The following is a 57,671-nucleotide window of genomic DNA, read 5'->3' as shown; positions in this document are numbered from 1 at the left end:
GGAACATCGGGTAGATGAAGTCCTTGGCGAACTCGTCCTGCAGGTCGTCGATGTAAACCTTGGAGGCGCCGGTCTTGATCGCTTTTTCCTCCAGGCCGTCCAGCTCTTCCTTCTGGCCGATGTCGGCCGTGAAGGTGATGATCTCTGCGTCGTACGTCTCCTTCAGCCACGTGAGAATGACGGAGGTATCCAGGCCGCCGGAGTAGGCGAGCACGATTTTTTCTTTTGCCATGGTGGGAATGAACGCTCCTCTATTGGAAAATGGATACATGCGCGTCGACAAGACGGCGATTCCGGCAAGCTGCGTCTCGAACGCCGCGCTCCGGTTCGCCGCCTCGCGAGTCGGCGCGGGTCGGATGCTACATGATCGCGGCCATGACGGCCTTCTGCGCGTGCAGGCGGTTCTCCGCTTCGTCGAAGATGATGGAGTGCGGGCCGTCGATGACGCCCTCGCTCACTTCCTCGCCGCGGTGCGCCGGCAGGCAGTGCATGAACAGGTAGTCGGACTTGGCGTGCTTGGCCAATTCCTCGTTGACCTGGTAGTTCTTGAACGCGCGCTCGCGCTCCTGCTGCTCGGCCTCGAAGCCCATGCTCGCCCACACGTCGGTGTAGATGATGTCGGCGCCCTCGACCGCCTCGCGCGCGTCGCGCACGATGTCGACCCGGGAACCGGATTGAGCGGCGAACTCGCGCGCCAGCTTAACCTGCTCCGCATCCGGATCGTAGCCCTCCGGCGATGCGCTGGCGAAGTGAATGCCCAGCTTGCTCGCGCCGATCATGAGCGAATGCACCATGTTGTTGCCGTCGCCGATGTAGGCGACCTTGAGGCCTTCCAGCTTGCCCTTGTGCTCGAGGATCGTCTGATAATCCGCGAGCGCCTGGCACGGATGCGACTGGTCGGACAGCGCGTTGATGACCGGGATGGTCGCCGAGCGCGCCAGGTCCACAACGTTGCGATGGCCGAACGTACGGATGATGATGCCGTCCAGATAGCGCGACAGCGTCTGCGCCGTATCGCGAATCGTCTCGCCGCGGCCCATCTGGATGTCGTTCTTGCTTAGGAACAGGCCGTGGCCGCCGAGCTGGAACATGCCAACCTCGAACGATACGCGCGTTCGGGTGGACGACTTTTCGAAAATCATGCCGAGCGTCTTGCCTTTGAGCGGTTGATACACTTCGCCGGACTTCTGCTTGCGCTTCAGATCGATGGCGAGGTCGAGCAGGTAACGGATCTCGTCAGGCTGGTAATCGACGAGCCCCAGGAAATCCCGCCCCTTAAGGCCTTGGGCGAGTTCTTCGGCGTTGGCAGCCGTGTTAGGCATGGCGATACCTCCTTGGTCAATGTAAAGGGACGTTGCGGTCCCGGAAATGCTTGAAGCGGAAGACGCTCCGGAGCGAGCGTCAGGGCACCCTCCTGGGAAAGACGAGCTCGCACGGATGCCAAGGGCTAGGCGCGTCGTTCTGGAAAGACGAGCTCGCACGGATGCCGAGGGCTAAGCGCGTCGTTCTGGAAAGACGAGCTCGCACGGATGCCGAGGGCTAAGCGCGCCGCCGCAGACACCGACGGAAGTGCCTTTGCAAATATTCGATCTGCCCCGCATACTTCGCACCCCATCCGGTTAGCTGCTATTCTGCAGTTATTTTCTCCCGAGCTGCGCCCTGGATGACGATTCCTGCATTTATACAGCTATTTTCACTCGAGTTGCGCCTTGGACGACAATTCCTGCATCTATGCAGCTATTTTCACCCGAGTTGCGCCTTGGACGACAATTCCTGCATTTATGCAGCTATTTTCACCCCTTCGCCGATCAGAAGCCGCTTTGCGAGAGAATAACTGTATATTTGCAGGCATTTGCCCGGAGAGGCCGTTTTTTTAAGCAAAAAGCTGCATATTTGCAGGTATTGCCCTGAAGAGATGTTTTTTGAGCCAAAAGCTGCATATTCGCAGGTATTGCCCTGCTCCGGCTTGCCCCTTAGCGCAAGGCTTAAGTTGTTGATAGCGCAATCGGCACCGGAGATAGGCAGCCTGCGCATACGGACGCTGCACGCCACCCGCGCTCGCTTAGTTCGACGTTTGAGCCGCAGCGGCTTCGGTCAGGACGGCAGCGATCAGCTCGACCGCGCGGTCGATGTCCGCGCGCGACACGAGCAGGCTCGGCAGCAGGCGAATGACCGTCGGTCCCGCCGAGACGACGAGCAGGCCGCGCTTATGCAGCTCGCTGATCCAATCGGCGACCGGCTCGGTGCACTGAATGCCGATGAGCAGTCCGCGGCCGCGGATCTCGGTAACGATAGGCAGATCCAGCAGCTTTTCGCCCAGCTTGGCGATCAAGTACTCGCCCGAAGCTGCCGCGCGCGCCGGCGCGTCTTGCTTCAGAATCGACTCGACCGTGGCGGCCACGACCGTCGAGGCGATCGGCGTGCCGCCGAACGTCGTCGCGTGCGAGCCGGCCGTAAAGGCCGGGATCAGCTTCTCCTTGCCGAGCATCGCGCCGACCGGGAAGCCGCTGCCGATGCCTTTGGCCAGCGTAAAGATGTCCGGCTCCACGTCATAGTGCTGGTGCGCGAACAGCTTGCCGGTACGGCCCATGCCGGTCTGGACTTCGTCCAGGATGAGCAGCAGGCCGTGGCGATCGCACAGTTCGCGGACGCCGCGCAGGAATTCGGGCTCGACGACGATGACGCCGCCCTCGGCCTGCACGAGCTCCAGCATGATCGCGGCCGTGCGATCCGTGATGGCCGCTTCCAGCGCCGGCAGATCGTGCAGCGGCACGTGGACGAAGCCCTCGGGCAGCGGCAGGAAGCCTTCCTTGACCTTGTCCTGGCCGGTCGCGGTCAGCGTCGCCAGCGTACGGCCGTGGAAGGACTGCGTAAACGTGATCACTTCATAGCGATTGTTGCCCAGCACCTTCTGGTGATAGCGGCGGGCCAGCTTAATCGCTGCCTCGTTCGCTTCGGCGCCGCTGTTGCAGAAGAACACGGCGTCGGCACAGCTGTTGTCGGTCAGCAGCTTGGCGGCTTTTTCCTGGAACGGGTTCACGAAAAGGTTGGACGCATGCCACAGCTCCCCGAGCTGCGCCACGAGCGCATCCTTCACCTCGTCCGGCACATGACCCAGGTTGGTGACGGCCAGGCCGCCCATAAAGTCGAGATACTCCTTGCCTTGATCGTCCCACAGGCGGCTGCCTTTGCCCTTGACGATCGCGATCGGATAGCGCCCGTAGGTCGGGAATAAGCTGCTCATGTTTTCCACTCCTTTAATGATTAGTTCGCGGGGGTCTCCGTTCGTCCCCCGCCGTTAATCGTTAACTCCGTACGATGCGGGTGCCGAGGTTGCCCTCGCCTACCGCACGGCTCAGCACCCGGGGCGCGGCGCCGTCGACGATCAACACCTCGCGCACGTCTCCGGTGAGGCAGGCCATCGCGGCCCGCACCTTGGGGATCATGCCGCCGTAGATCTCGCCGCTCGTGATCATCTCTTCGATCTGCGCGAAGGTGACCTGCGGCAGCACCTGCTTCTCTCCGTCCACCGTCCGCATGATGCCCGGCACGTCGGTCACGACGATCATCGTAGCGACGCCCAGATGCGAGGCGACAGCGCCCGCGGCGGTGTCCGCGTTGATGTTGTAGCGCTGGCCGGCCGCGTCGATGCCGATCGGCGCGATGACGGGCAGATAGCCGAGCGCCACGATCCCCTGGATCAGCTCGGCATTGACGCCTGTCACGTCGCCGACGAGGCCGACGACGTCCGCGTTCGCCACGGGCCGCGCTTCGATCAGCCGCCCGTCGGTGCCCGACAGGCCGAGCGCCTTCGCGCCGCTCTGCTGCAGCCGCCGCACGATCTGCTTGTTGATGCGGCCCGCGAGCACCATCTCGACGACCTCGAGCGTCGCCTCGTCGGTCACGCGCAGGCCGCCTTCGAAGCGGCTCTCGATGCCGAGCCGGCCGAGCGTCTCGTTAATCGCCGGGCCGCCGCCGTGCACGATGACCGGCTGCGCCCCGCTCTCCTGCAAGTTGCGCAGATCCTCGAAGAACGCGTCCGGCAGCGCGGCGAGCGTACTGCCGCCGCATTTCATTACGAATGCCATCGCTGCGCCCTCCTATGTCCGGTAAGCGGCATTAATCCGCACGTAATCGTAGGTCAGGTCGCAGCCCCAGGCGAGCGCCTGTCCGCTGCCCATATGCAGGTCGACGCGAATCGCGACCGTGTCGCCCTTGAGGTATGCCAGCGCTGCGTCTTCGTCGAACGCGATCGGACGGGACTGCTCCAGCACGAGAATGTCGCCGAGCCGAACGTCGACCGTATTGACGTTGAGCGGTACGCCTGCGCGCCCCGCGGCCGCGATGATCCTGCCCCAGTTGGCGTCCGCGCCGAACGCCGCCGACTTCACCAGGCTCGAGCCGATGATCGTCTTGGCGATCGCCTGCGCGTCCGCGTCGCTGGCCGCGCCCGCGACGGTCGTCTCGATCAGCTTGGTCGCGCCTTCGCCGTCGCGCGCGATCGACTTGGCCAGCTCTTCGCATACGTAGCGCAGCCCTTCGGCGAACGCCGCCCAGTCCGGATGTGCCTGCGTGAGCTCCGCGTTGCCCGCAAGCCCGTTCGCCATCGCGACGAGCATGTCGTTTGTGCTGGTGTCGCCGTCGACAGTGATCATGTTAAACGTTAGGTTCGTGATGTCGCGCAGCAGCGTCTGCAGCGCGGCAGAGCCGATGGCGGCGTCCGTCGTGACAAAGCCGAGCATCGTCGCCATGTTCGGGTGAATCATTCCGGAGCCCTTGGCCGCGCCGGCAATGGTGACCTCTGCGCCGTCCACGACGACGCGGACGCAGGCGGTCTTCTTGACCAGGTCGGTCGTCAGAATCGCCTGGCAAAAGTCGTCGGAGCCGGCCGCGTGGCCCTTCAACCGCTCAGGCAGCCGTTCGATGCCCGCGCTCACGCGGTCCATCTTGAGCGGTTCGCCGATGACGCCGGTCGATGCGACGGCGACCTGATGCTTCGCCACGCCGAGCGCCTCGGCGATCTGCGCGCGCATCGCGTACGCGTCGGCTTCGCCCTGGGCGCCGGTGCAGGCGTTGGCATTGCCGCTATTGACGAGCACTGCGGTCAGCAGGCCTTCTTCCGCCAGGCTCTCGCGCGTCACCTGCAGCGGTGCCGCCTGAAATAAATTGGTCGTATACACCGCCGCAGCCGATGCCGGCACCTCGCTGACGATCGCGCCGAGATCGTGACGCTCCGTTTTTTTCAGACCGCAGTGCAGTCCGCCCGCCTTGAAGCCCTTGGGCGTCGTCACGCCGCCGTCCGGCACGATGAGATAGCTCTTCCCCATGTCGCTCCCGTTCCCCCGTCCGTTATGGATAGACCGGCAGGAACGTCAGACCCGTCGTCTCGTCCCAGCCCATCATCAAGTTCAAATTCTGAATCGCCTGGCCCGACGCGCCTTTGACGAGATTGTCGATGACGGAGATGACCGTCAGGCGCCCCGTCCGCTCGTCGACGAGCACGCCGATGTCGCAGTAGTTCGAGCCGTACACTTCCTTGGTCGACGGATACGTCCCCTCGGGACGCACGCGCACGAAGGGCCGGCCCTCGTAAAACTGATTGTACAACTCGCGGAAATCGGCCGTCGTACGGCTCTTGTCCGTCAGGCTCGCGTACATCGTGCTCATAATCCCTCGAGTCATCGGCACGAGATGCGTCGTGAACGACACGGTCACCGGACCGCCCGCCGCGCGCGCCAGCGTCTGCTCGATCTCCGGCGTATGCTGGTGTTGGTGGACCTTGTAGGCTTTGAAGTTCTCGTTAACCTCAGAAAAATGAGCGCTCATGCTGAGACCCCGGCCCGAGCCGGACACGCCCGTCTTGGCGTCGACGATAATGCTGTCCGGGTCGATCCAGCCGGCCTTGACCGCCGGATACAGGCCGAGCGTCGTCGCTGTCGGGAAGCAGCCCGGATTGGTAATAAAGTCCGAGCCGCGCACTTCGTCGCCGAACAGCTCGCTCATGCCGAACACCGCGCGCTCGAGCTCGTCCTGCTGCGGCGCTTCTTTTTTGTACCAGTGCGCGTAGCTCTCCCTGTCCTTCAGGCGGAAGTCGCCGGACAGGTCGATGACCTTGAGTCCCGCCGCGAGAAACTGGCTCGCCAGCTTCGTGCTGACGCCATGCGGCGTCGCGAAGAAGACGACGTCCGCCTTGCCCGCGATCAGCTCGGGATCGACCGCGTCCAGGATGTCCGTACGGATCTCCGTCAGATGCGGATAACCGGCCGCGAAGGGCTCGCCCGCATTGGACGAGGAAATGACGGACGTGATCGTCACGTAAGGATGGGCGGCCAGCAGGCGGATCAGTTCGACCCCGCCGTAGCCGGTCGAGCCGACGATGGCGGCGCGCACCTTGGATGGCGCCGAGGATGATGAAGATGACATTTAGATGCACTCCTTGCTCTATAAAGGAATGGAACGCAGCGCGATGGTGGGCGCGCGCCCGCCGTTCATGGCAAACTATTCCCATTGTACCGGATCGCGATGGGGATGTCTAAAACAAGTTAAGCCCCGCCGCCGCGTCCCGGCTATGTAAGATGCAGCTGCGCAAGCGGCGCTGCGGGACGCGGCGGACGGCGGCTCGGCGGCTCGCGGGGTCCGGTTGTCGATGTGTATCATTATACATTCGAATGAGTATTTATTCAATGAAAGATTTGGACCTTCCCTTTAATTTAAAGAGGAGCGTGCAGACCGCACGCTCCTCAAATAACCGTTGTTAGTTTATCGTAAAGTGAATCGATTGCCAGCCTTCAACATTGCCCGCCATGTCCACCGTCCGGTAGGTTAGATCGTGATTGCCCGCGGACAAGCCGGCAATGGAACCCGCATAAGTGGTCAAAGCTCCCCCGTCGAGCATGTACTCGGTTCGCCAAACGCCCGACACGGAATCGGAGCCCCATAGATCGATAATCAGGGAGCTGTCATAGGTTTGATTTTCTGCTGCAGCAGCTCCATTAAACTCGATCGCAGTCGACGGAACCGCCGTATCGATTCCAAACAACGTAGTTTGGACATTTTCGATGTTGCCGGCTTTGTCGATACTTCGATACTCCAAGCTATGCAGGGCGCTGTAAGTAACCGAAACGACACTGGCATACGTAGTCCAGCTTCCGCTGTCGAGTCGATATTCAATACGGTCAACGCCAGCGTAATTGTCCGTTGCAGATAAGCTTAACGATACTGCACTGTTGTACCATCCATTGCTCCCGTTTGGCGATACAGGCGATATTGTTGCAGCGCTAACCGGAGCGGTATGATCCTGCACCAGATCGCCATGGTAAACGGCTACTCTAAGAAGATTGCCGCCCGGCGATACGGTACTCGCCGACCATGCGGCACCCGTCGCGGACACCAATACCGTGCCGCCCGATCCGACTGCAATAAAGCTGTTCGTCGATTCGTCGTATGCGACCGCATTTAAATCATAAGTCGTTCCGGAAGTACCTAACGTCCAATTGGATGCGTCTGAAGAATAAAGAATAAGTCCCGCAGTTCCGACTGCTACATACGTTCCGTTGCCATAAGCAATTCCCTTTAACTGCTTATTTGCGTACGTACTTAAAACCTGAGGCGTGCTGCTCCAGGTCACCCCGTCGGCAGACTTACTTATAACAGGATTCATCGAGCTTCCGCTCGGATACTTACCGACTGCAACGAATCTGCCGTTACCGTAAGCAATGGCATTATAATTCAATGCCGTGGGCGTCAACTGAATCGTCCAGTTCGAGCCGGTTGCAGAATAGGCTGTGTAGTTCAGGTTATCTACATTGCCGACCAGTACGAATTTCCCCGCTCCAAAGGCGCCGTCCTGGACAACTCCCATGGATTGACCCGATGTATAGTTGGTTGTCGTATTCCTGAAACCGTTTATGGTCTGTGTAAAGTGGATGCCATCGCTTGAAGTAAAGCCCGCAGTCGTGACCAGGTTTCCATTGCGCAGCCCCCCGGCAACGACATACTTGCCGTTTCCGTAAACCGCAGCATAAACCGGCATTTGCGAATTGATTTGATTTGAATCAAGCGTCTCGATCGGTCCCTGCCATCCTTGGGCGCCGCCCAAATAGCCGTAGCTCACTAAGCCTCCGTTAGGCGCGCTCCTCGAACCAATGGCAAGCAGTCGGTCATCCGCTACCGCAATTCCATCGTAATTCAGACTATCCGGAGAGATGTTTTGCCAATGGTCCAGCGTATTGGGCGCAGCATGCAAGCCGCTAGTACCGCCGATTACAATAGTGTTGGGCAGACCATCGTAGGTGGTTCCGACCAAAATCCCGCTTGAATTCGAAACGTTGCCGGAGCTATCGACTGCTTTGACTGTGAATTGATATGAAGTCCCAGGACTAAGATTCGAAACGGTATATACCGTCCCCATTACACTTCCCGCCAGAACACCGTCCCGGTATACCTCATACCCTTCGACGGCAACATTGTCCGTGGATGCGTTCCAGGTAAGACTTATAGCCGTTGTAGTGCGTCCCTGAACGGCAAGTCCCGCAGGTACGCTTGGAGGGGTCAGATCGGGCGGTAATGGCGTGACCGTTAACGTGTTGGAAGGACCGGTTTCTACGCCACCGACAAATCCGCTGACCTTATAATAATACGTGTCGCCGCCAATGACGCCGGTGTCGGTATAAGAGGTCGTATTAGTGTTGGAAATTTCCGCAAATGGTCCGGCTGCTGTCAGTGCCCGCTTGATACTATAGCTATCGGCACCGGCGATTCCATTCCATGACAGCTGTACTTTACTTGGCCCGGGTACGGCCGATAGCAACGTGGATAACGTCTGGACTGCAACAGCGGAGCTGGAAGGCGACAAGTTATTTTGAGAGTCCTTTGCTCTGACTGTAAAGCTATATGAACTGTTAGCGACAAGCCCTGTCGCCGTATAAGAAGCGGTTGTCGAAGTGCCGACCAGCGTTCCATCCCTATAGATGTTATAGCCATTTACCGGATAATAACCAGTGGATGCCTGCCAGCTTAGCTTGACGGAATTCGGCGACACCTCGGATGCCGTCAATTGAGAAGGGACATTGGGAGAGAGATTCAGATTAAACGTCTGGCTAGCCAGCACAGGCAGCTTGGAGGAGGTCGTTGTGTTATTGCCCAATTGTCCCTTCCCGTTATCTCCGAATCCGTATACCTGCCCGTTTTCTTGCAAGAGCACGACATGCCAGTAGCCGCCGGCGATCGCAAGCGTATTGCCGCTAACATTAGCGATTTGCGTAGGCGTATAAAAATTGCTCGTCGCCGTCGTGCCGCTTCGCGTGTAGTCGCCCCACGCTCTTACTTTTTTGTCGCTACCAAGAATCGCAGCCTGCGTGTTCCCCATAACAATATCCTTTACGCCCGACAAGCCCGAAATCTGCGTCGCCCCGTATGCCTGATTTAGTCCCGATTGACCTAAAATGTAAAACATATTGGTTCCCCAAGAATAAACGTTGCCGTTGACGTTCAAAGCCAGTGCGCCCATCCAAGCACCTCTGACCTTGGAAATGTTCGTTAGGCCAGCGATCTTGTTCGGCGTGGATATCGTCGAGTATCCGGCCAGGTTAACGACTTGTCGGTAAAAATTATCTCCCCACCCCGCCACCGTACCGTCAGCCATTACGGCATAAGATGTAGCTCTGGCCGCATTAATGGACTTTACAACCTGCGTCGGAAAAGCAGTTCCGCCGGGAAATGTAACTTGAAGCGGGAGCGTCGTATCGCCCGTGCGTCCAAGCTGACTGTAGCTATTGGAGCCCCAGGAATAAACCCTTCCTTGATTATCCAGTGCCAGACTGAAGTTATCGTAGGTACTGATCTCGACAATAAAAATACCCGATAAAGCAGCGATTAATTGAGGCGTTGCCTCAGAAGCCGATGTAGTCCCAAGACCCAACTGACCTACATCGTTGGCCCCGAACGCGTACACCTTACCGTTGTTTGTGAGTATTAAAGTATGTTTTTCACCACTAGCCAACTGGACAATGTCGGAATTATTGAAACCGAGAGTCGGAACTTTACGGTTGGTCGTCGTTCCGTCTCCCAGTTGATAGTTGTCATTTAACCCCCACCCATAAACGTTATTGTCCTTATCAATGACAAAGGTCGTCTGCCCTCCCGCAGTCAACGATAAATTGAGGCTGGCAGCTTGAGCGATCCCGACATTGGTCAGGACTGACATCATAATCAAGAGCAAAACTAAAAGCCGATTCGGTGTGCGTACTGCCTTAATAAACATTCTATCTCTCCCTAAATTTAGAATAAAATCCTTTTCCATCTTAAAGTTATATGCAGTTTTTTACAAGCAAAAAAAGGGCATACATCCATCAATTAACTGAATGCTACCCTTATTATTTAGCTTATTTGCACAAAATCGTTCTGTTTTATTTATTATGAAACCCTTCCCCCAGCACTTCAGCCGCGTTCGTAATAATGACGAACGCGCCCGGATCGGCGTCCTGCACGAGAAGCTTGAGGCGCGTCACCTCGTTCTGGCCGACGACGGTCATAAGCACGGGTCGCTGCTCGCCGGTAAAGCCGCCCTCGCCCTGCAGTTTGGTGAGGCCGCGGTCCAGGTCGATGAGCACAGCCTGCGACACCTTGTCGGGTTGCGTCGTCACGATAAACGCGGCTTTGGACGTCTGCAGTCCCGTCTGCACGACGTCGATCGTTTTGCTCGTGACGAACAGGCCGATGAGGGCATAGAGCGCGTTTTCGGGCGCAATGAGGATCCCGGCCGAGAGAATCACGAGGCCGTCGAGCGTGGCGACCGCAAGGCCGAGGCGCAGGCCGGTGAAGCGGTGCAGGATCTGCGCGGCCGTGTCGAGGCCGCCGGTGGAAGCCTGGCCGCGGAAGACGAGGCCGAGACCAAGCCCGACGCCGAGACCGCCGTAGATGGCGGCGAGCAGCGGGTTGTGCGTCGGCGGGGTCCAGTGCGCGGTGAGCAGCACAAACAGCGGCAGGACGATGGAGCCGACGGCGGTCTTGATGCCGAAGCGGCTGCCGAAGACGGAGAGCCCCGCGAGGAAGAGCGGGATGTTGAGCGTCCATTGGGTATAGGCGGGCTTGATGTCGGTCAAGTAATTGACGATGACCGAGATGCCGGACACGCCGCCGGAAGCAATCTTGTTGGGCAAGAAGAACAAATTGAAGCTGACCGCGATGAGAAAGGAACCCGCGAGCAGCAGCGCCATAGACACGGTGTTGCGGTAGAGCGGCGATCGCGGCTTGCGCCGGCGCTTGTTCGGCCTTGGCTCCGGATGAAGCGGAAGCTCCGCCCGATTCGCTTCGTTTGCATTTTCCATCGTATGAAGCCCACTTCCTTTTATTTTAGAGCGTTACTTCCATGCAAAAAAAGCAAGCTCCTCCACCTCGGCGGCGCGATAGGTTCACTTCGGACGGATGCCGGCACCGGTTCCTGATGAGCGGAGCCGTGCCGGCGATCGGAAGAAACGTTTCCTCGCGTTGCCATTAGTGTCGGAACTTGCTTCATGCTTTATTCGAACAAAGCGCGTGCGCCTCGGTCAATTATTCGGCAGTTGCCGCCGGATCCGTCTTGATCTGGCTGCGCAGGTAGCCGTCGATGAACGGATCGAGATCCCCGTCCATTACCGCCTGCACATTGCCTGTCTCGACGCTCGTACGATGGTCCTTGACCATGCTGTACGGGTGGAAAACGTACGAGCGGATCTGGCTCCCCCAGGCGATGTCGAGCTGTTCGCCGCGGATGGCGGCCAGCTCGGCCTGCTGCTCCTGAATCTTCTTTTCGTACAGCTTGGATTGCAGCATCTTCATGGCGCGGTCGCGGTTGGAAATCTGCGAGCGCTCCGTCTGACAGGCAACGACGATGCCGGTCGGCAAGTGAGTGAGCCGGATTGCCGAGTCGGTCTTATTGATGTGCTGGCCGCCGGCGCCGCTCGCCCGATACGTGTCGACCCGCAGGTCTTCGGGACGAATCTCGATCGTGATGTCGTCCGGAATCTCCGGCACGACGTCGCAGGACACGAACGACGTGTGGCGTCTGCCCGACGCGTCGAAAGGAGAGATGCGCACCAGACGATGTACGCCCTTCTCGGCTTTCAGGTAGCCGTAGGCATTGTAGCCGCGCACCATGATAGTCACGCTCTTGATGCCCGCTTCGTCACCCGGCAGATAGTCGAGCAGCTCCACCTTGAAGCCCCTCTTTTCCGCCCAACGCGTGTACATCCGGTACAGCATCGAAGCCCAGTCCTGCGACTCCGTGCCGCCTGCGCCCGGATGCAGCTCGAGGATTGCATGCGACTTATCGTACGGTTGGTTGAGCAGCAGCTGCAGCTCGAAGTCGTCAACCTTCTTGGACAGCGACTTGACGCTGCCGACCCATTCGGCTTCGAGATCCGCGTCCGACTCCTCCTCGAGCATTTCCTGCATGGCCTCGAGGTCCTCCTGCTCGGCCGCAAGCGTCGTATATTGCTCTACGACACCTTTGATGGCATTAAGCTCGGAGATGAGGCCCTGCGCCTTCTCGTTGTCGTCCCAGAAGTCGGGCGCGCTCATCTTCTCTTCGAAGTTCGCGATCATTTCTTGCTTGAGACCTAAGTCAAAGAGACCCCCTAAGGTACGTGAGTCGCTTCGCGGATTCGCGAAGGTCTTGCTTGGCTGTGTAGTCGTTAACGGCCATTTAAAATCACCTCATCGTAGAATACGGCCCGGCTTGCGGTCCGGTGTTAGCTTTGTATCAATCATGCTGCCTGGCGTCGTATGTCAGTCGCTACCGTTCGCCCGACATGCAAGAGCGATGCTCACCGGACGCGGCCCGGTTAGGCCGCCCGGCGGAGCACCGCTCCCGTGCCTCGAATCAGTCTATGCGACCGTGGCACATTTTGTATTTCTTGCCGCTGCCGCAAGGGCAAGGGTCGTTGCGGCCGATGCGCTGCTCCGGCGAACGCGCCGGACGCTTCGGTCCCGCCTCTGCCTTGGTATCGACGGCTTGGCCCTCGGCCACGGCTTCGCGCTTCACGTTGCTCTCGACTTGCGCCTTCATGATGTAGAGCGTCACTTCTTCTTCGATCCGCTCGATCATGGAGAGGAACATGTTGTGGCCTTCGAACTGATACTCGCGAAGCGGATCATTGCCGCCGTAGGCGCGCAGGTGAATACCTTGACGCAATTGGTCCATCGCGTCGATATGGTCCATCCACTTGCTGTCGACCGCGCGGAGAACGACGACCTTCTCGAACTCCCGCATCGTCTCTTCGCCGATCATTTCCTCGCGCTCGCTGTACAGCTGTTCGATGCGCGCCATGAGCAGCTCGACGATCTCTTCCTTTTCCTTGCCCCACAGCTCGTCCTTGTTCACGCGGTCTTCCGGCAGGAAGTTCGCATGCGCATAGCTTGCGAGACCCTCGAGATCCCAATCCTCTGGCACGTCGTCGCCCGGACAGTGTTTGTCTACCGCGCGCTCGACGACCGACTTGATCATCGGCATCACGACATCGCGAATCTTCTCTGAGCCGAGGATCTGGCGGCGATCGCCGTAGATCTTCTCGCGCTGCAGGTTGATAACGTCGTCGTACTGCAAGACGACGCGGCGGGCGTCGAAGTTGCTGCCTTCGACGCGCTTCTGCGCCGATTCGATCGCACGGGTGATGAGACGGCTCTCGATCGGGGAATCCTCGTCGAAGCCCAGACGCTCCATCATGCCCATGATGTTGTCCGCGCCGAAACGGCGCATGAGCTCGTCCTCCATCGACAGGTAGAACTGCGAGGAGCCCGGGTCGCCCTGACGGCCTGCGCGGCCGCGGAGCTGATTGTCGATCCGGCGGCTCTCATGCCGCTCGGTGCCGATGATATGAAGGCCGCCGTTGTCCGGCACGCCTTCGCCCAACAAGATGTCCGTACCGCGACCGGCCATATTCGTCGCGATCGTGACCGTACCCTGCTGTCCAGCGCTCGAGATGATCTCCGCTTCCTCGGCGTGATACTTGGCATTCAGCACCTGGTGCTTGATGCCCTTCTTCTTGAGCATTTCCGACACGCGCTCGGAGTTCTCGATCGATACCGTACCGACCAGTACCGGCTGCCCGGTCTGGTGACGCTTCACGATCTCCTCGACGACAGCGCGGAACTTGCTGTTCTCCGTCTTGTAGACGACGTCCGGGATGTCTTTGCGGATGTTGGTACGGTTCGTCGGGATCTGCACGACCTCGAGACCGTAAATCCGCTTGAACTCTTCTTCCTCCGTCTTCGCCGTACCGGTCATGCCGGCCAGCTTGCGGTACATCCGGAAGTAGTTCTGGAACGTAATCGTCGCGAGCGTCATGCTCTCGTTCTGTACGTTCAGGCCTTCCTTCGCCTCGATTGCCTGGTGCAGCCCATCGCTGTAACGGCGGCCGGCCATCAGGCGGCCCGTGAATTCGTCGACGATGACGACTTCCTCGTCCTGGACGACGTAGTCGACGTCGCGCTTCATGATGAAGCGCGCGCGCAGCGCCTGGTTCACGTGATGGTTGATCAGCACGTGCTCGTGCGCGAACAGGTTCTCGATGTCGAACGCCTGCTCCACCTTGGTCACGCCGGCTTCCGTCAGCGCGATGCTGCGCATTTTCACGTCGATCGTGAAGTCCTCGGTATCCGACAGCCGGCTCGCCACGCGGTCCGCCTGATAATACATCTGCGTCGACTTCTGCGCCTGGCCGGAGATAATCAGCGGCGTACGCGCCTCGTCGATCAGAATGGAGTCGACTTCGTCAATAATCGCGTAATAGAGCGGACGTTGAACCATCTGCTCCTTGTACAGCACCATGTTGTCGCGCAGGTAGTCGAAGCCGAACTCGTTGTTCGTGCCGTACGTGATATCGCACGCATACGCGGCTTGCTTTTCTTCATGGGAAAGACCATGCAGGTTACAGCCGACCGTGAGGCCTAAGAACTCATAGACTTGTCCCATCAGCTGGCTGTCCCGCTGAGCCAGGTAATCGTTGACCGTGACCACGTGCACACCCTTGCCGGCGAGCGCGTTCAGATAGACCGCGAGCGTACCGACGAGCGTCTTGCCTTCCCCGGTCTTCATCTCCGCGATCTTGCCGCTGTGCAGCACCATGCCGCCCATCAGCTGCACGTCAAAGTGACGCATCTTCAGCACGCGAAGCGCCGCCTCGCGCACGACCGCGAACGCCTCCGGCAGAATATCGTCCAACTCAAAATTTTCTTTATCCAGGCGATTGCGGAACTCGTCCGTCTTGGCACGGAGCTGTTCGTCGCTCAGCCCTTTAATCGAAGACTCCAGCTCGTTGATCTCATCGACCGTCTTGGACAGCCGCTTCACTTCGCGCTCGTTGGCGTCTCCGAATATCTTCTTCACTATTCCGAGCATATGATACCCCTTCCCCTATCCGGGATGACCGTATCTATATATTTTAGCAGTTTGGCGGGAGGGGGGCAAGGAACGTGACATATGTGTACGGACACATAAAAGACCTCGGCAATATGCCGAGGCCGGTTCATTTCATATTAGGGTTTAATCGGCTTCAATCAAGCCATACGTCCCATCATTCCGACGATAGACGACATTCATTTCCTTCGTCGCGGAATTGGCGAATACATAGAAATTGTGACCGACCAGATTCATCTGCAGAATCGCATCCTCAACCTCCATCGGCCTGAACTTGAACCGCTTCGTCCGCACGAGCTCGAAGTCCTCTTCCTCATCCAGCATGACTGCAGTGGCGGAAGACGATGCTCCCGGAACGGTTTCCTTAAAGATACGGGCTTGATTGTCCTGCTTCATTCTACGGTTCAATTTGGTCTTGTGTTTGCGGATCTGGCGCTCGAGTTTGTCCACTACGAGGTCAATCGAAGCGTACATGTCGTTGCTCTTCTCCTCCGCCCGGAGAAACATGCCCGGAAGCGGGAGCGTTACCTCAACTGCGCTGCTACCTTTGGTTACGCTAAGCGTTACTTGAACATCGGTTTCGGGAGGCGCTTCAAAATACCGTTCGAGCCTGGTTAGCTTCTTTTCGACATATTCCCTCAGGGCTGCCGTGACTTCCATGCGCTGACCGCGAATCGTATATTTCATATGCTGTTGCCTCCTTTGCTGACTTCATTTTAACATACCACGGAGGCCGATTTCAAAACATTCCGATGATTGTTTTGAATTTTCTGTTAACTTTGAAAATAGCTTTGAAAACGGTTAACTTAAGAGAAAAACCTCGGATTTCTCCGAGGCGGGGTGGCCATCAATCGTATTCAGGACCGATGTTCTATCTATACAAGCCGAACGCCCTGCGGCGCTCTATTATTAGATTTTGATAACGTTTGCTGCTTGCGGGCCGCGTGCACCTTGCACGATGTCAAATTCAACCGGCTGGCCTTCTTCAAGCGCCTTGTAGCCGTCCATTTGAATCGCGGAGAAGTGAACGAAAACATCGCCGCCTTGCTCTGCCTCGATGAAGCCATATCCTTTTTCTGCGTTGAACCATTTCACTTTACCTTGCATGTGCATAACATTCCCTTCATCTTCAATTCAATGGCATCAATGATTCCACTGCTATAGGCGATTTGGCCTGGCCCACAACGAGAATATACCATCATGGAAAGTTTTGTGTCAATGGGGATTTTGAAAGCGGTATCAATCTATGTGCATTAACTTATACTGCTGTGAATGAATCAAGCCACCGGTTACTCTAGTCCAGAATAAATTCTTTCTAACTCATGGATTTGATTTTCCAGTGAATATCCCGCCTTTGATACAATATCTTTGCAATCTGTACGCGAAAACCCTTTTGACAATTCAATGATTGCGTCATACCATGCATTAACCTCGAGCGGTAGAAATTGTAGGTTTTCTGTAATTTTCGATTCAGGCATGATATCGGCAGTGACCAAACATTTTAGTCCTGTAGTTTGTGCTTCAACTAACGTAAGATCCAGTCCGCCAAACCTAGATGGATTACAAAACACATCCATTGCCTGCATCAACTTAGGGACCTCTGTATCCGATTGACGTCCAAGAAGAAGCACATCTTCCTCCAGTCCAAGATCATGCACAGAATCCTTAATCGAGTTAAATTCCTCTCCATCTCCGATTAACATTAATTTTGCATTCGGTATTTCCTTGCTTACTTTTGCAAAAACCTCTATCAACATCTTATGATTTTTTTGATAAACAAACCTTCCGACATGTCCGATCACAAAAGAGTCTTCAATATTAAGTTTCACTCTATATTCCTTGCGAACTTTTGGACTAAAAGCAAACTTATTCGTATCAATTGCATTCTTGAGTATACGAATTTTCTCCTTTGGGATTTGGGGGCCATAAAGCCAATCCGCCGCTAACTGTGAGCATGCTACAAAATGCGTAGCATGATGTGGCATAAAAAGCTTTTTTTGCTGTTCATGCCTTTCAATTGCCTTTTGTCTTAAAATAGGATCACTTATACCAACCGCCATGTTGTGAGCATGAACAATTATAATAGGAATCCCCATTTCAATTGCGATCTCTTCGACAAGAAAGCTCTTCCAGTGCCCGGTGTGTAAATGAATAGCATCATAGCCTTCGGACAATATTTTTTTTAATTCCGATATAAATTGCTTCCTATTCTCTTCCGCATAGCAAGATACATAATGAACTTTGCATCCGTCACTCGTTAGTTCATCTTCAAAATCAAGGATTTTGCTAAAGGTTACAAAATCAAAACGAAACTTATTTTTGTCTATGAAGTCCCAGTTCCTCATTGAGTAGTGCGTTATACCACCGCGTTGATTGACAATTGGCAATTGGAGAACCTTTATTTTCTTCATTAGTTATTCCCCCAATGCTTTTAAATCGTGTACACCAATCCCTAATAATTCACGCGCCAGCGCAAGTACTCGCTCCGATGAATTGCCATCCGTATATTTATGCGTAATTCGCTTTAAACGCTCTCTATCCTGTTTAAATTTATCTTCACCGTATAACGAATCAAAAATAGCTTTTTGAAATTGATTATAAGCCAGGGTTATTTCGCCAGGCATCCAGGCATCATAGGGCTCCATCATTAATCCCCTTGTTTTGCTATATTCATCAAGATCTAGGGGGGTAAAGATGATAGGCTTGTCCGTAAGCAAGAAGTCTATAATAATGGAAGAATAATCCGAAATAAGACAATCTATGCCATTTAAAATTTCATAAAGGTCTATGTCGTGGGCAAGCAGCATATCATCTGTAACTTCTACTATGTTGAGTGAGTCATTAAACATATTCCCACTGAGTTGAATGGAATGTTTCTTATATAGAAATAAAATATCATTTTCATTAAGAAATTTGTTGAATAATATCTCGTCATACCCGGGCATGTCGCTAACAAATGCCGCACGGTTTCCGTTCTTCGTATACAGCGACTCTCTATACGTGGGCGCATAAAATATAACTTTACGCTGATTTATCGGACCACAGAGTTTTTCAAGCTTTTTTTTACCATCTGATTTGAAAATCATATCGTTACGAGGATACCCAGTAACTATAAACTTTTCATATTCAAGTCTAAGACAGTATCCCATAAAAACACTATATAAATGCGACATAGAGCAGATTGCTGACTTCTTACTAAAAATTTCGTTTTTGCTTACGGACAAGCTTCTTTCGGTTTCTTCTTGGCTCATAAAATATAGCGTCTTTATTGTAAACCCATGCCATAATTCTATCGACTTTTTATTACCGCACTGTTCACTTGCTTGCGTTATCACAAGGCTGCTAGAAAGATAATGATAAAAGTACTCACTATCTACTTTGGAGGCCTTTACAAGAGTCACTTCAATGTCATTGTATGGATTATAAGAGCTGAGCGCCTTCGATAGTGCACCTGCGTTGAAATGACCGATAACACAGACTTTATTAGGTATTTCCTTGATTTCTCCATATGGTTCTAGATTTATTTTTGACAACTCAGATGTCCCATAATTATTCGGAATAAAAAACTCTTTTATTCCCATATCGTAGAGTTGCTGTGCAATTTCGAGATGATAATTGCTCGTGATTATTACTTCTAAGCCTCTATTGATAATACCCTCGGGATTAATGATTAACAAATCTAGAAGTTTAGTTCCATGCTTCTCGAAATTATTATCTGCAAAACAGACAATATCATATTCATCTTTCAGTAAGGTATAATATGCTTTACCTAACGTACCGGCGCCGAATATTACAAACTTCATGCAATCACGCGTCCTTGTTTTAGCAGCTTAATTTTCAGATGATTTAATTATGTTTTGGTTTGTATAAGTTAACATTTTACTATTACCCGCGCTATTTAAAAAGTTCTAAATATTTTTCTGCGCCCCCAGTGCCATCGTAACCGGCATTACTTTCTGCGAGTCTTTGGCGTTCTTTTGGATTATTTAGCAAATAAATAATGTCGGAGGCAAGTTGTTCAGAATCAAATTCACAAATTATCCCATTTACTCCATCTATAATTTGTTCTTTCACAGAAGAAAAATTAGTTGTTATTATTGGGCAATTCAGGCTCATTGCTTCTTCTATCGAAAGCGGACGTCCTTCAAATAACGAAGTTTGCACATATAAAGTGCAGTTTTTGTAGTAAGGAAAAGGATTTTGACGCTCACCGAGAAATAAAACGTGTGAATTAAGATTTAATGTCTCAAGCACAGAGTTGCATTTTTTTAAATATGCATCTTCATAATTACCTCCAAGAACAAACCAGCGAAAATTCACTCCTAAATCCTTCAGCTTTTTGGCCGTTAATAAGAGCAGTTCAATGCCTTTTTGTGGATGGATTCTTGCTATGGTTAATAGATTATTTTCATTCCCCCGGTACTCTTCAGGGTAATACGCTTCTGCATCCCTTAATATCCGTTCCATATTGTTAATGTTTATGAGAACCTTAACTTTATGCGCCAGTTCAGGAAAGAACGAGCGAAACGAATCGGCATTCTGATTGGCTATACAAACAATACCGTTCATCTGCTCGTAATATTTTTTTTCATAGCGATACAATGACTCTTCATGTTCTTTTGATTCTGTAGCTGCTTTAATATCGAAATGCAAAAAAACAAATTTATTTTTTGCGTTCACTTTTTCGGCCACAATTTTCAAAGGCAAGGAATTTTTAATTGCTATCGCAATATCGTACCCGCTATATTCTGGACACAGTTCTTTCAGCAATTCCCAATTCTCTTCGTGGCGCACGCCGATAGGTTTTACTTTAAATTCAGAGTCTATGTTACGTGCGTTAATAAAATTCCTTATTTGCACACTCTTTAAATGACCAGAAGATTCAAGTTCTTTCATAAGGCTAGGAGACCACTTCGAATACTGTTTCAAAAAAGGCAGAACATTTACATGACTTGGAATCAAATCAAACATCTTGGCACTATCTTGTTCATCATCAAAAAGTAGAAGGTCTATTTCGTACCGGTCAACTGGAAACAATTCTAAAAGGTTCAAAAGAAACCTTTCAGTCCCCCCGCAAACTCGAAAGGTTGTAAAAGCAATTAACATTTTTATCTTTTTTGCATCAGTGTTATTTAACATCGTTTTCTCCTTGCTTTAATTTATAAAACTCTATACAAATTCATTTAAACTCTTTATTAGATATCAATAAAGCGCTCCAGACGTCTTGATAATAAATGATATTAGTTTCGGTTTTCCGGAGAGTTTCCTCAACATCCCGATTATATTGTAATAATATTATAACCGTGTCATTTTTCGTTAGTGAGGAGAAATCAGGATATTCTAAAGGGATTCCGAAAAAATAATCGTTCTGTACAGCCTTAATATCCCACACCATATCTGGGACTATTTGATACTTAAGCAACTTTGGAAACTCTCTCGTGCTAATTTTACCTGCTCCATACGCTATTAATCGGCCTTGCGTATTTCGAATAACAGTTAGCGAGTCATTGTTTCTGCGTGCATCATCCACAAGATAATCACAAACATAACGGTAAACTGGGAAAAATCCGATATCTTCAACGATTTCCAACGTTAATTTATTGGGCAGTAAACCGATATCATTTACAACCTCAACAAATTGTTTGATATGCTCTTCTCTGTAACTTTCCAAATGATTGTTCCTACTTATTCTGGCTATTATCATTTCACATTTGACTAAATTCGCCAGCTTCAAAAAACAATCCAGTTCCTCTGTTGTTTTTAAAACATTCCTTAGAACGTTTTGTATAATCAAGTATCTGTCTGCTACGTATTGATAAATTTTTTGTATTTCCGTTACAGCGGTTTCAAGAGAATCGTCTCGCAAAATGTATGAATATAATGGTCTGTTAAGGTGTAGGATTGCTTCTTCAGAAGCCAATATCGGCAGCCAAATCTGCGGTTCTTGGTGAGAATTTGGACTTGTAATAAAGTTATCAATGATATGCAATTTTTTAAGCAATGGAGCTCGAAACATCATCACGCAGACAGATTGAGAAAGTGTCTTCAAAACAAACTTTTTTAATATAGAGAGCTGATCATTTGAAATGATACGAATTTCACGGCTCTCGTTTTTTGAATAAGCCCATAATTCCCAAGGCGTTCTTTCCTGATCACAAACAACACAATTTATATTAGGAAATTGATTTAGTGCATTTACCATGGCTGATACATATTCGTCGTGCAATAAATCATCGCTATCAGGCATACAAACAAAATCCCCTGCAACTTGCATCAAGCCATTTCTGATCGCTACTGCTAAACCCTGATTTTCCTGTTCAACAATTTTAACATCAAAACCCCGAGCTCGTAACTTTGACTCGTATTGATTTATTATGCCCTCAGTCCCGTCATTGCTGCCGTCGTTTACTAGAATCAACTCAATATTGTCCCATTTTTGCGCAATGACTGAATCAAGCATTTCGCCAATATAATTAACTTTGTTGTAACATGGGACAACCATGCTCACTTTTGGCTGCATTTTAGAACTCCTTAGCTAAAGTATTCTAAGTATCTATCAATACCTTCAGTTCCGTCATATTGGGTATTATTGTGAGCAAGTCTTTTTCGCTCCTGCGGATTATTAAGCAATTCGAGAAGCACGGCGGCAAGCTTTTCATCATCGAATTCACATATTTTTCCGTTAATATCATCTTCAATCTGTTCCCTTGCAGAAGAAAAGTCAGTCGTCACTACAGGGCAGCTCATGCTCATAGCTTCTTCTATTGCAAGCGGACGACCTTCATAAACCGAAGTTTGAACATATAAAGTACAGTTTTTGTAGTATGGGAACGGATTAGGCCTCTCACCTAGGAGAATAACATGTTCTTTTAGTTCTAAGTTTTTAATCATATTCTGGCAATGTGCGAAGTATGGATCCCCGTAGTTGCGCCCTAGTATAAACCAGCGAAAAGCCGTTCCAGAATCCTTCAATTTTCGAGCAGACTTAATAAGTAATTCAATGCCCTTCTGCCGATGAATTCTTGCCACGGTTAATATATTGTTATCGCACTTGCGGTATTCAATAGGAAAAAACTCTTCAGCTTGCTTCACCATCAGAGCCTTGTTGTTAATATTGATTAAAACTTTAACTTTATCCGCCAAGTCCGGAAAGTAGTTTCGAAATGACTCGGCATTCTGATTTGCGATGCAAACAATCCCGTCTATCTTTTCGTAATATGGTTTTTCATGAAGAAATACCGATTCATCCTGAAGCTTAGATTCTATACCTGCCTTGATATCCAGGTGTAAAAAAACAAACTTGTTTTTTGCAGAAACCTTTTCGGTTACTATTTTCAAAGGCAACATGTAAGTAAAAGCGACTGCAATATCATATCCGCTATATTCCGGGCATACGGTCTTCAAAAGTTTCCAGTTTTCTTCATATCGGAAGCCAAGCGACCGTTTTTTGAATTCCTCGTCATGATTTCGTTCGCGAACGAAGTTCTTTACATTCGCTGCCTCATTTTGGCCGGAAGCATTAAGTTCCTCGATAAGTTCAGGCGACCATCTCGAAAACTGCTTTAAAAATGGAAGAACATTAATGTGCGCGGGGATCATATCAAACATCTTCGCTTCATCTTGATCATCATTGAAAAGCAAGAGGTCAATTTGATACTTATCGGCAGGGAATAGTTCCAAAAAGTTCAGCAAGAATCTTTCGACTCCGCCACAAACTTCGAACGATGTACCAACGACTAGCAGCTTTGTAGGAATGGAGACAATAGAACCCGACGTAGCTAGTCAACTCCCTTTGATATATTTTCGCCCACATAACGACAGCTTAAATAATTAATTATTTCTTCGTTACTTAAGATAGCGCATGGAGCAATGGCTTTGACTTGGTTTAAAACTTGTTCCGCAAGCGGGAAAACCAACAACAGATCTTCCTTCTCCAAAGAATTAAATTCTGGTTTCTTGATGATTTCTCCGTCGCCATTTATATCCCAAAGCTCTGTAGGCTTGATTGGCGTATTCTTTAATAGAGGAAGCATTCTAGCTGCAGCTTTGCCCAAGGCTCCATACCCGATAATACGTTCACTTGGATTAATGGACTTTTGAACAGGTAGAATTCCAAGAAGCTTATTTCTTACTGCAGAAATAAATGAATGCTCATTTCCAATAACGCCATCTTTCGTATTAGGAGTTGGGAGTTCAAAGGCTTTATTCACCGCTTCTATCAACTCTGCAAGAATCTGATCTGCGTAATCGTGACCATCTTGTAATCCTTTTGCCTTTTGGTAACATAGAATGTTTTTTGACACCGAAACGGTATAGATAAGATGTTCTTTCCTTTTTGAATCCGCTATATGTTCCGGTAGGAGATTGATGGCTATTCTACACAGTCGTTCGTATTCCTCATAAAACTTCCTCTGTTGCTCAAACCTCTCTTGACGCGAATGCCCGAAATCACTCTCATTAAAAAGGTACAAAGGTTGTGGAAAGTATTTATACTTTCCTTTATTCGCGATAATAGGAATGATATAACCAGGCTCGTGCGAGCCTTTAGTGTCCGTAAAATAAGTTTGGACAATATTACACTTTTTCAAGTACTCCGCTCTCGCCAAATATACCCACACTGTTGTGCGAATATCGCTAAGAAGATATCTCTCTAAGTGATAAGGCTCTTCAGTGTGTATTTCGCGATAGATAATGGGATCGAATGTTTTACTTTTGCCGCTCCCTTTGTAGACTGCTGTGTCACAAATGCAATAGTCATAGTCAGCGTTTGTTTCCAACCAATCTGCCATCACAGAAATATATTTCGGATCCAGTTCGTCATCGCTATCAACCATGCAAATATAATCGCCAGTGGCTTGAATAAGTCCCTCTTTTGCAGCGGCACATACTCCGGCGTTTTTTTGGTCTATGATTGTAACCTCAAAGCCGCGCTTTCGGAACTTAGGCTCATATTCGGCTATAACATCGCGAGTTCCATCAGTTGAACCATCGTTTACAAGGATCAGCTCAATATTATTCCATTGCTGAGCTAGAATGGAATCGAACATTTCGCCGATAAATTTCACTTTGTTATAGCAGGGCATGACCATACTTACTTTGCCTTGCATTGGATGACCTTCTTCCAATCAAATTTTGATGTCATTCTCAGGAGTCTTCCAACCTCACTTGCAAAAACTGCTCTATCACTTTTGCCATTATTATGGACTCTTCAGCAGTCAGCTTATAGTTACGCCTCGCCGGCTCGTTTATATTCCGAACGAAGTCAGCCAACTCAAACCGCATTCCATACCCGGGAAATGGCGCTGAAAAGCTTTCATTGTTTTCCGGATTTTCGTAACACACCTCAAATGTTTTAGTCAACCACCAAGGCGATTTAACTTGAATATATCCTTTTGTGCCAGAGACAAGCAATTGCCCCTCGCTCTTAACGCCAATGCCGGTTTTCACTGTGGCAATCGCATCACCGAATCGGAAATAGGCTTTCGTATAGATATCCACATCGTTGTTGTCTTTAAAAAATTCAAACTTTAAATCGTTGAATTTTGTACCCAGCAGCTTCATAATGGGCAACAAATTATAGCTTGCAAGTTCCGTGAAGCTGCCACCGGCAACGGGGAGATATTCCCGCGCATTGGGATCACGATTTATAAGCTTGGTGAATGTGGCCTCAACATCATATATTTTGCCGATTCTTCCGCTTTTGGCGATGGCAAGAAGGTTGAGAAAGCTGGGTGCATAAGCCGTCTTAATAGCTTCCATTAAAACAAGACCCGTTTGATGTGCCAATGCATACAATTCACGCGCTTCGTTTTCGCGCAGCACCATTGGTTTCTCACAGAGAACATGCTTGCCTGCGAGCAAAGCCTGACGGGCATATTCATAATGGGTCTCGTGAGGTGAGGCAATATACACGCCATCAACATGCTCAAGAAAGACCTCGTATTTATCGAAGGCCATAGCCAGTTCAAATCGATCGGCAAACGCTTTGGCGCTACTCATGCGAGGATTAAATACCGATGTCGCAGAGATTCCGCTTACGAACTTCACTTCAGAGAGTGTTCTCTCCGCTATGCGGCCGCTCCCCACGATGCCTAGCCTGATGCTGCTGTTCCGCTCCATTCGCAAATCGGTGCTTGAAATATCCTTTGTCCGTTCGAGATAGGTAACCTCGCAATATTCATTGAGATAGTCGAATGTGCCGCGCCAATCCGATCCGACAACAAAAATATCGACATTGAACCTCTGAACATCACTTATCTTCTGACTTTCATGGTCTTCTACGATAATCTCATCGGCGTAGCCACAGCTGCGTACATTGTCAATGCGACGCATTAAGGAATCAACGACGTTCATTTTGCCCCGCTGAATGTCGTACTGCTCTGTTGTGACACCTACGATGAGATAGTCGCCGAGGGCCTTTGCACGCTCGAGCAACCGACGATGTCCTTCATGGAACAGATCAAAAGTTCCGTAAGTGATCACTTTTTTCATATGATTCTCCCCGGCTCGATTCCCAATGACCGTAAACGAGATAAGATTTGTGAGTGAAACGTTGTAGAAGCGATCACGATACGATCGTAATCTTTTTCAAAAAAATGCACTTCCTCTGGAGCCAAGCAGCGTTTCCCCTCGAAAAGATCGCCAGGTTTGGCGTACGTATCCGCGAATGCGACAACTTCGCAGTAATCCAAAGCTGAAAGCTGGCGGGCATACTGTTCACCGACTTTACCGGTGCCGTAGATTATGATCCGTTCCTTTTTATTCACTTTATCGAAGGGAAATAAATAGTGAACCGCGTCATCGATCCTTCTTGCTCGGTCCGCATGTTCGGCTCTCGGCGGCAAAGTGGCTTCTTGTAAGCGGCTTGTGGACACCTCTTTGGTATACGGAAAAAAAATCAGGTCAACGCCTAACTCTTTTAAGGCATTTTGTTCATGCGCCCACCCGTCGGCGATGTGGTCATCCCCGCTGAACATGGCATCAAACCTGTACTTTTCAAAAGCATTTAGTTTATTGATCAGCGGTTCTGTTGTTACATCTATCTCATCTACATATTTGATCGCCTCTATTATTGCTACGCGCTCGTTAAGCGGAATGGTCGGCCATTTGTTCTTGTATTTAAATATTAACTCGTCGGTAAGAACACCTACAATCAGCTTTTTGCATCGTTCCTTCGATCGGCGGATTAAATTAAGATGCCCCATATGGAACATATCAAACGAACCGGAGACATATCCTATAGGCCAGTTTTTATCGGTGTCCGTCGATAACATCTTACAATCCTCCAATTTATTAGATTATGCAGAGTAATTATCGTCACGAGTAAATAAATCTGCAATCCATAGGAATTTCCTCATGTCTAATTTTAAATACAAACTCCCACACATCTTTGTAACTCATGACCTTAACACCTTCGCAGTTCTGCTGTACATATTGCAAAACCTCAGATGATTTTGGAAAAACGAGGATCACATCTTCTTTATTGAGCTCGTTAAAGTTGGGTTTAACCACCGATTTACCCATAGCGGTAGATTCAACGTCAGCCGACATATCCCACAGTAACTCAGGCTCTAAGTCTGTACCGGTCAGCACAGGCAATAAATTTCCAGCCACGATTCCAAGCGCTCCATATGCGACAACACGCGATTGGGCTGTCCGTTTAAATTTTTGGGCATCTAATATAATTTGATCGAGAATATACGTAAATTCTAAGTATTTTTTTGACTTTAATATTTCTGGTTCTAAGTTTGGACTAGGATCGAATAATTCGTCGATCAATATCGTCGCCTGCTGAGCAAATTCCTCCAGGTGGTGCTCTCTGTTATTCATCGTTTGATGATTGGGGTCAAAGTTGTTGAGCTGTCTTAAATAATCCTTTGATCTGCCATACCTATCTAAAGCGAGTAATTTATCTTTTTCTTTTCGACTAATATCTGCACGTTCGATGGCCCAGCTGTACAAGTAGGAGTAATCATCGTAAAATTTTTCAAGCTTTGCAAACGAGTCAAAAAAATACAAATCGCTAGCAAAGCGATTGTACCTGTATAGGTCCTCTTCGAAGCATTTCAGCTTACCGCCACCAAGCATTAATGGGACGGCAAATAGGGGCTCATAAGTCTTTCTCCGTTCAGTACAAAAATTTTCTATCAAGCGGCAATGCTTCACATAACTCACTCTGGACATATAGACCCAGGAAGTAGTGATAATCTTTCGCAACAAATGGCGAACCAATAGTTGATTGTTATCGCTCATATCCGCACTGGAAACGACTTCTTGCGGTTCAACTTTTCCATCTTGAATTAAATAGGGTCGATAAGAACATGCAGTCCATTCATATTCCTCATGTTCATCGAGCCAGCCTGCCATAGTAGAGACATATTCGGGTTCAATGCTGTCATCGCAGTCAACGAGGCAGAAATAATCCCCTGTCATTTTAATCAGACCTGCATGTACGGCCGCACAGCAGCCAGCATTTTTTTGATCAACAATAACTACTTCATACCCACGAGCATGAAGTTTTGGCTCATATTCCGCGATTACCTCACGGGTACCATCGGTAGAGCCATCATTGACGAGGATAAGCTCAATATGATTCCATAATTGAGCAATTACGCTTTCCAGCATGGCCCCGATATCGTTCACTTTATTGTAGCAGGGGACCACCATGCTCACTTTACTCTGCATAAACTATACACCTCGTATACTTTAATCCATCAATAAAGAAGTAATAATCTAATAGCTTCATCTCTTCAAGCTGCTTCGCGATTTCTCTATGATAAACGCTTGCGATAATGAGACGAGAATTGCCATCCATTAATGCCGGCAACTCTGAAGGAGAACGCACGGGTAAACCATGAGCCAGACTTCCCCATGCCTCTTTCCTATTATCGAATGCACAAACGACATTCAGACCTTTACTGTAGCGCTCCATCCAAATCCGAAGGCTGTCGCCAGCGCCGAAGATATACACCTTTTTATCTTCAATATCACACAGCATGGCTGTATAACGCCGAACATACGCTTGATATGAGTGTCTTAAGTCCACCATACAATGATCTCTATGTTTTGGCTTGCGACTTTTTGTATCCGGTTCGTAGAGTCCGCCAGGATAGGATGCAATTAACGTTTCCTTGTATCCCACGGGTACGGAAATTTTGAAATCTTCAAAGTCCATTTCAATGCTTTCTGAAAACCACTTCTTGTCGTATACTCTCTTGCCATATTCGCCCCTCAAAACAGGGATTGAATAGTATAACTGGTTGGAGTACTTTGAGCAAAAGCGTTCGTATCGCTGCGCAAGAAAATCGTATTGACCCGCTATTCCGCCGGCACCGTAGCAAAATTCTTCTTTGCACTCAGGGGCCTCAACGCCTTCGCATTCATCAAGGGCTGCAGAAGCGTACATCTGATTTTGCATCTTTAACGCTGTTTCTTGAACGGACTTAGCAACATCTCCGCTTGGCATATCGTCAAGGGGAAGGATGTCGATGTAAGCCCCCATATGACCGCCTCGCGTATATCCATTCGGAAAGTTAACAAGAACAGCTGTATCACTGCGCCGTAGCCTTATAAAATGGGAAGAGGCGGCCGGATCATTTTGCGGCGTTTGTAGGAAATAGGGCTCGCTAAACCACTGCTCCGAAAGCCTGAGTCGATCATAATCCTTGCGTGGCAACGCAATATCAATATCGTCATCCCAGGGGATAAACCCTTTATGGCGCACCGCGCCAAGAAGCGTTCCAAACATGGCGAACCAAGTTAGCCCCTCTCGCCTTGCTACCCGTATAAATTCCTTTAGAATTTCAAGCTCAACGGTCTGTAATTCATTTAGTTTGCTCACCAATTAATTCTCCCAAGGTATATACAGGTATAGTTACTCTTTCACTTAATTCTTTTTTGATTTCTTCTCCATTAAGGATGCTGATAATTAGCACATCACTGTTGCTGTCCGATAGTATTTCTTCAATATTTCCGTTATTATGAAGCGACTTATCAATAACGACTGTCACGCTGATTCCGTAATCCTCAAAAACCCGTTGTAAAGTCTTCCCGCGCAAACCAAATCCGTAAACAGACGGATGTTTTAATCCCAGCTCCTGCAGTTTATCAACAGAAGGAAGAAATCTATAATATCGATGCACCGCTGTCGAGCGCTTCAATAGATTATCCATGGACCGTCTCGTTTCAAGCTCAAGCGGAAGCGGCTTGTCGCCGAATACTTCAGCGAGCGTTTTTACATCAGCATGCTCAGATAAAATATTAAATCGGTCAGCGATACCATAACGTGTTTTCAACAGCTCTAGCCAGGATTGCGTTCGCGGCTCAGCAGCAAATGCCGGTGAATATTTAAGCGCCCACAACGCCCTTGCAAGAGCAACGTCAGGCGAGACATCTTTCCAATAATACTCCTGATCAAAAAAGATCAGATTATCCTTTTCTTTATCATAAAAACAATTGGCGGGCACAAGTTCCCAAAAGCATTTGCCGGTCTTTGCAGCCCTAAAGATGGCTTCTCGAATGCGGTCAAATTGGGATACCATCTCATTCACGTCGAATGTCCCATTCGAAAGCTTCTGCGCCCAATAATCCCATAACGTAGGCAAGTTCAAACGTGGCATAACTAGAGAATCGTCTTTAAGTTTCAGGGCAATGACATTTACGTCTTGACCAGCAAGTTCTTCATGGTTACGTAAGGTATTTAACAGGCTTGGCTTGCCTTCCGGATGAAGAGGTATCTTATGCACCTTGCCATCGCTTCGTACCGTTGTAACAAAGCGCTTCGCGGGTTCACGATATGCCGTGATCGCCGCATAATCCACGACACATGGTGGATCGTCCGCGCAAACCCGCGCTTCCACGAAATATGCGCCGCACATAAACTCGAATGCGCCCCCACGTATGACCTCACGGTAAAGAGCGCGTTCGTCGAATTGCAGAGTGTTATCGTCGGCTACATACGGAACAAATCGTTGGTTTAAATATTCATCGGGTAGATAGTTTTCTGAGTAAACTTCCCGAGTGAAGTAGTGGTCCGTTAGCGGATAAAACCATTTTTGTCCTTCAAAGCCCGCAAGCCTTAACCGCGTTTGCAGTTCCATCTTACTTGGAAGCGGGTTCTCCCCGCGACCGAATAGCGTATCATAGGGCAATCCGGTGTTCGACGCTCGTTTTCCCGCCCAATGTCGCAGTGCAAAAGGGTTCTCATATGCTAAAAGCAAGCGCCCGTGAGTACCCAATTTTTTATGGTAAGCTACCAAGGCTTCAACAGAGAAATCCGTGGGATCCATGGCCAATTCATAGGGAACCCCTTCTTCAAAGGGATACCAACAGAAAACGGAATCTTTCCACGGAGACTGCTCATAGTATTGTCTTAATGATTCACTTAACATAAAATCACTGCCTTTTGCTTGACTATTCTTCTAAAAGTCTATAATAAGCAACCGGATGCGATTTTCTTTTATTTTCAGGCGGAAGCGTCATATAGTCACCGAACTTATGCTTTAAGTATGCATCGTTATCTCGGTGTCCCAATAAAACAAGATTTTCGAAGGCGTAATCCGCGGTTTGTTCAAACCATTCCCGCTTACCCTCGCTATATTTATCAGGAGCGGGAAACGTAATCGTCCTTACGCGTTTGCTATTTTTGCGATTTCCGCTGTCAGCAAAACGCTGCAGATGATTAGAAACGGCACTAAGTGGGATCTTGCTAAGCAGAAAGAATACCGCGCGCAAAATCGGACTTTTATCTGTTTTCCTGCCAACTTCCGACCACAGAATTTTCCGGATAATTGTGCAGTGAAGATTATGCATCTTCTCGGCCAACTTCCCGTCGGGCACGTTGTCGAAAGGGAATATATCAATAAAGATCCCAGACTCGTATGGCATGTGAGCCTGGCCTTCTCTGAGGAAATAAGTGTTTTTCCGTCTGATTTTCCCATAACCCCAGCGATACCCGGGCGTTTTCCGCATATCCTGAAAATAAAAACGGTCATGGTCTAACTCCGTCTCACATACCTCACGGAACTTTTCGTATTCTTCTCGAAGCAACCCAATATCCGCGTCATCGTCCCATGGGATGTATCCCTGATGACGGATCGCACCAAGCATGGTACCACCGATCATCGCATAATTAATGTGGTGAAGGCGGCAAATGCGATCGACTTCCGCTAACATTTCAAGCTGAATGAGCTGAACGGCGCGCAAATCCTCCGGAGATAACGGGCCTTTTTTTGTACCGTTCCTTTGCGATTCAATTGCCATGTGCCAAAGCACCCTTTGCCCAGTCGATTCTGTTAACGATCACCGTGTCAACGTCGAGTTCCCTTGCCAGTTGAAGTTCCTCGTCGCTAGTGACTGTCCAGGTCCGTATCAAAACGCCACGTTTGCGACAATCCTCCGCCAGCGCCGGATAGCGCAGCATATGAACGCTAGGATGTAGCGCCTCAGCTCCCACCTTTTCGCATTGCTCGCCGGTGACCAGTATTCCCCCGCCGCACAGCAGCGCCGTTTTAGATGAGGGCTCAAGTTGCTTTATTTTCTGAACGGAATAATGGTTGAACGACGACCATACGATTCTGTCGGACATGTTGTGCTTTTCCGCCAATTTTAGAGCGATAGATTCGATACCGTCGTAATAGACGACCCCTGTTTTCAGTTCTATATTAATCGTCAATCCCGTCGGCCCCAATAATTCCAATACTTCTGCCAGTGTTGGCACTTCCATAGATAGCGGCTCGATGAGGCCTCTTTTATTGAAGTTAAGCTTTTTAATTTCAGAGAGAGTAAAGTCTTTCACCCATCCTTGACCGTTGCTTGTCCGGTCAACGGTCTCGTCGTGAATGACGACAACTTCTCCGTCCTTCGTAAGCTGAATGTCGAGTTCGACTCCGTCTACGCCCATACGGGTTGCCATTTGAAAACCAACGAGCGTATTCTCAGGCGCGGAAGAGTAGGCCCCACGATGACCCCATATTTTCATTAAAGCCACTCCGCCTTCCCTTTTGTGGCGATCTTATCTTTACCGGCCCCAAATCGCACAAAGCGAATCCGCTTCATCTCTGCATGAACGAGCATAACGTCAAACGCTTCCTGCGAAGGCTCGCCCAATTTGCGATCGGGAGTGATAAACCCTTCCGGCTTATATTCTCTAAATGCTTCGCACTTGGAGTTGACTAGAGATATAATCGGAAAGCCTTCTTCATTATCCAATAAGTCCGCATGGTTATGGCCATTGATAAAAGCAAGAATTTTTCCGGCATGAAGGTTCAGTACGCCCATCAACTCATTTACGCCACGCATTTCCTTGGCCCAGTATTGCAGCCGGCTTATAGGCGGAAGGTGGGAAAAGATCAGGACTTGCCAGCCATCAGGCGTACCTTCAAGCTGATCCTTTACCCACTGGATGCACGCGGCGTGATAGCCATAACGCAACGTCTCCTCGGGGTCGAAGGAGTCCAGGAATAAAAAGCGTAGCTTCTGAGCCTCGAACGTAATGAAATATCTCGGTTCCTCTTTGCCTAAATAAAGCTCGCATTGTTCCCTTAAGGAAAACCGATCCGGATTGTTCTTAAAATAGTTGGTGTCGTGGTTGCCAAGCGTCGCCCACACAGGAATCTCGCATTTGTTCAAATCGCCTAAAACCTGTTCTGCATAGAAGCGGGTCGCCTCGCGCGTGATCATGCCGTCACTAAGATCGCCGAGATGAATAATCGCATCAAACCCTAATTTTTCATGTAGCTGTTGGATTGAAGCAGCCGTGTCATCCCAAGTCCCGTTGACGGTATAATGCGTGTCTGTCAACAGCGCAAAGGAAAGCTCATCTTTTTCCCGCAAAGCCTCGACACGTTCTACGACCCGCTTTACTTCACCTCCGAGCCAAGGCTTCATCGCATGTGTCGGAGTCGGAACCTTCTCGAAAGAAAGAATGCGGTTGATGTCCTCGGCACCGTCAAAATCCGTTCCGTTCACTTTCCGCAAGCACAAACGAAAATAGATAGTCTCCGTAAAAATAAAATCGTCTTGTCTGTAACTATTGCCGTTTAAATCCCGCCGATAGACGGTCCAGCTCTCGTCCGGTGCGTAGTCGTAGGTGTAAATCCAGCGGTCTTCCACCTCGAGCGCATAGGTGGCTACGTTGAACTTGTATGTCGAATCCTTAAGCCGTATCCGATCGCCAGGCTGTGCCAAATAATAAAGAGGGGTGCTTAGCATTGCGGGATGTCCAAGCTCTTGCAAACCATCGCCTGCACGTATTTTCATCCCTGCTAAACCTGTTAATGAGATCTTCAAGGGAACCCCTCCACAACTGTGGTAACGACTGTCTTTAATCTTCCTTCAATTCTTTCCGCACGAGATCGAGCGAATTCCTGACGATTTGCCACATATCGTAATACTTATATTCAGCAAGCCGGCCGCCGAAAATTACGTTCTCTTCTCTATCGGCAAGCTCCTTGTAACTTAAGTAACGCTCGCTGTTCTTTGAATCATTAATCGGATAATAAGGTTCATCCCCGTTTTCGTACTCTTTTGAGTACTCGCGCGTAATAACGGTTTTTGGCTGCGTACCGAACTCAAAGTGTTTATGTTCGATGATGCGGGTGAACGGCGTTTCCTTATCCGTGTAGTTCACGACGGCATTGCCTTGGTGATTTGATTTATCGAGGAGTTCCGAATCAAATCGCAGCGTGCGATACTCCAGCGGTCCAAATCGATAGGCATAGAACTCGTCGAGCATTCCTGTATATACAACTTTCTTGGCAATGCCGTCGAAGTATTCCCTTTGTGCAAAATAGTCCGTATTGAGCCTGATCTCGCTGCCTTCGAGTAGCTTCTCGACAATCTGCGTATACCCTCCGATAGGGATACCTTGATACTGATCGTTAAAATAATTGTTATCGTAAGTCAGGCGAACGGGCAGACGCTTAATAATAAACGCAGGGATGTCCGTGCAGTCACGCCCCCATTGTTTTTCCGTATAGCCTTTGATCAATTTTTCATAAATGTCGTGTCCCACCAAGGAAAGAGCCTGTTCTTCAAGGTTCTGCGGCTCCCCACCTTTAAAGCGCTGCGATTCGATCATTTTCTCTGCTTCTGCCGGATCTGAAATCCCCCACAACTGATAGAACGTGTTCATGTTAAAAGGTAGGTTGTAAATCTCGCCTTTATAGTTCGCTATTGGCGAATTGGTATACCGATTAAATGTCGCGAATTGATTCACATATTCCCATACTTCTTTATCATTGGTGTGAAATATATGCGCCCCGTACTTGTGTACATTGATGCCTTCCACTTGTTCCGTATAAATATTTCCTCCGATATGTCCACGCTTATCGATTACTAGGCACCGTTTATTGCGCTTCATGGCTTCATGGGCAAATACGGCTCCAAAAGGTCCTGCGCCGACAATAAGGTAATCGTAATTCGTCACTTTAACACCGACCTTTTGGATTTCTCGTAGATTGCAATTCCTGCTTTCCCATCGGAATGTGCGATTTCTGAAAGACGTAGATTGACTTGCTTATCTAGCAGCCTTTCAAACCACGGCACGGGAATTGGCTGCTCAATTATATCAAGCAAGTTTTCAAGTGATGCCATATAAGAATGTTCCCCAAAAGCACAACTATTCGCATAATTAAATTCTAAGCCTTGTCTTTTCATCAGAAATTTTTGGAATTCTATCCGCCCAGTATTAACAATAACGTTTTTATGGCGAAGTAAACCGCTCCGCGGATCGTACTCAATAAGTTGATCACTTTGTTTTTCAGTGACATAAATTTTATCGGAAATGTTTGAAGACATAAAAAAATAACCCGAGTTAATATTTTGTAACGATGCATGCTCCTGCATGTTAGCAGGATAAAAACTGTCTACATCAGAAAATAATAGATTCGACAGGTTGAATTTGACTATTCGGCTTGCTTCAGCAGGCACTATATACAAATAGTTGTCAAAAAAAACTAACTTTTGAAATTGACCAAACCCATCCGCGGTGATTCCTTCTAAATTGATTGAATACTCTTTTATTGTTTGATTTGCGAGATTAAAGTTTATTAATGCGGCTTTATGCAACGCTATTAACCAGTAAGTTCCATCCATCAATAGGATATCCGAATACCCACTTTTTTCAGTGCCTATCTCATTAAAAACAGTTCTATTATTACTCAAGTCTATAGACAATACTGCATTCACATTGGAAAATGCTAGGATCAGCGAGTTGCGCTCCGCGTCGTAAACACCGTTTGAAAAGTAGCCGCGCTCAGAGTCAAATATCATTTTCTGGGCTGGCTTCACCCATTCGTCTATGATTTCGATACTATCATCATGCATATTTAGTTTGATGATACCGGGAAAATGCAAAGGAATAAAAAAGAGCGAGCCCTCACATTCTATTATTCTTGAAAATTTACTTTGATCGTTATATTTTTTTTCTTTGGGCGATGGTAATTCAACGTATTGAAAGGATGAATTTAATGTATCGTATATCGCGATCGATCCTGCTGAATGTGGGGAGAAATAGAGTTTACTCCCGCTTCGATGAATAGTGTGATACACTCTCCAATCAAACGCTTTCTCATTTGCAAAACTTGCTATATAATCTGCATTCCAGGTTTTTTTATTTAGTCGAAAAAGTCCATTAATGTTTAGAGTCAAGAACCATAAATGTTCTCCCGTATCGCATATACTACCGATCAAAAGACTATCATCCCTCAACTCTTCGTTCTGCACCAACACCGGCTTCCTCATGCACTGATACATCTGCATGAGCGAGGTGCCATCTCCATAAAAGGCAGAGCTAAGACTTAACGCCCTGTGCAAATCTGCGGTGTCGTCGTAAATCCCAAACCCCTCATGCCTGTACGCTTGAATAAGTTGTTTATATTCTTTAAACAGTTGCGGCCGCATGGAATCGTAAGTTGCCTGGCTCAGCGGATGGGGCCGCCACCACAGAACGACGTCGTCCCGGTTACGGAAGGTGTCAAATACCGATCGCAACTTCTCGATGTACTTTTCATTCCCCGTAAGAATGGGGCCGATCGAAGTATTATAGAGAATCACTTTTTTTTGCGATCCATCAGGTCTCTCGGTCAGCTTCTTCCATTCGTCAGGCAGCGTGAAATCCTCCGGCTTCGAGTTGATTACTTTGTCAAACTTCGGCGAGCCGGATGCCACGATCTTTTCTTTCACTTTTCCGAAGCGGCCTGGGCAGTTGTGCTCCTTTTCAAACGCCTGAATGGCGCGGATGTAACCATCGCGCACCTTCTCGGATTGCACAAATACACGATCCGAATAAACGATGCCTTGCATCGTGCAGAAATGGGCCTCTACTTCATTGGCTGCCACGAAATAAGGAGAGTAGCACAACAGCTCCGTATACTGTTTGAGATTTCTACTGTAATAGTTCGGGTGAACCGTGGTGACCATGTTATACTCGTCGTAGCCATTATGAATAAAGCTCACATCCGGGCGCCGTTCTTCTAAGTTATAGGTTTGCCAGTCAACGATCGGCACATCGTCCGGATATTGATCTCCTTCATAGTGCATCTGCCCTAATCCACCGCTAGGGAGTTTATCAAAGTAAGGGATCGGCACCACATAAGCATCGCATTGCGGATCTTCTTTCGCGGCAAGCCAAATGGATTCAAGCGCATCCCACATGGATGCCTTGTAAGGAAAAAAGGCAACCTCGATTTTGTTTGGCTTGAGTTCTTTTCTAACGCTAGCTTCGATTGCGCTAAGTTCTTTTTTGAGTTGCTTAACGAAGCTTACGTCGGCGCTTTCAATTCTTATCGCGATGTTGTAAAGGCTCTCGTGATACCGCGTCAGCAATTGAACCGTTCGCGTCTCTTCGCCTTCCAAACTCTCTATAAACTCGCCTATGTGTACTGCCGCGTCCTGACAGTCGCCCAATAGATTAATTACGTTTGAAACGGCCCCGGTCGAAAATTGTCGATAAATTTCATTGGTCGCTTCATACAGCGTTGCCATCAAGTCAAGAATTTGCTGCTGCTGGTGCTTCCTCATTGAAATCCGCCTCTGCATGTGAGTAATGTTACGTTATGTGCCGAGCTTGTATTTGGTCTAGCATCTCAGGCATTGCACGAATACTCTTCTATAAGATATATCGGTTATCTCCTTCGTTTAATGAATTTTCAGCATAATTTGCCGGCTCGGAATATTTTGGAAGGCCGCTATTCCTAGGGCGCGCACTTCTCATATTCGCGGTCGCAAGGATTTGTTATACTGCTAATAGAACAACATTCGACGTACTTCGTCAATAATCACCCTTAAGGGAAAATATAATATAATCGAGGCTAACATGAGACCATTCGTCACATTATGCATGATTGTCCGAAACGAAGCTGGCGTTCTAGAACGCTGCCTGGAGAGCGTATCCGGATTGGTGGATGAGATCGTCGTCGTGGATACCGGATCTACGGATGAGACTAAGCGCATCGCGGAAGTCCGGGGCGCCAACATATACGACTTCACATGGACGAACGACTTCGCCGAGGCACGCAACTTTTCGCTTTCCAAGGCTACTGGACAATGGATCCTCGTGCTGGACGCAGACGAATATGTGGATCCGGCTTCGGCCCCTTCTCTACTCGCCTTCCTGCGGCAGACAGGCGAATCCAAACCGCTGGGCATTGTTCTTCCTATTTTTAACTTCGTCGACCGAGAGGGTTCGGGAAAGATCTCTCAATCCAGCTCGGTGAGGCTATTCCCGCGTCTTCCAAATCTGAGCTTCGAACGAGCCATTCATGAACAATTGCGGTCGCGCGATGGCGAACTTCGTCTGGTGGAGTTCGATTTCCCCATTTATCATACCGGATATACGACGGAGACCATTGCGCTCAAGGGCAAATCCGCTCGCAACGAAGCCATTTTTTCTCAGCTCCGCAGAGAAGGCCGGTGGACGCGTTATGACGCTTTTACATTGGGAAATGAATACTTCGCGCAAGACCGCTATGAAGAGGCTTTAGCAAGTTACGAGGAGGCCGATCGCCCGTCAGAGGCGAGACAGCCTTGGCTGCCTCTCTGTATCGGCAATCGTGTGTCATGCTTGCTTAAATTGCAGCGCTTTACGGATGCCTGGAAGCAGATCAAACGCGGACAAACGCTTTGGCCTAAGCACTGCGACTTTTTCTGGCTGGAAGGATATACGCTAGCTCTTCTTGGGTTGGACGAGGAGGCGCTCTCTGCCCTAAGTCTCTGTATGAACAAAGCAAAGGCATATCTCATCAGTCCGAACTATGGGACGACACTGCCGCTTCAGCAAGCCGCAGCGCTGCACCTGCGCCGCTTCGAGCTTACGCAAGCCGTCTCCTGTCTCACTAAACTATGCTATGCAAGCCCGGACCAGTTGTCGGTGCTTCTTCAGCTCCTGAAGCTGTTCATTTCCGCTTCCGAACCGGCGGATCGCATTGATTCCTTTTTACAGTCGCTCTACCCTAAACCGCAGCCGTATCAGCGAGTTATGATTCTTGAAGTACTCATTACGCTGGGGCTCAAGGAGCTTGCAGAAAAACATTGGAATACATCTATTCAAGAAGAGGACCCGATTACGCCCTCCATTCGATTGCGGTATGCGCTATTAAAGAACCAGTCGGAGCTTGGAGCATCGATCATCCAATCCGCTTCGGGCGAACAAGATCGCGCCTGGCCGATCTTGGTGTTTCGAGCTTCGTTTCAATGGAAGGAACGGATCGGTAAAAAGCACCCGATGCCGGCGGAACCATCGGACGAGCTTGTCGCCGCCGTCTGCCTGCAGTATTTCCGGGAGGGCCAATTCGACCGCTACGACGCCTTGATCAATGCTTATCCCGATCAATTTGAAAGCCTAGCCAACCGTCTCGGGGACGCTTTATTCGAAGAACGACAATTCGAGCTGGCTCTCGACTATTACTCAATACTCCTACAGAGGAACGCATTGTCTCCAAGCGGTTATGAGAATGTCTGTCGGCTTTATTTGGCTCAAGATGAGATCGAGGAAGGCCTGGCCTTTGTCGAGCAAGCTTCGAACGCGATGTCCGAGCGCATAGATTTGCGCGTTCTTCAGCTGCGTCATACACGCGATCCTGAACGCCAAGGAATACTCATCGATAAGCTCACAAGCGATTTTTCCGGTCTGGTTGATTTTCCCGGCTTAGCCTTGTAACCATACCCGTTCATCGTGCCGATATGATAGAAGACAACGTACTGTTCAGCGCGGGAGGCCTTTATGGATAAACTCATATCACTGTGCATGATTGTTAAAAACGAAGAAAAAGTGCTTCGCCGATGTCTGGAAAGCGTACAGGAACTTGTGGACGAGATTATCGTCATCGATACCGGTTCCGAAGACAGCACCAAAGATATCGCTCGAGCCTTTACGGACGAAGTTCACGACTTCGTCTGGATCGATGACTTCTCTGCCGCTAAGAACGAAGCGATACGCCGGGCAAGCTCCAAATGGATTTTTGTTTTGGACGCCGATGAGTATGTAGACAAGGAAAAGAGCGCTGACCTTCGTCATTTCCTGTCCAAACAGGATCACGCGCAGCCAATCGGATTTACGCTTCCCGTCTACAACTTTACGCACACCGTTGAATTAGGTCGCTTCGTCGAATCCACGGCTGTTCGCTTATTCGCGAATCATCCGCTGGTAAGATTCGAACGTCCCATTCATGAACAAGTGATGAGCAGTTCGGAACCGCTGGCCGGCGCCAACTACCCGTTTATTATTTTTCATACCGGGTATACACAGCAGACCTGGTCCGAGAAGAAGAAGGGCGAGCGCAATCTCCACCTTTTTGAAAAGCTGAAAGAACAAAAACAATTCGAAGAGTACGATTATTTCACGCTGGGCAATGAGTACAATGCACAAGGCGATCCCAAGAAAGCCTTGCAATATTATAAAAAGGCCCTGACGAAGCGCGCTCAAACGCAAAGCTTTTACCCCTTTTGCTACCATCAGGCCGTCGCTTGTCTTATCCAACTGAATTGGCTGAAGGAAGCGTTGGACTATATCGAGCAAGGCTTGACGAATTGGCCCCAATTTGCCGACTATTACTGTTTTAAAGCGATGGTCTGCCAACAACTCGGACTATATGACGAAGCAATTCAGCTGTTTGAGAAATGTATTGATATCGCCAACCACCCTTCGCAAAAGGACGGAAGGTATTGGCTCATGTCCGCGAACTACGGGAACCTGATCCCGTATTCGAATCTTCATGCTCTGTATGCGCGTCGGCTCGATATTCAACAGACCGTCTACTATCTGACCAAGTTGATTCAATTCCAAAAATCGGATTATCTCGTTCTATACCATTTGCTCGGGCTGCTTCTGCAAAGAGAGACGGTAGGCGATGTAATATCCTTCCTGGATAAGATTTATTTTGAGAAAACGTTGGAGCAGTCGCTTCAGCTCCTGCAAATTAGCTTCCTTCTGGGGAACAGGGACTTGTCGGTGCACTATTACGCTGAATGCCAAAAATTAAATATCAGGCTTCCTTCCCAGCACCAACTCTACTATGCGTTGATGTCCGGCAATCCCACAGAATTCGATCTCACCCTTGCAACGCTCGAAGATGATGAGCTTCATGCAGTGGATCGCAAGCTGTTGTTTCTGGCTTCAATCGTCTGGCAAGAACCGAAGTATGGAAAATATATGGATGCGTCATCCGAAAGCTTGCTTACCGACGTCTATTCCTATCTTTTCACTAAAGAATCTTCAACGACGAATGAAATTCCGTTCGACGCCGACTTTATTAGCAAGCTGCTTATCGATTTGTTTAATATGAATCAGTTTGACAGCTATGACTGGCTGATTCAACGTTATTCAGCTTTAAATGATGTGTTGGCGAATTCGATGGGCGATCATTTCTTCAATCAATTCCAGGTGGAGCTGGCTCTGGATTATTACTCTCTGCTCCTGAACCAAAACCAACTTGGAAACAACGGCTACCGTAACGTCGGTTTCCTTTATATCCATCAAGGAGATCACGCCGAAGGAGCAGAATTCCTTGCCCATTCGATCGAAATGACACCTGACGACGCTACCGCTTACCCAACCTTTTTTAAGGTCTGTCAAGATAAAGAGCTTCGCAAAAAGATACGAGACCTTTTTCGAAAAGCACACACCCAGTACGCTGCGATTTCTCTCATTCAAAGCATAATAAAGGATCAGGCATAATCGCCTGATCCTTTATTTGCGGAAATCGATAAAATAACCTTCCGGTTGCGTGTAAGCATGACCGTATGTCGTTCGGGATTTTTCTCCATCCTGCATTTTGTTCATCTGCTCGGAAATATAGTTTCTAAAAATGATTAACTTCCGCTCTACTTCCTTCGCAAGGTCCATACAGGAACTGATCAATTCCTGGATGCGGGGATCCTTGTTTAATCCGGAGGACAAGGGAGTGTCCAACTGCGCTCGCAGTTGGTCCTGCATCTCCTGCAGTTCTGCGAGCCGCTCGACACCTCCCTCCTCCTCCAAATTCAGTTCTAAAATAGATTCGCTCACTTGTTTAAACGTTAGAAGGCCCTGCTCCGCAACGGCATAGCTTGAATTCATGATTGCGCCTGAACCTTAGATTGGGTATGAAGTTGCTTCATGGATTGAATCCACGTTTCTTTTAACTCGGTCATCAGCTCGATGCACTCTTGAATGTAGCTCTCATTAAGCTGAATATTAGCCTGGAACAGTCTGTTCTTCATATATTCATATAATGAAAACAGCCGTTTGGACACATCATATTCCATCTTTAATGTAGAAAGCAATTCATCCAAAATATCAATCGACTTCTGTATGTTGATATTTTTTCCTTCATAATTTTTTGATTGAATACCTTGCTTAGCTTGCTTCATAAACTTAATGCAGCCATTGTACAGCATGGCCGTCAATTCCCAAGGTGCGGCAGTGTTCACTTGCATCCTAAGATAAGTGTCCTGCGCTTGTTGATTCATGCAAGTATTTACCTCTTTTCGTCGATGTTTATTCCCGCTAATTCTTGAAGCTTATCCATCAGATCGAGCAGTTTTTCGTTCGGGATTTCTCGCATGACTTCATTCGTCTCTGTATTTACTACCTTAACGAGAAGGTCACCCGTTTTCTCATGAACGCTGTATTCGAATCTCCGATCGGAGCCCTCCATCGCCTTATTCGCCTTCTCGATCGCCTTTTTGATCGCTTGATCGGATAGACTGAGTTCATACTTCTCCTTATGCAGCAAATCGCGACTCGGAGTGGCAACAGTCGATGTTACGCTAGGAGAATCCGAGACAGTCCCCGTCGTCCCGGTTAATTCAAATGCAGAAATATTTACAGCTCCGGCCAAATTCTTAATGTCCATCTCCGCTCACTCCTATAGTCGGGTCATATTAACCTGAATTTTGGCTTAACCAGGTTAGCGTAGAATTATTTTTCCCGACGGCGGAGTCCATGGCTGCGAACATCTTATAGTAGTAATCCTCTTTGTCGGCCAATTTAAGCGTCCCAGAAGCAATTTGTTTATTCAAATTGTTAATTTTGTTGCCCAGATCGGTTGTAACATTGTCGATTGCTGTGGCGCTACCCCCCGCTTTTGTCGAGAGCTCCTTAATACTGCTGTTCACTTGCTCATACATTTTTTGCGCAATGCCGTCCGGCTGATTCGAGAAGATTCCCGTGACGGCGGATGGATCGTCCGCAATCGCTTTTCTTAATGCCGTTTCATCCAACTGTATTTTTCCGGCGTCTTGTGGCGATGAATTACTGTAAGTCATCGTTGTAATACCGACTTTGTATAGTGCATTATAACTGCTATTGGATACAGAACCGACGGTAGCAGTCAACCATGATCGCAAACCCGAAGTCGCAGATTTGACGATGCCGTCATTGTGCAACAGGCCAAGCTTTGCCGTCTTCTCCCAGTTAGCGATATCCGTCTCATTCATTGCCTTCTTCTGATCGTCAGTCAGTGGTGAGTAACTGCGGTTTTTTACTTCTTTAACTCGCGTATTCATAAGATCGATCGTGTCATTGTAAACCTTAACAAAGTCTTTAATCTTATTGACCATCGCATCGACATCTTGACTAACGCTTGTAGTAACAGGGGTTGTTGTCTTTTCCTTGATTGTGTACGTGACTCCGTCGTTCGTGAACGTATTGCTGCTTCGATAGGACTGTACGCCGTCAATGGCAACGTTAGCATCTTTACCAGACACAGTACCTGTCGACAGTTTCGCAAAGGAAAGGAAGTTCCCCTCGCCAGTATCCTGCAAATTAACGACAGCCGCACTGCCCGTATCTTTAGTCGTGAACGTAAACTTGTCTGCGGCGCTGTCATAAGTCATGTTAACGCCGGCGTTGGAATTATTCACTTTGTCCATAATCGACTTAAGCGTGTCGGTTCCCGTGTAAGAGATCTTCTGCCCGTTGATTAAAAACGAACCGGGAGAGGAAAGAGCGGGAGAGCCGCCTAACGTGCTGATAGAGGCTGTCGTATTGATTCGATTGGACTGTCCGCTTGTGAAACCCAAATCCTTTAAAGCATCACGCCCATTGACCGAAGATACCGCTACTGTTGGTGCCGTAGGCAGCGGCGCTAGGGGATCGGGATCGACTAGACTCGGATCGTAATGCGTCTCGAACTTAAGCGCTCCAGAGACTGCTGTGACTTCGATCTTATGCGTCGTTCCGTCGCCATACTTTCCGAACATATTGTCCACTTGGGACTGCAGTTCAGTTGCCATCTCACCCGCGTTGGCATACTCCTTGGCAGTCAGCGTTAGGGTACGAGTAACGCCCCCCAATGTGACATTCACCTGATCGTTTGATCCAGCCGTGACTGTTAGCGGGGCTGTTAAAGCATTTCCTGTCATCGCGTCTGATGATACTTTGGCAGAACTCTTAACCGTTGCTCCCGAAGCCAGTTCATTGACGACAATTGAATGATTGATTTTGCTTGAGGTTCCGTCTGCTTTAACTGTCACTGCGCTCTCGTTTGAGGAAGTCGCCGTATTCATTTTCCAGTCGCCCGACAGCCGCATGTTATCCAAGCTATTCCTTAAAGCAGATAACTTCGTATTAATCTCACGATACAGATCTGTCTGCCATGTTAAAGTCGTCTTCTTTTGATTCAAGGTATCGAGCGGCATTTTCTCGGCCTTCATCAAGCCAGTTACTAACGAATCGATATCCAGACCCGAATTCAGGCCTGATACTCTGGTAACCATTCGCACTACCTCCCGGTGTGACTATATACCTTATTTATCGTTACATTTCAAATAAATTTGAAGAGCTTTCCAAGATTAATTGAGGCGGGCCAGTGCGGGAGCATATCCTAAATCTCCTGCAAAGCGATAGTAACGATTAGCGAGCTCCTGTTGTCCCGTAACTTCGTAGAATACGCCCAGATTGTATGCAGCCTTATAGGATCCGACCCCATCGACCGACGTATATCGGACGGTCTCTCCGATCTCCAACGCGCGCGAGAAATAGGAGCGAATTCCCTCAAAATCTCCGTTATCCATCGCCAACAGCCCAAGCAGGAAATACAAATCCGGAAAGTTGGGATACGATTGGTGCACAGGCTTCAGCAGCTCCGCCGCTTCCCCGGATCTCCCTTGTTCCTTTAACAAATACCCTAGCATAACAAGCATGACCGGATAGTAGAGGCGATCGACTTGACCGCATTGAACGCTAGCTCTCAAATACGCCTCTGCCTTGCGCCAGTTCTGAATGCCGTAATAAAGCTTCCCCGCTTGATAGAGCATATAGCCGTCATTCGGATGCTCTGCCAAGTGTTTTTCGTATAATTGAATATACCGAGAAGCCTTGTCCTTTTTCTCATATTCCCCGGCCTCGTAACCATAATGAGCAATAATAAGGGGCAGGTCTTCAAAACTTGCCGGCGCCCCTTCGTAATAAACCTGTTCGTGAACGAAGCCAGTAAAAGAAAAGGTTCTGTCATTGGGGTAAAACCGAACCATGCGATGCTTGCTTAATTCTTCGCTTGTTACGTTTATGATATGAACGCAGCCAGCGGATTTCGGATGGGCTGCAATGAACATTCGAATTTGTTCTTCTGTATCTGCGGGTAGCTCTTCATCCGCATCTAGAACCAGAATGTAATCCCCAGTTGCGGCAGCAGCGCTGGCATTCCTTGCGGAAGCAAAATCGTCTGTCCACGGAATAAAAATAACTTGGGCATCGAACGTTTGCGCGATCTCGACCGTTCGATCTGTCGACCCGGTATCCGTGACGACAATTTCGTAGGACTTAGGAACACTACTTAGTGCACGTTTAAGATTTTGCTCTTCGTTGCGTACGATCAGACAGACACTGATTTCCATTTTCCACCTCTAAAGGAAAAGAGCTCATTACGTAGTAATGAGCTCTTTTCTTGATTCGAACAAAGATTAGCGGAGCAGTTGCAGTACGCTTTGCGGCGCTTGGTTGGCTTGAGCCAACATGGACGTAGCAGCGGATTGCAGAATGTTCAGCTTGGAGTAGTTCATCATTTCCTTCGCCATGTCGGTGTCGCGTACACGGGATTCTGCAGCTTGCAGGTTCTCGGTCGTAGCGCCCAGGTTGTTGAAGGTGTGCTCCAGTTGGTTCTGAACAGCACCGAATTGCGAACGAGCCTTGTTGACTGCACCGATATCCTTGTCGATCTTAGCCAGCGCAGCGCTTGCGTTGGACAGGCTGGACAGGCTAGCTCCGTTGATTTGCAGGTTGGACAGTTGTACGTTTTGCAGGGAGACGGTAACCGTATTGCCGCCTACGTCGCCGATTTGGATCGTAACGCCAGTCGTTTGATTCAGAACCTTGATGCCGTTGAAGTTCGTTTGGTTCGCGATGTTGTTGATCGCGGTGCTGAGCGACTTGAATTCGGCATTGATTGCTTCAAGGTCGGAAGCGTTGTACGTGCCGTTGGAAGCCTTGACAGCCAATTCCTTCATGCGGGAGAGCATGTCGGATACTTCGCTCATCGCGCCTTCAGCCGTTTGAACGAGGGAGATGCCGTCTTGCGCGTTGGATTGAGCTTGGTTCAGCGCGCGGATTTGCGTACGCATTTTTTCCGAGATCGACAGGCCAGCTGCGTCGTCAGCTGCACGGTTGATCTTGTAACCGGAAGACAGCTTCTCACTCGACTTGCCTTGAGACAGGTTGTTCGCTTGCAGGTTGCGATGAGCGTTCATCGCATTAAGATTGTGGTTGATAATCATTGCTTGTTCTCCTCCTTGGATGGTGACCGCTCACTTCCGTGTGAGCTCTCAAAATATATATCGGCAGTTATCGACATCTTTTTATAGCTGTCGCATAATTTTTTACGATTCCGGATTGCGAAATTTATCGAGGGAGGCCGCATTCAATTTTTTCAACTTCTGCAGCGCCCCCGGAGTAGCAACCGCATCTTTATTGCTCTCTCTTATCGCCTCAAGGACCTCATGCCGATAAACTTTGATCTGCGGAGGAGCATTGATCCCAATCTTCACCTGATCCCCTTCGACGGCAACGACGACGATTTCGATGCCGTCCCCGATTAAGATCGATTGCCCCTTTTTTCGCGCAAGAACGAGCATCAGCGTTCACCTTCTTTGACCGGGGATCCAATGGGCATCTTGGTCGTGTAAGGCTTATCCGATGATAGAACCACTTGCCGGCCAAGCAGCTTGTCTACATTAATTATTAAAGGAGCCATTAAATTAATTGTCGATGTATCAAAAGGATCGCCAATCTTCACGATGGCCATCACGATCACTCCCTCCGGCGCAGTTGCTTCTATATCCTTTATATCCTGCTCTCCTATTTTAAATTCGTAATCTACGCAAAATTGAAATGGATCCGCAACCAAAAAGCCAACCTCATCTTGCGCGCTGCTCTGCAGATACGCGAACGGAGAGACTAAATCCGAATCTTCGATGGGTAATAGCATGAATTCATTCAGCTCAGGAAAGCCAAGGATTGAGCCTCTCATCGAAATGGGCTTGTCATATAAATGTCTGAACATCCATATCTCCCCTTAAAATTGAATTCAACGCCTTTTACATAAAAAAACGAGCCGCTCACGCGACATGGCTATCGCGGTCACAGCCCTTAGATTACAGAGAATAAGCCTTGACTTCAAGCGAACCAGTCATACTGGCTCACGGATATCTGGATCGAATTCATTTGCCGAACATAAATCCCCGCTTTTTGCGGCGTATACTGGATTTCCGGCTTGTTGACGTGATACGAAATTTGCGCAGGACTCGGCGTTGCATTGACCTCCGCGGCGTGAGCCGTATAGTTGACCTTCACATTAAACAGTCCCGCCGGTCCGGCAGCCTGAAGCGTCTCTTTGGGGCTTAGGGCGTTCGCGGCAATTTCTGCGACAGCGCTGGCAGGATTTGAAATCTGCGCCATGCGGCCGCCCTCCTGTGCGATCTTGCCGATATTTTCAACGATGCGCTGCTTCATCTGATTCGCGATCCGATCGGCTGTCTCCAGCACGCCACCCTTTGCGTACGCCGAGTAGGCCGCTGAACTATCAATCGACAGCTCCCCGCGCGGCTGGCGAATCTGCATGTCGGTCCTAGGAGAGGTTATCTCCAATTGCCCCCGAGGAGATTGGATATCCAGCTTCCCACGCGGCGACTCGATTCCAAGGAGGGCCGGCGTCGACCGAATGGACAAACGCAAAAATTCCACTTCGGGCACCCCCTCGACTATAGCGTCCTATTATTTCAAGTAATCCACCAGACTAGGCTGAATAATCTTCGCACCGACGGAAAGTGAAGCCTGATAGACATTTTGCTGCGTCTGAAGCTCTGTGATGGTAGCGGCCATATCGGCATCTTCGACCTTCCCGCTCAGGCTGTTCAGCGTAACATCGAGATCCTTGTTGCGGCTGTCCAGCATTTCGATCCGATTGGCTCTGGCGCCGATCTCCGATCGAATTCCCAAAAACGTATTCAATCTGGAGTCGAGCTTACTCATCGTATTACTCGCCGTTTTGGAATCATTCGCATTGAAAGAGTCGCGCAATGTCCGAACGACGGTGAACAAGTTATCGGCATCCGTCGATGAACCAAACACTTTGTTACCGGACATGTTCGTCGAGATCGCGACGCCCGGGGCCAGAGACAGATTGATCTCGCCGTCGTCCGTATCCTGTGTTCCCGCCGTCGCTTCGGTATACGGCTGGGTCAACGTCTGCTGACCGTTAAAAATATATTTTCCATTCAACTGTTCGTTGCCGAGCGTCACCAGGTTACTGTAAATGCCATCCAACTCTTTAGCGATCGCAACGCGGGACTCCGGCGTGCTCGTATCGCTAACGCCTTTAACGGTCAGCTCTTTAACGCGCGAGACTAAGTCGTTGATCTGACCGAGTACGGTGTCCACGTGATCGACGGCGGAAGTGGCGGTCGTGAGATTGCGCTGAAACTGATCGTTCATGGCAATCTCGCTGCGGTAGCGGAGCGCGTAGGTAATACCGACAGGATCGTCCGAAGGCTTGTTGATCTTGCGTCCCGTCGTCAACTGCTCTTGGGAATTCGTCATCGAGTTCAGGTTGTGATTCAAATTGCGAACGACCTGAGATTGTATCATACCTTGCGTCACGCGCAGGGCCATGGAAGGGTTCCCCTCTCTTGGTTAGAAGCTAACCGTCTATGCTTATCGTCAGCGCCCTACGGTCCCCATGCCATTGATGACCTTGTCCAGCATCTCATCGAATGTGGTCATCACTCTGGCCGCGGCATTGTAAGCGTGCTGGAACTTAATCATGTTGGACATTTCTTCGTCAAGAGACACGCCGCTTACGGATTGCCTGCGCGACTCCACGTTGGTGAGCAGTGTCTCTTGATTGTCGACTTGTCGCTGGGCATTCTGCGACTGAACGCCCAACTGGCCGATGACCGACTGGTAGAAATCATCCAGTCTCCCTTGCGCGACGACTGGCACCGATCCGCCCGGACTCGTGAAAGTGAACTTCGTATCCTTCAAGTTGCTCATAAGCAAAGCAAGCGTATTGTTCCCCGGTACGACCTTCTCCGGCGTTCCCGAAGTCTTCATCGACGACGCGATGAGGTCCGGCTTATCCTGAATAAGCGGATTCAGTGCAAACGTCGCTGCAGTTATCGGCCCGCCATCGGACGAAACGAAGAAGTCGCCGCCCGTCTGTAACGGATCTTGAAGTGTATAACCCAGCTTGTGCAGGCCGTTAATTCCTTTGACGGTTACCTCGAGCGGGCTGGACAAAAAACGATTGCTGTCGCTGTAAGTGACGCCGTCAAGCACAGTTCCGTTCGGAAGGACCGTTCCAGTCGGCAAAGTTACTTTGAATTCGCCGTTAGCAAGCGTGTTGGCCAGCGTATCCAACTGATTCTGGTAATCGTTGACGTAGCCGTCCCGGGACTTGAGCATCCCGTAGACCTCTCCGCTCGTCAGATCGCCGCCGCTGCCCCCACCGTATGCGGACTCAAGGGAAGCAGAGTCGACAGGGAACGTCGTCGATCCTTGCACGAGTTGTACGCTGCCCATCGAGATCTCGTAACCTTGATCCGTGTTCGTTACGTTAATGTTAACGATCTTCGACAGTTTGTCCGTCAGCAAATCCCGTTGATCCATCAGATCGTTCGCGTCGTCCCCGTACCCGGTGATCCGACTGATCTCACGATTCAGATCCGAGATATTGCTCAGGTAAGAATTGATTTCGTTAGCCTTGGTCTCGATGTTGGCCGTGAGATCCGACTTCATATCGCCCAGTTGCTTGCTCGTAAGATTGATCGCATTAGTGAGCGCCATCGCCGTCTCGCGAACGATCTTGCGGCCGGTCACGTTCTCCGGATCCTGCGCCAGATCTGACCAAGAGGTCCAGAGCTTATCGATCAGACTACGAATTCCTGTATCGCTGGGCTCGTTAAACACGTTTTCGAGCTTGCTTAGCGTGTCAGCTTGAATGGTCCAGTTTCCCACATCCATGCTCTGATTGCGATATTGCTTGTCCAAAAACTGCTCGCGGATCCGCGTAATCGAATCGAATTCGACGCCGGTTCCGAGTTGGCCGGGAGCCGTCGAATGCGTCATTCCGATCGCTTCGATCGGACGAGTGGCCTGCATATTGACGGTCTGGCGCGAATACCCCGCAGTGTTGGCATTCGCGATATTGTGCCCGGTCGTGCTCAAGGCCGCCTGCTGTGTAAACAGAGACCGCTTGGCTGTCTCCAATGTATGAAAAGTGGATCTCAACGCTAGTCATCTCCTCGGCTTCGTATGCTATGCACGCGCGTCGAATACTCTCCGATACGACCCGCCCGAATAGCTTTGGGTAGCGACGCTTGAAGAATAAGTAATCTCCTGTTCGAGAGGTCCGGCAATCAGATGCAGTTCGTAGTCGATCCAATCCAAGGATTGCTTGACGAGCAATTGATTGCGCTCGTTTAGAATTTTCAGCTCGGCGTGCTTCTCCTTCAGCTTGCTTGCCAGATCCGTCAAGGCTCTCTTTCCATCGTAACGGGGGATAGCTTGGATTAAATCCGCCAACGTGCGTTCGGGCCTGGCCCGCAGACCAAGCTCCGTCCAGCAGGATGAAGTCGCACGCTCGATCTCCCGATAATGCTCTTCCATCCTTGCCGTTAAGCGAAGTTCTCTTGAAGTCAGCGAGACCAAGTCTTCCACCTTGTTCCGGACGATAACTTCCGACTTGTCGCGAGCGAGTGGGAGCATCTCGTCGAGCATGACATTCAACTCTTCCAACGCCTTCTTTAACTGTAGGAAACTCAAAAGAGTTCACCTCATTCTTGGGGTGGGATAGGCCGGAAGAACGGCAGCATCTTTTCTGCCAGCTTTGAAGTATCGACATGGTAGGTGCCGGTGGATACTTCCTGCTTCAGACTCTCGATCCGCTCCGCGCGCTCGGCACTCTGCGCGCCTTGAGCGCCCAGCAGTTCCTTCGCTTCCTCCGAGATCTGCACTTGATCCTTGCGCTTTGGCGCCGTCTGGCTGCCAAGACGCACTTCGTTGTTATTCTGATAGGCTCTATAAGCACCTATACGCTGCGTGTCGTTGATTTTCATAATAAGACTCACCTCGGCGACTTGAAATATCAGCCCGAATTAATAAAAGACCGATAAACCTTTACAGGTATTATCGGCTACATGCTGTATGAAGTTAATAGAACGCGATGCCTAATTCCGTTCGTTAAATCGGTCCTTGATTCGATACGTATTCTCGGTTCCTGTCGAATCAGCGCCTTCACTCTGTCTCCTCGCGTTCGTCGCATTGCGAATCTCTGTCTGCAAACGGCTGTGGCAGCTCGCGCACATGCCGCCTTCGTGGATAGGAGAACCGCATAATTCACAGGGATAGTGCATGTTAACGTTGTTTTTAAGAGAAATGCGCCCTTCGCGGATGTACTTGGTAATTTGCTTAATGCTGACGTCGGTCGCTTCCGACAGTTCGTTAATTGTGGTGCCTTTGTTTTTTTTCAAATAGTCCAGGCAGCTCTCATATTGCTTTTCGCCTTTCGCAAAGCATTCGTTGCATACCTCTCTAATATGGCGAGCGAACAGCTTGCCGCAGCTTGGGCAATTCGCTAGATTCATAAGCAACCTCCGTCCCCGATCCGAGGATCGACAGCATTCGATATCTCCTTTTATTGTAATGGATGCGGGCGGGTCATGTACACTTTTTATTCAAATTCGGGTAGGGAGCCCATTAAGTCCTGGACCAGGCGATACCGTAAACCTCGGCGCCAGGCACAGCCTGAAGAACCGCTCGCGCGCAATCGTTCATCGTACTCCCAGTCGTATAGATATCGTCCGCGACCAGAATGCGTAGAGGCCTACCTGGCGGGCGGGGTAAAGCTCGTATATCGGCAGGCGCGAACAGTCCCTGCATATCCGCGATGCGCCCGCGGCGTTCCTTGCCGCTCTGCTTCTCCGTGTCTCGCGTTCGCTTGAGCATTGGCTTGTAAGGAATACCGTACCATTCGCCCACTGTGACGGCCATTCGCTCGGCCTGGTTAAATCCGCGTTCTTCCAGTCGGCCCGGAGCGAGCGGGACGGCTGTGATCACATCAAAGCCATGGCCGAAATCAGCGTTCAACTGCGAAATGGCGCCTGACAGCATGGCTGCCATCACCGGCGTATATCTCTCCGCCCCTCTGTATTTGTAATCGGCGAGCCAGTTCTTCATCTCGTCCTGATATCGAACTGCACACCTTACGCCGCTGAAGTAGGTGACCTTGCGGCGCAGGCAATCGCCGCAGCGACCGGGCCTCCCGCATATAGGACACATCGGCGCCCATATCCAGGGAATCCGACTCTGGCAGGTTTGGCATAATCGGCTCAAACAGGTTCTCGCCTCCGGGTGTCGAATCGGCATGGGGGACGAGGCGGGTTCACCGCGAATCCCTTGCAGGCAAGCCGCACATTGCCGGATCATAGGGTGAAGAAGTCCGTATAACGCGTGGAGCAGCCCCTTCATCGGCTATCGCCTCGCCGACGGCTCGGTTTAAATAGTACCGCACGAGGGCCGATCCTTAAACGGACGCGGCGGTCGTCCCGCTGCCGATCGAGCAAGTAACCTCCGTTGCGCGCAAGCCGGTTCATCGCTGTGACTTGCCGAATCGCCCCTATCAGCGCACGCGTGCGATGCGCGGCACAGAAGTATACCCGGCCGGCCGGATCATCCGAAGAGCGGCCGGCGCGCCCAGCCATCTGTACGAGCGCCGCTTCGTCGAACAGCTTGGCGTGCGCGTCGAGAATAAAGACGTCGCTGCGCGGCACGGTGACGCCGCGTTCGAGAATGGTCGTCGTCACAAGAAGGCGAAGCTCTCGCTCCCGAAAAGCCATGACCTTGTCCCTGCGCCCTTCGTCCTGGGAGGAAGTGCCGCCGACGGACGCAGGCGATATCCCCCAAGCTTGAGCCTGCCTGCGAAAAAGCGACACCAGCGCATCGATCTGCTTGATGTAGGGGACGAAGACAAAAACCTGAGCGCCACGTGCCAGCGAAGAAGCGAGGCAAGCGAATAATGCAGCGGATTGCCTGTCCACTAAACGCCGCCTAAGATCCGGGATCTTCTTCGCAGCGGCTGCAGCTTCAACGTCCCAACGATGCAGCGGGGGCATGCTCATGACCCGCGGCACAGGCAACGGATGTCTATGATAGCGAACCGGAACTCTTGCGCAAGGCAAACGTCCAAAGCGGACCGCCCGTCGAAGTGCCGGCGGCGGGGTCGCACTCAAAAGCACGGTGGATCCGTCGGGCTTCCGAGCCGATGCAGCCGCATGGTGAAGCATGGGGTCTCCATGGTAGGGGAAGGCATCGAGCTCGTCAATCAGCACGAGGTCGAACGCTTGCCCGAAGCGCATGAGCTGATGCGTAGTCGCCAGCGTCAGCTCCGCCTGCTGCCAGCGTTCGCCGCTGCCGCCATAGAGAACGGCAATGCTGCGCGCAGGAAACGCCTTGGCCAGCCGCGGCGCCAGCTCGAGCACGACGTCCCGGCGGGGCGTCGCGAGCAAGGCCCTGCCGCCCGCGCTCAGTACCGCGTCCAGCAGCGGAAAGATCATCTCCGTCTTGCCGGCGCCGGTGACGGCCCATAGCAAGAAGGAGCGAGGCTGAATCGCCATCGGATCTCTCGGTGGCGTCGGTTCCAACGCGGAGCGGGTGGCGGAAAGGCCGCGCAAGCGAAATATAGAGCGGCCGGCACGGACAGCGGATAGGCTAGGTGGTGAACGGCCGGGCGCTTCGCTGCCCGGCTCGCGCTCGGCCAGCAGGAAGCGCACCGCCTGCTCCGAGGCGACCCGCTGCGCGGGGCTCAGCCCCCAGCGCGCGCATATATCCGCCGCGGACGGGCGGGCCGCGCCGGCCAAGCCCAGGCCGAGCGGCGAAGCCGCCGGTGCCGGGCCGCGCACGAGCAGCCCGCATGCGCGGCTGCGGCCGAGCGCGAGGCACGCCTCGCAGACGGCGCAGGCACCGTTCCCGCAAGCGGCGCACGCCGTGCGCCGCATGGCAGCTTCGCCACTGCCGCATCGCCGGCAGCGCAGCCTCCCGCGCTGCCGCGACGCGCCCCGCGGTGCGGCCGCAGCGACTGCCGCTCCGAGCCGCAGCGTGCCCAGCAGGGCGCCCAACTGTACCAGCGCCGCCAGCCCGACGCCTAGCGTTATGCCTGGCGCATGCTCGGCGAGCAGCGCGACGGCTTCCGCCTGCAGCAGCGAGCGCCCCTGGAGCAATGGCGCAATCACCCGCAGCCGCAATGCTTGAAGTCTCGCTTCGGCGCCGCGCCCCATTCCCCCGGCAGGCACGGGCAATAGCTGCTCGCAGCCCGAACCGACGCTTGGCGGCAAGGGCACGCCTACGCGCGAGCCATACAACGTGCGGGCTGCCGCAGCCTCGCCAAACACGCGCAACAGCAAGCGCTCCATCGCACCCGCATCCCGCGTATCGCCTTCGCCTCTCGACAGCTTCGCCCGGATTCTGCCGCAACCGACCTCGGCTTCGCCTAATGGCAGCGACCGGTTCATTTTGACGATCATGCTCGCAGTCTCACCCCCTGCAACGGCAGAGCTGCCAGAGCCCTCATGCCGCCAAGCCTCCTCCAATCCTTCCCGATATCCCCGATCAAGCCAATAGGCCATGTCCGTCTCCCAATCTACCGTGAACCTGACCTGCCAGCCGGCCGTCAGTCGCACCGCGTACACGATCGCCCTCATTCTCTCATCTCCTTTATACAAGCTGTCTGCTACGGCCAAATCGGCATCTTGCTTTGAAATCCCGCTCTCCAGCGAACCGCTGAACGCAAAAAAAGCACATTCGCTCCGGCGCCTCGGGCCGCCAAGCGAGTGTGCTTCACTCGATTCCAAATATCGGTTTTTCCATTCAATTACTTCTATTGTAAACGATCGGTCGCGGATGTCAATTCCGAATGCCCCTCGTCGTCCTCGCGTCCCGCGCCATCTACAGCCCTATGCCCCGCACTTCCGCCGAAACCACTGTCAAATCCGCCGCCGAAGCCGTCACCGCTGCCTCCTCCGTCAGCGCTCCCGCTTCGAGGCAGCTCCATCCACACCGTATCCGGACCGTTCCAAGCCTCCGCATACGCCGTCTTCGTCTCCTCCCAGCGCCTCCGCCCCTCCGCGCCGTCCTCGCCCGACTCGGGCAGCTGGCGGATCAGGCTCACGCCCGCCTCCGTGCGCACGAGCTTCTCCACGATCGACGCGGTGCCGTCCGCCGCTTCCGGCTCGAGCAGCACGGTAATGCCGACATCCGTCCCCGACAGGCTGCCTTGATATCGGAGCGAACGAATCACCCACTCGATCTGATCCTCGTGATTGCCCGCGACAATGATGTAGTGCCGTTTGGCGACCGGCCTGCGCCGATGACGCAGCAGCCGATAGGCGCAAGCCGCGGCAACCGCGTAGCATCCGGCGATCCACAGCAGCAATCCGATCATGGGGACCACCTCCTTCGCGTGAACTCGGCGGCCCCGTACCCGATACTGCGGAAGAATCACTCTCCCGAAAAGGCCGCGCCGCTATGCGACACTATATGCCGCGCAGCGCTCGGCGGTTCCGTCGTCCGCGACTGCCAACCGGCCTTCTCGATTTCTTATCGTTGCCCTGTCGCTGCCCTATCGTCGCCCCTCGTTCCTTCGCCGCAATGCCTGCAAATATACATCTATTTTCTCCAATGTCGCCCCTTTCGGACAGAATAGATGCAAAAACGCAGTTATTTTCCTCCGTCAAACGGATTTCCGACTTGTGCTTTGAATTTACCTGCATATTTGCAGGTATTTCATCAAGTATTGCGAGTCGGTGAAAAATACCTGTACAGATTCAGGTCTTTCGCCCTGCAGATCATCCGAACAGCTCCAGCATTCCGAATACGCGCTTACCTGCCCACAAATCGCCGCTAAATTGCCGCCAATTTTGTACCTCTGAAATTCCAAGAAAAAAGCCCCCGCCCCTGCGACAAGCGCAGCATGCGAAAGCCCCACGCTGATGTATGTTATGCCGTTATCCCGTTATCCCGTTATCCCGTTATCCCGTTATCCCGTTATCCCGTTATGCCACGATGCCATTATGCCACAATGCCATTATGTCACGATGCCACTATACCGCTATGCCGTCTCCAGCTTTTGACCTTCCGTCTCCCCCCTAAGCCAGCCAACTCAGCCTTAAGCCGGATTCAGCACCAAATCCTCGTCCTCGTCCCGATTAAACGCCTCTCTGTCAAACTCCCCTTCGGAATTCGCCACGAGCAGCGAAGTTACGGTCGTGCCCGTCGCGTTGACGGCGGTGCGGCCCATGTCGATCAGCGCTTCGACGCCGGCGACGATGCCGATGCCTTCGAGCGGCAGCCCGAGCGCGGTCAGCACGACGGTCGTGGAAATGACCGCCGGTCCCGGTACGCCAGCCACGCCGATCGAGGAAATAATGCTGACGAGAACGAGCACGACATAATCCGTCCCCGTGAGGTGGATGCCGTACACCTGCGCCGTGAACACGGCCACGATTGCGGGCCAGATGCCGCCGCAGCCGTTGAAGTTAACCGAGGCGCCGAGCGGCGCGACGAAACTCGCGATTTTCTCCGAGACGTGTAGGCGTTTGGTGATAACCTCCAGGTTCACCGGCAGTACGGCGAAACTGCTGCGCGTCGTGAAGGCGACGGCGATCGTCGGATAGATTTTTTTGAAGAAACGAATCGGATTAACCCGCGCTACGAGAAGCACAAGTCCGCCGAATACAAGCACGAAATGAAGGATCAGCGCCACGTAGGAAGTGACGATGACGCTTCCGAGCTCCTGCAGCGTTTCCCAGCCGTACTTGGCCGTAATGCCTGCGATGAGCGCGAACACGCCGTAAGGCGTCAGGCGGATGATGAACTTGACGACCTGGTGCAGCACCTGCGTCAGCGAAGCGATCAGTTCGCGCACCGGACGGACAGCCTCCGCATTCCTCGAGCCGACCTTGATGATCGCGACGGCGAGGAACAGCGCGAAGATGAGCACCGGCACGACCTTGCCGTTGGCCGCTTCAAGCACGGGGTTGGACGGCACGAGGTCGAGGATGACCTGCGAGAACGTCGGAATCTCGCGCGCCGCGAACCCTTCCGGCACGGCTTGCTGGATGCCCTTGCCCGGGTTGAACAGCAGCGCGATCAGCAGCCCGATAATCGAAGCCACGCCGGTCGTGCCGAGGAACCAGGCGAACGTCTTGAAGCCGATCTTGCGTAAATATTCGAGACTGGTAAGCGAGGCAATGCTGTTAAGCACCAGGACGAACACGAGCGGAATGACGAGCATCTTGATCAGACTGACATAGA

48 protein-coding genes (2 of these 48 only partly in view) are annotated in these 57,671 nt (G+C 50.6%); 2 read left to right on the top strand and 46 right to left on the bottom strand.

All coding sequences use genetic code 11. The features are described from left to right. The 28 genes from ACFSR7_RS19875 to ACFSR7_RS19740 form a co-directional block, all read right to left on the bottom strand. Positions 1–232 carry the 5' end (the start) of an argininosuccinate synthase gene (locus ACFSR7_RS19875; protein ID WP_378164536.1) on the bottom strand. Its footprint begins 1,007 nt before the window's first position, so 232 of the gene's 1,239 nt are visible here — the first part of the coding sequence; the start codon lies at positions 230–232; its stop codon lies off the left edge, out of view. Positions 233–359: 127 nt separating this feature from the next. Then, positions 360–1,322, bottom strand: coding sequence for an ornithine carbamoyltransferase (gene argF / locus ACFSR7_RS19870; RefSeq protein ID WP_378164534.1), 963 nt, complete (start codon positions 1,320–1,322; stop codon positions 360–362). 740 nt (positions 1,323–2,062) lie between these two features. Then, on the bottom strand, positions 2,063–3,244 hold the full coding sequence (locus ACFSR7_RS19865) for an acetylornithine transaminase (RefSeq protein WP_378164532.1): 1,182 nt from the start codon (positions 3,242–3,244) through the stop codon (positions 2,063–2,065). A gap of 61 nt (positions 3,245–3,305) precedes the next feature. Next, positions 3,306–4,088 (bottom strand): acetylglutamate kinase, encoded by a 783-nt coding sequence (gene argB / locus ACFSR7_RS19860; protein ID WP_378164530.1) that lies wholly within the window; start codon positions 4,086–4,088, stop codon positions 3,306–3,308. A 12-nt stretch (positions 4,089–4,100) separates the two neighbouring features. Then, complete coding sequence (argJ, locus tag ACFSR7_RS19855) at positions 4,101–5,327, bottom strand: bifunctional ornithine acetyltransferase/N-acetylglutamate synthase (RefSeq protein ID WP_378164528.1); 1,227 nt, start codon at positions 5,325–5,327, stop codon at positions 4,101–4,103. Between the two features lie 22 nt (positions 5,328–5,349). Beyond that, positions 5,350–6,423, bottom strand: coding sequence for an N-acetyl-gamma-glutamyl-phosphate reductase (gene argC, locus ACFSR7_RS19850; RefSeq protein ID WP_378164526.1), 1,074 nt, complete (start codon positions 6,421–6,423; stop codon positions 5,350–5,352). A 331-nt stretch (positions 6,424–6,754) separates the two neighbouring features. Further along, entirely contained in the window at positions 6,755–10,261 is a 3,507-nt protein-coding gene (locus ACFSR7_RS19845; RefSeq protein WP_378164524.1) for an OmpL47-type beta-barrel domain-containing protein, read from the bottom strand. A gap of 145 nt (positions 10,262–10,406) precedes the next feature. Further along, positions 10,407–11,327 carry a YitT family protein gene (locus ACFSR7_RS19840; protein WP_378164522.1) on the bottom strand — a complete coding sequence of 307 codons (921 nt, stop codon included), beginning with the start codon at positions 11,325–11,327 and terminating at the stop codon, positions 10,407–10,409. 223 nt (positions 11,328–11,550) lie between these two features. Next, a protein-coding gene (gene prfB / locus ACFSR7_RS19835) for a peptide chain release factor 2 (protein ID WP_378164521.1) occupies positions 11,551–12,682 on the bottom strand; the annotation gives its coding sequence in 2 pieces (ribosomal slippage) (positions 11,551–12,603 and positions 12,605–12,682; 1,131 coding nt in all). A gap of 177 nt (positions 12,683–12,859) precedes the next feature. Continuing rightward, positions 12,860–15,376 (bottom strand): preprotein translocase subunit SecA, encoded by a 2,517-nt coding sequence (gene secA / locus ACFSR7_RS19830; protein WP_378164519.1) that lies wholly within the window; start codon positions 15,374–15,376, stop codon positions 12,860–12,862. Between the two features lie 144 nt (positions 15,377–15,520). Then, positions 15,521–16,081, bottom strand: coding sequence for a ribosome hibernation-promoting factor, HPF/YfiA family (gene hpf / locus ACFSR7_RS19825; RefSeq protein ID WP_378164517.1), 561 nt, complete (start codon positions 16,079–16,081; stop codon positions 15,521–15,523). 222 nt (positions 16,082–16,303) lie between these two features. Further along, complete coding sequence (locus tag ACFSR7_RS19820) at positions 16,304–16,501, bottom strand: cold shock domain-containing protein (RefSeq protein WP_143106717.1); 198 nt, start codon at positions 16,499–16,501, stop codon at positions 16,304–16,306. Positions 16,502–16,683: 182 nt separating this feature from the next. Beyond that, positions 16,684–17,805, bottom strand: coding sequence for a glycosyltransferase (locus tag ACFSR7_RS19815; RefSeq protein WP_378164514.1), 1,122 nt, complete (start codon positions 17,803–17,805; stop codon positions 16,684–16,686). Positions 17,806–17,808: 3 nt separating this feature from the next. Further along, positions 17,809–19,197, bottom strand: a complete 1,389-nt coding sequence (locus ACFSR7_RS19810; protein WP_378164512.1) for a CDP-glycerol glycerophosphotransferase family protein — start codon at positions 19,195–19,197, stop codon at positions 17,809–17,811. 91 nt (positions 19,198–19,288) lie between these two features. Next, positions 19,289–20,533 (bottom strand): glycosyltransferase, encoded by a 1,245-nt coding sequence (locus tag ACFSR7_RS19805; RefSeq protein WP_378164510.1) that lies wholly within the window; start codon positions 20,531–20,533, stop codon positions 19,289–19,291. A 40-nt stretch (positions 20,534–20,573) separates the two neighbouring features. Beyond that, complete coding sequence (locus ACFSR7_RS19800; protein WP_378164508.1) at positions 20,574–21,914, bottom strand: glycosyltransferase family 2 protein; 1,341 nt, start codon at positions 21,912–21,914, stop codon at positions 20,574–20,576. Between the two features lie 11 nt (positions 21,915–21,925). Further along, the gene (locus ACFSR7_RS19795) at positions 21,926–23,086 is read right to left on the bottom strand and encodes a glycosyltransferase (protein WP_378164506.1); all 1,161 of its coding nucleotides are present in this window, start codon (positions 23,084–23,086) and stop codon (positions 21,926–21,928) included. Positions 23,087–23,172: 86 nt separating this feature from the next. Beyond that, positions 23,173–24,501 (bottom strand): glycosyltransferase family 2 protein, encoded by a 1,329-nt coding sequence (locus tag ACFSR7_RS19790; RefSeq protein WP_378164504.1) that lies wholly within the window; start codon positions 24,499–24,501, stop codon positions 23,173–23,175. 37 nt (positions 24,502–24,538) lie between these two features. Then, entirely contained in the window at positions 24,539–25,885 is a 1,347-nt protein-coding gene (locus ACFSR7_RS19785; RefSeq protein ID WP_378164502.1) for a Gfo/Idh/MocA family oxidoreductase, read from the bottom strand. After that, positions 25,882–26,667, bottom strand: coding sequence for an adenylyltransferase/cytidyltransferase family protein (locus tag ACFSR7_RS19780; RefSeq protein ID WP_378164500.1), 786 nt, complete (start codon positions 26,665–26,667; stop codon positions 25,882–25,884). Before ACFSR7_RS19780 ends, ACFSR7_RS19785 begins: the two co-directional genes overlap by 4 nt. Before the next feature lie 43 nt (positions 26,668–26,710). After that, the gene (locus ACFSR7_RS19775; RefSeq protein WP_378164498.1) at positions 26,711–28,078 is read right to left on the bottom strand and encodes a glycosyltransferase family 2 protein; all 1,368 of its coding nucleotides are present in this window, start codon (positions 28,076–28,078) and stop codon (positions 26,711–26,713) included. Next, positions 28,068–29,234 (bottom strand): LicD family protein, encoded by a 1,167-nt coding sequence (locus ACFSR7_RS19770; protein WP_378164496.1) that lies wholly within the window; start codon positions 29,232–29,234, stop codon positions 28,068–28,070. Before ACFSR7_RS19770 ends, ACFSR7_RS19775 begins: the two co-directional genes overlap by 11 nt. Further along, the gene (locus tag ACFSR7_RS19765; RefSeq protein ID WP_378164494.1) at positions 29,218–30,783 is read right to left on the bottom strand and encodes a hypothetical protein; all 1,566 of its coding nucleotides are present in this window, start codon (positions 30,781–30,783) and stop codon (positions 29,218–29,220) included. The genes ACFSR7_RS19770 and ACFSR7_RS19765 overlap by 17 nt, the downstream gene beginning before the upstream one ends. Positions 30,784–30,805: 22 nt before the next feature. Continuing rightward, on the bottom strand, positions 30,806–31,654 hold the full coding sequence (locus tag ACFSR7_RS19760) for a LicD family protein (protein WP_378164493.1): 849 nt from the start codon (positions 31,652–31,654) through the stop codon (positions 30,806–30,808). Beyond that, the gene (locus ACFSR7_RS19755; protein ID WP_378164491.1) at positions 31,644–32,372 is read right to left on the bottom strand and encodes a glycerophosphodiester phosphodiesterase; all 729 of its coding nucleotides are present in this window, start codon (positions 32,370–32,372) and stop codon (positions 31,644–31,646) included. The genes ACFSR7_RS19760 and ACFSR7_RS19755 overlap by 11 nt, the downstream gene beginning before the upstream one ends. Then, on the bottom strand, positions 32,372–33,682 hold the full coding sequence (locus ACFSR7_RS19750; RefSeq protein WP_378164490.1) for a metallophosphoesterase family protein: 1,311 nt from the start codon (positions 33,680–33,682) through the stop codon (positions 32,372–32,374). The genes ACFSR7_RS19755 and ACFSR7_RS19750 overlap by 1 nt, the downstream gene beginning before the upstream one ends. 34 nt (positions 33,683–33,716) lie before the next feature. After that, positions 33,717–34,820, bottom strand: a complete 1,104-nt coding sequence (glf, locus tag ACFSR7_RS19745; protein ID WP_378164489.1) for a UDP-galactopyranose mutase — start codon at positions 34,818–34,820, stop codon at positions 33,717–33,719. Beyond that, positions 34,817–37,414: a hypothetical protein gene (locus tag ACFSR7_RS19740; protein WP_378164487.1), complete on the bottom strand. Its 2,598-nt coding sequence runs from the start codon at positions 37,412–37,414 to the stop codon at positions 34,817–34,819. The genes glf and ACFSR7_RS19740 overlap by 4 nt, the downstream gene beginning before the upstream one ends. 295 nt (positions 37,415–37,709) lie before the next feature. Here ACFSR7_RS19740 and ACFSR7_RS19735 point away from each other — a divergent pair, with 295 nt between their 5' ends. Together ACFSR7_RS19735 and ACFSR7_RS19730 are read left to right on the top strand one after the other, a co-directional pair. After that, positions 37,710–39,551 carry a tetratricopeptide repeat-containing glycosyltransferase family 2 protein gene (locus ACFSR7_RS19735; RefSeq protein ID WP_378164485.1) on the top strand — a complete coding sequence of 614 codons (1,842 nt, stop codon included), beginning with the start codon at positions 37,710–37,712 and terminating at the stop codon, positions 39,549–39,551. A 63-nt stretch (positions 39,552–39,614) separates the two neighbouring features. Next, the gene (locus ACFSR7_RS19730) at positions 39,615–41,567 is read left to right on the top strand and encodes a glycosyltransferase (RefSeq protein ID WP_378164483.1); all 1,953 of its coding nucleotides are present in this window, start codon (positions 39,615–39,617) and stop codon (positions 41,565–41,567) included. Positions 41,568–41,579: 12 nt separating this feature from the next. Here ACFSR7_RS19730 and ACFSR7_RS19725 read toward each other — a convergent pair whose 3' ends face one another. From ACFSR7_RS19725 to ACFSR7_RS19640, 18 genes are all read right to left on the bottom strand, one after another. Then, positions 41,580–41,948, bottom strand: a complete 369-nt coding sequence (locus ACFSR7_RS19725) for a hypothetical protein (protein WP_378164481.1) — start codon at positions 41,946–41,948, stop codon at positions 41,580–41,582. Further along, on the bottom strand, positions 41,945–42,340 hold the full coding sequence (gene fliS / locus ACFSR7_RS19720; RefSeq protein ID WP_378164480.1) for a flagellar export chaperone FliS: 396 nt from the start codon (positions 42,338–42,340) through the stop codon (positions 41,945–41,947). Before fliS ends, ACFSR7_RS19725 begins: the two co-directional genes overlap by 4 nt. Positions 42,341–42,348: 8 nt before the next feature. After that, on the bottom strand, positions 42,349–42,726 hold the full coding sequence (locus ACFSR7_RS19715; RefSeq protein WP_378164478.1) for a flagellar protein FlaG: 378 nt from the start codon (positions 42,724–42,726) through the stop codon (positions 42,349–42,351). A gap of 28 nt (positions 42,727–42,754) precedes the next feature. Further along, positions 42,755–44,590 (bottom strand): flagellar filament capping protein FliD, encoded by a 1,836-nt coding sequence (fliD, locus tag ACFSR7_RS19710; RefSeq protein WP_378164476.1) that lies wholly within the window; start codon positions 44,588–44,590, stop codon positions 42,755–42,757. Positions 44,591–44,665: 75 nt separating this feature from the next. Next, positions 44,666–45,709, bottom strand: coding sequence for a glycosyltransferase (locus tag ACFSR7_RS19705; RefSeq protein WP_378164474.1), 1,044 nt, complete (start codon positions 45,707–45,709; stop codon positions 44,666–44,668). A 66-nt stretch (positions 45,710–45,775) separates the two neighbouring features. Then, complete coding sequence (locus tag ACFSR7_RS19700) at positions 45,776–46,585, bottom strand: flagellin N-terminal helical domain-containing protein (RefSeq protein WP_378164472.1); 810 nt, start codon at positions 46,583–46,585, stop codon at positions 45,776–45,778. Positions 46,586–46,687: 102 nt separating this feature from the next. Then, a complete protein-coding gene (gene csrA, locus ACFSR7_RS19695) occupies positions 46,688–46,942 on the bottom strand; it encodes a carbon storage regulator CsrA (RefSeq protein WP_378164470.1) in 255 nt (84 codons plus the stop codon). Continuing rightward, a complete protein-coding gene (fliW, locus tag ACFSR7_RS19690) occupies positions 46,942–47,370 on the bottom strand; it encodes a flagellar assembly protein FliW (protein ID WP_378164468.1) in 429 nt (142 codons plus the stop codon). Before fliW ends, csrA begins: the two co-directional genes overlap by 1 nt. A 113-nt stretch (positions 47,371–47,483) precedes the next feature. Next, the gene (locus ACFSR7_RS19685; protein ID WP_378164661.1) at positions 47,484–48,050 is read right to left on the bottom strand and encodes a DUF6470 family protein; all 567 of its coding nucleotides are present in this window, start codon (positions 48,048–48,050) and stop codon (positions 47,484–47,486) included. A 30-nt stretch (positions 48,051–48,080) separates the two neighbouring features. Beyond that, positions 48,081–48,977 carry a flagellar hook-associated protein FlgL gene (flgL, locus tag ACFSR7_RS19680; protein WP_378164466.1) on the bottom strand — a complete coding sequence of 299 codons (897 nt, stop codon included), beginning with the start codon at positions 48,975–48,977 and terminating at the stop codon, positions 48,081–48,083. 48 nt (positions 48,978–49,025) lie between these two features. Continuing rightward, on the bottom strand, positions 49,026–50,594 hold the full coding sequence (gene flgK / locus ACFSR7_RS19675; RefSeq protein WP_378164464.1) for a flagellar hook-associated protein FlgK: 1,569 nt from the start codon (positions 50,592–50,594) through the stop codon (positions 49,026–49,028). 27 nt (positions 50,595–50,621) lie between these two features. Then, on the bottom strand, positions 50,622–51,128 hold the full coding sequence (locus ACFSR7_RS19670; protein ID WP_378164462.1) for a flagellar protein FlgN: 507 nt from the start codon (positions 51,126–51,128) through the stop codon (positions 50,622–50,624). Positions 51,129–51,139: 11 nt separating this feature from the next. Next, entirely contained in the window at positions 51,140–51,421 is a 282-nt protein-coding gene (flgM, locus tag ACFSR7_RS19665; RefSeq protein WP_378164460.1) for a flagellar biosynthesis anti-sigma factor FlgM, read from the bottom strand. A gap of 111 nt (positions 51,422–51,532) precedes the next feature. After that, positions 51,533–51,949 carry a TIGR03826 family flagellar region protein gene (locus ACFSR7_RS19660; RefSeq protein ID WP_378164458.1) on the bottom strand — a complete coding sequence of 139 codons (417 nt, stop codon included), beginning with the start codon at positions 51,947–51,949 and terminating at the stop codon, positions 51,533–51,535. A gap of 112 nt (positions 51,950–52,061) precedes the next feature. Further along, entirely contained in the window at positions 52,062–52,541 is a 480-nt protein-coding gene (locus ACFSR7_RS19655; RefSeq protein ID WP_378164456.1) for a ComF family protein, read from the bottom strand. 287 nt (positions 52,542–52,828) lie between these two features. Further along, entirely contained in the window at positions 52,829–55,060 is a 2,232-nt protein-coding gene (locus tag ACFSR7_RS19650) for a helicase-related protein (protein WP_378164454.1), read from the bottom strand. Between the two features lie 176 nt (positions 55,061–55,236). After that, positions 55,237–55,800 carry a hypothetical protein gene (locus ACFSR7_RS19645; protein WP_378164452.1) on the bottom strand — a complete coding sequence of 188 codons (564 nt, stop codon included), beginning with the start codon at positions 55,798–55,800 and terminating at the stop codon, positions 55,237–55,239. 723 nt (positions 55,801–56,523) lie between these two features. After that, positions 56,524–57,671: the 3' portion of a dicarboxylate/amino acid:cation symporter gene (locus ACFSR7_RS19640; protein WP_378164450.1), read on the bottom strand. It continues 217 nt past the right edge of the window; 1,148 of the gene's 1,365 nt are visible here — the last part of the coding sequence; the start codon falls outside the window, past its right edge — the gene reads right to left on this strand; the stop codon is at positions 56,524–56,526.

Origin of the sequence: Cohnella sp. GCM10020058 (assembly GCF_042683485.1) — a bacterium.
Lineage (GTDB): Bacteria > Bacillota > Bacilli > Paenibacillales > Paenibacillaceae > Cohnella.
Note: the sequence above shows the minus strand (reverse complement) of the source record. Positions and strands in the feature narration are given on the sequence as shown.

Bases quoted from the DNA above. Each gene is read 5' to 3' on its own strand.
- argF (WP_378164534.1), bottom strand. From the start codon at position 1,322: ATGCCTAACACGGCTGCCAACGCCGAAGAACTCGCCCAAGGCCTTAAG.
- ACFSR7_RS19865 (WP_378164532.1), bottom strand. From the start codon at position 3,244: ATGAGCAGCTTATTCCCGACCTACGGGCGCTATCCGATCGCGATCGTC.
- argB (WP_378164530.1), bottom strand. From the start codon at position 4,088: ATGGCATTCGTAATGAAATGCGGCGGCAGTACGCTCGCCGCGCTGCCG.
- argJ (WP_378164528.1), bottom strand. From the start codon at position 5,327: ATGGGGAAGAGCTATCTCATCGTGCCGGACGGCGGCGTGACGACGCCC.
- argC (WP_378164526.1), bottom strand. From the start codon at position 6,423: ATGTCATCTTCATCATCCTCGGCGCCATCCAAGGTGCGCGCCGCCATC.
- ACFSR7_RS19845 (WP_378164524.1), bottom strand. From the start codon at position 10,261: ATGTTTATTAAGGCAGTACGCACACCGAATCGGCTTTTAGTTTTGCTC.
- ACFSR7_RS19840 (WP_378164522.1), bottom strand. From the start codon at position 11,327: ATGGAAAATGCAAACGAAGCGAATCGGGCGGAGCTTCCGCTTCATCCG.
- secA (WP_378164519.1), bottom strand. From the start codon at position 15,376: ATGCTCGGAATAGTGAAGAAGATATTCGGAGACGCCAACGAGCGCGAA.
- hpf (WP_378164517.1), bottom strand. From the start codon at position 16,081: ATGAAATATACGATTCGCGGTCAGCGCATGGAAGTCACGGCAGCCCTG.
- ACFSR7_RS19820 (WP_143106717.1), bottom strand. From the start codon at position 16,501: ATGCAAGGTAAAGTGAAATGGTTCAACGCAGAAAAAGGATATGGCTTC.
- ACFSR7_RS19815 (WP_378164514.1), bottom strand. From the start codon at position 17,805: ATGAAGAAAATAAAGGTTCTCCAATTGCCAATTGTCAATCAACGCGGT.
- ACFSR7_RS19810 (WP_378164512.1), bottom strand. From the start codon at position 19,197: ATGAAGTTTGTAATATTCGGCGCCGGTACGTTAGGTAAAGCATATTAT.
- ACFSR7_RS19805 (WP_378164510.1), bottom strand. From the start codon at position 20,533: ATGTTAAATAACACTGATGCAAAAAAGATAAAAATGTTAATTGCTTTT.
- ACFSR7_RS19800 (WP_378164508.1), bottom strand. From the start codon at position 21,914: ATGCAGCCAAAAGTGAGCATGGTTGTCCCATGTTACAACAAAGTTAAT.
- ACFSR7_RS19790 (WP_378164504.1), bottom strand. From the start codon at position 24,501: ATGCAAGGCAAAGTAAGTATGGTCATGCCCTGCTATAACAAAGTGAAA.
- ACFSR7_RS19785 (WP_378164502.1), bottom strand. From the start codon at position 25,885: ATGAAAAAAGTGATCACTTACGGAACTTTTGATCTGTTCCATGAAGGA.
- ACFSR7_RS19780 (WP_378164500.1), bottom strand. From the start codon at position 26,667: ATGTTATCGACGGACACCGATAAAAACTGGCCTATAGGATATGTCTCC.
- ACFSR7_RS19775 (WP_378164498.1), bottom strand. From the start codon at position 28,078: ATGCAGAGTAAAGTGAGCATGGTGGTCCCCTGCTACAATAAAGTGAAC.
- ACFSR7_RS19765 (WP_378164494.1), bottom strand. From the start codon at position 30,783: ATGTTAAGTGAATCATTAAGACAATACTATGAGCAGTCTCCGTGGAAA.
- ACFSR7_RS19760 (WP_378164493.1), bottom strand. From the start codon at position 31,654: ATGGCAATTGAATCGCAAAGGAACGGTACAAAAAAAGGCCCGTTATCT.
- ACFSR7_RS19755 (WP_378164491.1), bottom strand. From the start codon at position 32,372: ATGAAAATATGGGGTCATCGTGGGGCCTACTCTTCCGCGCCTGAGAAT.
- ACFSR7_RS19740 (WP_378164487.1), bottom strand. From the start codon at position 37,414: ATGAGGAAGCACCAGCAGCAGCAAATTCTTGACTTGATGGCAACGCTG.
- ACFSR7_RS19735 (WP_378164485.1), top strand. From the start codon at position 37,710: ATGAGACCATTCGTCACATTATGCATGATTGTCCGAAACGAAGCTGGC.
- ACFSR7_RS19730 (WP_378164483.1), top strand. From the start codon at position 39,615: ATGGATAAACTCATATCACTGTGCATGATTGTTAAAAACGAAGAAAAA.
- ACFSR7_RS19725 (WP_378164481.1), bottom strand. From the start codon at position 41,948: ATGAATTCAAGCTATGCCGTTGCGGAGCAGGGCCTTCTAACGTTTAAA.
- fliS (WP_378164480.1), bottom strand. From the start codon at position 42,340: ATGAATCAACAAGCGCAGGACACTTATCTTAGGATGCAAGTGAACACT.
- ACFSR7_RS19715 (WP_378164478.1), bottom strand. From the start codon at position 42,726: ATGGACATTAAGAATTTGGCCGGAGCTGTAAATATTTCTGCATTTGAA.
- fliD (WP_378164476.1), bottom strand. From the start codon at position 44,590: ATGGTTACCAGAGTATCAGGCCTGAATTCGGGTCTGGATATCGATTCG.
- ACFSR7_RS19705 (WP_378164474.1), bottom strand. From the start codon at position 45,709: ATGGAAATCAGTGTCTGTCTGATCGTACGCAACGAAGAGCAAAATCTT.
- ACFSR7_RS19700 (WP_378164472.1), bottom strand. From the start codon at position 46,585: ATGATTATCAACCACAATCTTAATGCGATGAACGCTCATCGCAACCTG.
- csrA (WP_378164470.1), bottom strand. From the start codon at position 46,942: ATGCTCGTTCTTGCGCGAAAAAAGGGGCAATCGATCTTAATCGGGGAC.
- fliW (WP_378164468.1), bottom strand. From the start codon at position 47,370: ATGTTCAGACATTTATATGACAAGCCCATTTCGATGAGAGGCTCAATC.
- flgL (WP_378164466.1), bottom strand. From the start codon at position 48,977: ATGGCCCTGCGCGTGACGCAAGGTATGATACAATCTCAGGTCGTTCGC.
- flgM (WP_378164460.1), bottom strand. From the start codon at position 51,421: ATGAAAATCAACGACACGCAGCGTATAGGTGCTTATAGAGCCTATCAG.
- ACFSR7_RS19660 (WP_378164458.1), bottom strand. From the start codon at position 51,949: ATGAATCTAGCGAATTGCCCAAGCTGCGGCAAGCTGTTCGCTCGCCAT.
- ACFSR7_RS19655 (WP_378164456.1), bottom strand. From the start codon at position 52,541: ATGAAGAACTGGCTCGCCGATTACAAATACAGAGGGGCGGAGAGATAT.
- ACFSR7_RS19650 (WP_378164454.1), bottom strand. From the start codon at position 55,060: ATGAGGGCGATCGTGTACGCGGTGCGACTGACGGCCGGCTGGCAGGTC.
- ACFSR7_RS19645 (WP_378164452.1), bottom strand. From the start codon at position 55,800: ATGATCGGATTGCTGCTGTGGATCGCCGGATGCTACGCGGTTGCCGCG.